Genomic DNA, 55,472 nt, shown 5'->3' on the forward strand with positions numbered 1-55,472 from the left:
AGAAGCCAGGGCGTGTGGGCGGCGACCATCACACTGAACATCACCGCGTGCATGGTGTGCCCGCTTGGAAAGCTGTAGCGGTCGCGGGCGGGTTCGCCGCAGTGAACGCCGCCCAGATAGGTGATGAACGGGCGCTCGCGGCAAAGCCGGGTCTTGATCAGCCGGTACACCGTCAGCGCCAGCAGCGCGATGGCGCTGTACTGCAGCATCCGCTGGCTGCCGTTCGGGGTGAGCCAGGGTTGGGCGGCAATGAGCGCCACCCACACCGGCCAATCGCCCAGCCGGCTGGCGGTTTGCAGTACGCGCCGCCACACCGGGTTCAGCGAAAGCCGAGTGACGCGCTGGCAAAAGCGCCACTCCCACGTATCAAGACGATCGAATGCGACAAGCGGGCGAGAGCGCATGATGGGCCTCCTGGGCGGTATGCAGGTAACGCTTGAACTGTTCGGCGATGCCGCTCCAGCTGTGCTCCAGCACGCTGAGCCGGGCCGTTCGGCCCAGGCGCGCGTAGTCGGCCGGGTGCTGGCAGAGTTCGGCGGCGGCCTGATGAAACCCCCTGGGGTCGTCGGGGGCGATACTCAGGCCGTTATGGCCGTGCCGAATCAGCTCGGCGCTGGCGGCGTGATCGAAGGCCACTACCGCCAGGCCGCTGGCCATGGCCTCGGTGATCACGTTACCCCAGGTTTCGGAAAGCGAGGGAAACACGAAGATATCGGCGCTGGCGTAGTGGCGAGCGAGACTCGGCTGATCCAGAAAGCCGGTGAAGTGGGCCTGGGGGAGCGCCTTTTGCAACTGCGCCCGCGCCGGGCCGTCGCCGACGATCACCTGCGCCATGTCCGGGCGCACCTCGCGCATGGCCTGAAAGGTCTCGACCAGCAGCGTCAGGTTTTTCTCTGCCGCCAGTCGCCCGGCGTAGAGCGCCACGCTCTGGTGCTCGTTCACACCCCACTGATCGCGTAGGGTGTCGTCGCGGTGGGCCGGCGAGAAGTGCTCGCCGTCGATCCCGCGGGAGAGCACGCTGACATCGCGAATGCCCGCCTTGTGCAGGGTGCGGGCCTGGGCGTGGGTAGGCACCAGCGTCAGCGCGCAGCCGTTGTGGAAGTGACGCAGGTAGCGAAGGGTCGCCGCGCTCAGCCAGCCGATGCCGTAGTCATGGCAGTAGTGGTCGAAGTTGGTGTGCCAGCCCGCCACGCAAACGATGCCGAGCTTGCGCGCTGCCCGCCGGGCGGCCAGCCCCAGCGGGCCTTGTGTGGCGAGATAAACCGCATCCGGTGGATGCTTTTTCCAGAATCGCGTGAGCATTCCAGGCGTTGCCAGGCCCACCTGAACCTCGGCGTAGCCGGGTAGCGGCAGCCGGTAAACCTGAAGCTCTTCCCCCGGCGTCGATCGCGGCTTTTGGGCACGCGGGGCGGGGCGCACGACATCGACCTGAACGTCCAGGCGGTCGAGCTCGCAGGCCAGGCGATTGAGCGTATGGGCCACACCGTTGATATCCGGTGCCCAGGTTTCACTCACAATACAAAGCCGCATCGCTTTCGTCCCCTGCCCAAGGTGTGCTCCCAGTGTGGCAAGAGACGATGACAGCGACGGGACAATCAGGTGACGAACGCGTGACAGGCCAACGCCGCTCGCCGGGCCCCTGACGCGCTATTAAAGCGCGGGTACCGGGGCGGCGCCGAAGGCGGTTAGAGGTCGGCTCTCACCGACCAAAGCTCTGGAAAGAACTGCAGCTCCAGCGCTTTTTTGAGATAGCCCACGCCCGAGGTGCCGCCGGTGCCGCTGCGCTGGCCGATGATACGCTCCACCGTTTTCATGTGGCTAAAGCGCCATTTGTGAAAGTTGTACTCGGTATCGATCAGCTTCTCGGCAAGCTCGTAGAGATCCCAATGGCGCTCCGAGTGGCGGTAGATGGTCGACCAGGCGGCCTCGACCTCGGGTGAGGCGACGTAGGGTGTCGACCAGTCGCGCTCAAGCGACGACGACGGCAGCTCGAAGCCTCGCCGCGCCAGCAGCTGCAGGCAGACATCGTAGAGGCTGGGGGCGGCAAGCACCTCTTGCAGCCGCTGGTAGTGGGCCGGGTGGCGGCGGTGCGCTTCGGCCAGGCGGGGGTGCTTGTTGCCGAGCAGAAACTCGAGCTCGCGGTACTGGTACGACTGAAACCCCGAACTCTGGCCCAGGCTGTCGCGAAAGGCGAGATAGTCGGAAGGCGTCATGGTGGCGAGCACTTCCCAGGCGTTGATCATCTGCGCCTGGATGCGTGCCACCCGGGTGAGCATCTTGAACGCCGGGCGCAGCGCATCGGTCTCGATCGCGCTGGCCGCCGCGTGGGCCTCGTGCAGGCACTGCTTCAGCCACAGCTCCGAGACCTGGTGAATGATCACGAACAGCATCTCGTCGTGCTGATCGCTGATCGGGTTCTGACAGGTGAGCAGCGGCGCCAGATCCAGGTACTCGCCGTAGCTCATGGGCTGGTCCCAGTGCACCTGCTGCTCGTTGTCCAGATTGACGGCGCCGCGCTCAGACGGGGTCGGCGAATCGTTATGCATGGGGAATATCTCCCGTGTCGTGCTCGAGCGCCGTATCGGCGTACTCGAGAATGTCGAAATGGTCACGTTCGGCCAGCAGGGTGACCGTTGCCGGCACGCCCTCGCGGCGGGCCTTCGCCGCCAGCGCCTCGCCCTGCTGCTGAAACACCGGCGGGTCCTGCTCGCCGTGAATCAGCTCCAGCGTCGGTAGCCCGGTCAGTGGCAGGCACAAGGGGCTCAGCCGGGTCGCACGATCCTCATCCAGGTCGAGCGGCCGAGCGATCGAGGTGCCGAGCAGCGGACGCAGATCAAAGACGCCGCTGATCAGCCACAAGGCTTCGATCGCCTGGCGGCACGCCGGCGCAAGGCCGCTCATCAGCGCCAGGTGCGCGCCGGCGCTGTGACCGCCAAGGCGCACCCGGTCGCTCAAACCGAGCGTCTCGCGCTTATCGAGCAGGTAGCGCACTCCGCGGATGCTCTCCCCAATCTGCGTCTCCAGCGAGGCGTCCGGGGCCAGCGGGTAGTTCAACGAGGCAAAGGCCCAGCCGCGCGCCAGCCAGCGCTCTGCCATGAAGTCGGTGGCGGTAGCGTCGAGCGCCTGCCAGTAGCCGCCGTGAAAAAAGATCATCAGCGGCCAAGGGCCGTCGCCCGCCGGGCGATGCAGGTGCAGCCAGGCGTGGTCCGCGTCGCCATAGGCCAGGCGCAGGGGCGGGTACCGCTCGCGAAGCGTTCGGCCCTGTTCGGCCTGCTGTGCCAGGCTCGCATCGGCATCGCGCGCCCACTGGCTGGGCGAGTGGGCATGCTCGCGCGCCGCTAGACTCTGTTCACCAGGATTCTGTCCATCGAGATTCTGCTCTTCGAGACCCGGCCCGTCCTGCATCAGGTCACCTCCGTGCGGGTCTGAAAGCGCGGGTCGCGATACTCGCCGCTCTCGACGACCTCGCGGAACTGCTCGGCGGCGTGCCAGACATCGGCGTGGCTGAGATAGAGCGGGGTGAAGCCGAAACGCATCAACCCGGGCTCGCGGTAGTCGCCGATCACGCCGCGTTTGATCAATGCCTGCACGATGGCGTAGCCGTGCTCACGCTGCACCAGGCCCACCTGGCTTCCGCGCTGGGCCGGGGCGGGCGTGATGTCCTCGATGCCGTGGGCCTCGAAAAGATCGGCAAGGCAGGCGCGAAACAGATCGGTCAGCGCCAGGCTTTTGGCACGTAGTGCGGCCATGTCCACCTGTTGCCATAGCTTCAATGAGGCTTCGAGCGGGGCGTAGGCCAGCGCCGAGTGGGTGCCGGTACGAAAACGCGTCATCCCCGAGGCGGGCGCGTAGTCGGCGTCAAAGGCGAAAGGCTTGGCGTGGCCGTGCCAGCCCGACAGCGGCTGCCATCCGGCCTGCTGGCGATCGCTGCGCACGTAAACAAAGCCGGGCGCGCCCGGGCCGCCGTTGAGGTACTTGTAGGTGCAGCCCACAGCGTAACGGGCGCCGCTGCCGGCAAGGTCGACCGCTAAAGCGCCTGCCGAGTGGGCCAGATCCCAGATCACTTCGGCGCCCTTTGCGTGAATGCGGCGGTTGACCTCCGCCATGTCGCGCAGCTGGCCGGTACGGTAGTTGACCTGACTCAGCACCACCACCGCGACCTGATCGCTCAGATGCTCCTCAAGCGCTGCACCTTCGGGCAGTACGCCGTGCTCAAAGCCGGCGCTGTGGCAGAACCCCTCGGCGATGTAGCCATCGGCGGGGAAGTTGCCGCCTTCGCTGAGGATGATCGGCCTGGCGCGCTCCTGGGACTCGGTAATGTAGCCCAGCAGCTTGAACAGGTTGAGGGTAATGGTGTCGCTGACCAGAACCTCACCCTCGCTGGCGCCGATCAGCGGTGCCAGCAGGTTGCCAAGGCGCTCGGGGGCATCGAACCAGCCCTGGTTCCAGCCACCGATCAACGAGTCGCGCCACTGGTCCCGCGTTGCATCGAGGGCCTCGCGGGCGGCGTTTGGCTGCGCGCCCAGCGAGTTGCCATCGAGGTAGAGCATGCCGTCGGGCAGGGCGAAGTGAGCCTTGAAATCGGCAAGCGTGTCCTGGTCGTCCAGCGTTTGGGCGTCGGTGAGCGTGGGGCGCATCGGCATATCCTGTCGTGTCGAAGAGTCACCCCTAGTGTAAGACGAGCGGCGCGCTGCCGATTTGCTTTGTTTTGCGTATTATTGGCAGTTAATGAAAAGCAAATGAGATTTTCCAAGGAGATATGCAATATGTATGCGCCTGACGCCTTTGATCGCCGTTTGCTGCACACCCTGCAGCGTGCGCCCCGACAGACGCTTACGGAGCTGGCCGAGCGCGTGAACCTCTCCCCCAGCCAGTGCTCGCGACGCATTGCCCGGCTCGAAGCGAACGGGGTCATTCAGGGCCACGCCTTGCGGCTGGCGCCGGAGGCGCTGGGGCTCATGGTGACGGCGTTCATCACGATATCGATGGACAAGTCACGGCTGGGCTCACCGCGTGAAACGATCGCCTCATTGCTGGCCCGCGACGAAGTGATCGATTGCCACTCCACCACCGGAAGCCACGATTTCATCCTCAAGGTGAAGGTGGCGGATCTCGCCGAGCTTTCCCACTTTCTGTCGTCGGTAGTGAGTCCGATTCCGGGGGTACTGAACGTTGAAACCCAGGTGGCGCTGGAGTGCTTCAAGGAAGCCGGCCCGCTCAAGGTCATGTACTGAACACGGCCTTGTCGCAAACGTGTTCACATACCGCTTTACGCGTTAAATGTTTAATTCGTATTAAAAAATAAAAACATTAGTAAATGTTGATTTTTATTCTCTCATCCATGAAACGTTAAGATTTATGTCATACAACTCCGTTAGGGTTTCCATCGCCAAGGGACAGGCCGTTGATCGAGTGGCGGATTCACTGCGCCGGCCACGCGCTTATTTTTAAAAGATCAGGCAGCACGACGGCTGCTCACTGCAATGGGAACGTTCATGTTTAAGAAAACGCTACTGGCGCTGACGCTGGGTGGTTTGTTCGCGGGCGCCACCGCTCAGGCCGCCACGGTTTATGACGAAGACGGCACGAAAGTCGATCTTTACGGCCGCATCGCCATGGGGTTCGAAGGCGGTGGTGTGGGCGACGGTGTGGACAACGGCGCGGAGTTTCGTGATTTCAGCTCGCGCCTGGGCTTCAAACTGAGCCAGCAGGTCACGCGCGACTTGACCGCCTTTGGCCGCCTGGAGTGGCGCTTCAACGGTGACGAGCGCAGCCGCCCCGGCTTCAAGGAAGTGCGCAAGAGCTACATCGGTATCGAAAGCGACACCTTCGGTACCTTCACCGCAGGCAACTTCGACAGTTTCTACGATAACTACGTCATGACGCCGTTCGACGTGTACGTCGCCGAAGGCTACGAGTTTGCCGGTGGCGGCCTGCAGGCCCGCGGCGACTCGATCGGTTACGAGTCACCGAACCTCAACGGTTTCCAGGTCGTATTGGCGGTCAAGCATTTCTCCGAGCGCGGCCTGACTGAAGCTGAACAGACCGAGCGCGGCAGCGGCGTCTCTTCCCAGGGCGGCGTGGTCTATACGACCGGTCCGGTACGGCTGGCTCTCGGCGTGGTGGACGACGATATTCGCGGTGGCGGCAACAACCAGACCCGCGTGGGCGGCACCGCAGCCTTCGAGGTTTCCGAAGATTTCCAGCTGCGCGCAGGCTTTGAAACCCGCGATGACAGCGACGTCTACGGCGGTGGGTTCGACCGCTACGGACTTGGCGCGACCTACGCCTTTAACGCGACCGCCTTTTACGGCGATGTCTACCATATCGATGCCGACGACGTCGACGGGACGCGCAATGCCTGGGCACTGGGCACGCTGCACAACCTGACCGACAATTTCGATGTGTTCCTGGAGCTTTACGACGGTGACCGCGACTCGGTCGATGAGATCGACGACGAAGACCTCTACTACGCCCTGGGCGCTCGCTACTACTTCTAACGTGCCGGTAATCCCTGGCGCCGTTTCACCGAGGTAGGGCGCCGGTAGGCGGGCACTGTTGATCGATCCTTTTGGCCGGTACGGGCAGTCGTACCGGCCTTTTTGCATCAGCGCTCGTCGTCGCGCTGGTCGATGGTCTTTTTATAGCCGTCGATGAAGGGCTGTTCGGCCCTGTCGATACGGTCCATACCGGCCACCACCCGGTGCCAATAGGGATACTGCGGCGCCGGGCGCGTGGCCGCCTCGATGCGCTCGACCTCCTCCGCTGTGAGCGTCATCTCGGCGGCCGCGAGATCGTCCTTTAAGTGCTCTTCACTGCGTGCGCCGACGATCAGGGAGGTCACGCCGGGGCGGTCTTTCAGCCAGGCCAGGCAGGTGCGCGGAATCGAGGCGCCGTGGGCTTCGCCGATCTCGGCCAGAAGCTCGATGATGTCGTAAGCGCGCGCCATGTCGTGCACGTAGGGCTCCGGCCAGCCGTTGCCCTGGCGGGTGCCTTCCGGCGCCTTCTGGCCGCGGCGCACCTTGCCGTTGAAGAGCCCTTCACCCAGTGGCCCCCACACCAGCGTGCCGACGTTCTGGTCGATGGCCAACGGCATCAGCTCGTACTCCGCCTCGCGGGACTCCGGCGTGTAGTAGATCTGCTGGCTAATGGGCCCCGCCAGGTTATGAAACTCGGCTTTGCCCAGCGTCTTCATCATCTGCCAGCCGGTGAAGTTGGAGGTGCCGTGGTAGCGGATCTTGCCGCTCTGAATCAGGTGATCCAGCGCGTAGAGCATCTCCTCGACCGGTGTGACGCCGTCCCAGTTGTGGATCTGGTAAAGGTCGATATGGTCGGTGCCCAGGCGCTTCAAACTCGCCTCGCAGGCCTGGATCAGGTGATAGCGCGAAAAACCGCTGTGGTTGGGGTTATCCCCTAGCGGGCTTCGCGCCTTGGAAGCGAGGATGACGTCCTGGCGCTTGTCGCCCAGGGCCTTGCCGACGATCTCCTCGGACTCGCCCATCGAGTAGAGATCGGCGGTATCGATCATGTTCACGCCGGCATCGAGGGCCATGTCGATCTGGCGTTTGGCGCCGTTTACATCGACGCTCGCCGCCTTCTCGAAGCCGCCGCTGCCGCCAAACGGTACGGTGCCCAGCACGATTTCCGAGACCAACAGGCCTGAATTTCCCAACGGACGATATTTCATGTCGACACATCCCTGCTCAACGAAAGTGGTATTGCCTGAAGGCGAGCAATTAGCCTAGGAGATGCGCCGGGTTTGTCAAAGCGGCCCGTTTGGATCAGATGACACGCTTGCGAATCTGCGAGGAGAGCTGTTCAAAGCCGATCACCACCACCAGAATCAGCAGAATGATGGCCAGCGCCCGGTCATAGTTGAAAAGGCGCATCGAGGCGGCAAGCTCCACGCCGATACCGCCGGCGCCCACCAGCCCCAGAGTAACCGCCGAGCGCAGCGCCTTTTCGACGCTATAAAGGCTGGTGGCGGTCATCGAGGCCAGGGTTTCCGGCAAAATCGCCCCGCCGATCACCGAGAGCTTGCCGGCGCCGGTGGCGCTTAGCGCCTCCGAAGGGCCGGGGTGAACCTCCTCGATGCGCTCGGAGAAAAACCGCGCCGCAAAGCCGATGGTGTCCATGATGATGGCGAGCACCCCGGCCATGGGGCCAAGGCCCACGGCGACGACGAAAATCAGCGCCCAGATCAGATCCGGGATGGTGCGCATGGTGGCGATCACAAGTCGTGCCACACTGCGCACCCAGGGGAAGGGCGAGGTGTTGCGCGCGGCCAGAAGCGCAAAGGGCACGCTCAGAATCACCCCAAAGGTCACGCCGACAATGGCGATATTGAGCGTTTCGAACATCGACCAGGCGAGCACGTCGAAGCGGCTGACGTTCGGTGGAAAGGCGCGACCAACGAAATGGCCCAGGTTCACCGCGCCGCGTAGAAGCCGCTCCAGGGTGACATTGGTGCTCGAAAGCCCCTGAAGAAGAAGCGCCAGAAAGCCAAGGCCCAACGCCCAGGTAAACAGCGAAGGCCGCTTGAAGCGTGGCGGTAGCGGCGTCGAGGCGCCGGCGGTAGAGGATTGCTGTGACATGATCGTCTCGGTCAGGTAGCGGCGAAAGCGCCATGTGAGGACGGCGCGGCGGTCTGGTCGACGCGGGTGTCGCCCTGGTAGAGCGCGCGCATCTCATCACACGACGCCGTAGTGCGTGGCGTATCCAGCACTATCCGGCCCGCTTTCATGCCCACGATGCGATCGCCGTACTGCTTGGCGAGTTCGAGCTGATGCAGGGTGCAAAGCACCGTCATGCCGCGCTCGATAACGACATCCAGCAACAGATCGAGTATTTCACGGCCCGCCCGGGGGTCCAGGCTTGCGATAGGCTCGTCGGCGATGATGATCTCGGCGTCCTGCATCAGCGTGCGCGCAATGGCGACACGCTGCTGCTGGCCGCCGGAGAGCTCACGGCAGCGCGCCTCGGCCTTGTGGCCAAGCCCCACACGTTCGAGCGAGGCCATGGCGCGCTCACGCAGCGGCTCGCTTGCAAGCGAGGACAGCGTGGATAAAAGCCCCAGCCGCTCCCTGCCCAGCGCCCCGAACAGCACGTTTTGAAACACGCTCAGGTTCTGCACCAGGTTGAACTGCTGGAACACCACGCCCACTTTCTGGCGAAGCGCGCGCAGCTCACCCCCGGAAAGCCGCGATAGCGGCTCTCCCAGCATGATGATTTCGCCCTGCTCGAAAGGCGTAAGGCCATTCAGGCAGCGCATCAGGGTGGATTTGCCGCAGCCGTTGGCGCCGAGCAGAATTACGCACTCGCCGCGGGCCACGGTCAAATCGAGCCCGCGCAGTACGTGGAGCTTGCCGTAATGCTTGTTGAGGCCGGTGGTCGAAATGGCGGTCATGGCGGCTGGCTCAAAGCGCGATGCCGGCGGCTTCGTAGGCGCGGCGGACGATATCGTAGTCGGCGTTGTCACGGTCGAAGCTCAGCGAGGAGTCGCGGTTCAGGAATTTGTCCTCGTTGCGCTCGGTGGCGATCAGTGCCTGCCAGAGTTCGTCGGCGTTGTCGCTCAGGGTATCGCGCAGCGCGCTCTTGCATGCCTGATCCAGCGAGCCGCGCATCACGACCGGATCACCCGGCAGCGCATCGCTCTGGGCGATTACGCGGTACTCACCAGTGGGATCCATGGCCTGGATTTCGTCTATATCGCGGTTGCCGCCGCCCATGGCGTCGACGTCACCGTTGACCAGGGCCGCGATGCGCGCATCCCCCGCCATGATGATGTCCAGGTCGCGGTCGATATCGAGCCCGGCGTCCACCAGCATCTGGCTCGGGAAGATATGGCCGCTGGTCGAGCCGACGTCCTTCAGCGCCACGCGGTGGCCTTCCAGGTCGGCAAGCGTTTCGATATCGCTGTCCGCGGGAACATAAAAGCTGCTGCCGTAGTGCGGGCGCTCGATGGTAAACAGAATTTCGATATCGCTCTCCCGGTCGAACAGCACGAACTCCGCAGGACCGGCAAACACCAGCTCCACGTCGTCGTAGGCAAGCGCGGTGCCGGCGGCGGTGCGGTTACTCAGGCTGAACATGGCAAGCTCGAGGCCGGTCGCGGCTTCGAACGCCTCGGCGAAAGGGCCGAAAGCCTCGGCCAGCGGGCCCATACCCTCGATGCCGGTATCCGCCATGCGAATTGGGTTCGGGCACACGTTGCTCAAGTCGTCCGCGGCGAAGGCGGCGGCTGAGAAAACGGTGGACGAAAGGGCAGCGGCAACAGCAGCGGCAAGCAGTGATTTTTTCATGAGAGCTCTCGGCAAAAGGAAGTATCGAGAGGCAATAGCGTGGCAGGCAAAGATGACAGTCGTGTGTAGCCGGGTTGACCCAGCGTTGACGCCGATTTTCGAGTTAAACCAGGCGGCGGGGGATTAATAATCGTCACGAATGCTGGTAATAGTGAAGCGTCGCTTACAAGCCCGGCGCGAGTGCGCCGTACAACTCCCGCTTTAAAAGGAAACACCATGTCGTTATCGAGAACCGGATGGGCCATCGCCGCGCTGGCGTTTTCCCCGGGCGTGCTGGCCGCGCCCTTCACGCTGACGATTTATCACACCAACGATTTTCACGGGCGCACTGACCAGTATCCGCCGCTTGTCAGCGCCCTCGAACAGGCGCGCAGCGAGTTCGGCGAGGGGCTGTTGCTCGACGCGGGCGATATTTTCTCCGGCACGCTCTACTTCAACGCGTTCAAGGGGCTGGACGCCGTCGAGTTCATGAATACGATGGGCTATGACGCGTTTGTGCCCGGCAATCACGAGTTCGACCTGAACGACCCGGAACAGGGCCACCAGGCCCTGGTGGCTCTGTTCGAGGCCGCCGAGTTTCCCATTCTGGGCGCCAATCTGGACTTTTCCGGCGCGCCGGAGTTCAGCGAGCGGCTGGGGGATTCGGTCAGCGCTGCGCCGCAGCCGGGGCATCTGTATGACGGCGTGATCCTCGAGCAGGGCGGCGAGCGCATTGGCGTGTTCGGGCTCAGCACCCCGTCGAGCGAGACCGTTTCGAGCCCGGGCAACGTCACCATTGGTGACTACCGCGCGGCGGCCGAGGCGATGGTCGCGGCGTTTGAAGCCCAGGGGATCGACAAGATCGTCGCGCTGACGCATCTGGGCTTCGATAGCGACCCGGCGGTGGGCAACGACCTGCTGCTTGCCCAGCACGTCGAGGGGATCGACGTGATCATCGGCGGGCACAGCCACACCCGGCTCGAGTCGCCCGTGACCGTGGCCGAGAACGACCGGGGCGAGGCGAAAGCGCCCACGGTCATCGGCCAAGCTGGCGAGTACGGCCAGTACCTGGGGGTCATGCAGGTCACCTTCGATGACGACGGTGTGGTAACGGAGGCCAGCGGCGAACTGCTGGCGGCGGAAGACTTCGAGCCGGACACCGATGCCGCCGCGATGCTCGCGCCGTATACCGCCCAAATCGAAGCGCTGCGCGATGCCGAAGTGGGCGTGACACTCGCCGAGGCCTTGCCCAACCCGCGTCACGGCAGCGGCGACGAACAGAGCGTGCGCGCCAACGAAACCGCGCTGGGCAATTTGATCGCGGATGGCCAGCTGGCCGCCGCGCGCCGGGTGAACCCGCAGACCGTGCTGGCGCTGCAAAACGGCGGCGGCGTGCGCGAGCCGATCCCCGCCGGCCCCGTGACCGTGGGCGAGTTGATCGCCGTGCAGCCCTTCGGTAACCGTTTGACACTAATGGACCTGACCGGCGCCGAGCTTCTGGAAACCTTCGAGATCGCCCTGGCCGGCGCCCCGGAGGAGAGCGGCGCGTTCCTGCACGTCTCCCAGGGCACCGAGGTGGTGTATAACAGCGCCAAACCGGCCGGCGAGCGGGTGGTGAGCCTGAAGGTGACCGAGAACGGCGCGCTCACCGCTATCGACCCGGCGCGCACCTATGTAGTCGCCACCAACAACTTCACCGCCGCCGGCGGCGACAGCCACACCGCGCTTGAAGGCGCCCATGAGAGTGACCGCAGCCACATCGTCGGCAATACCGACTGGGAAATGCTGCGCGACTATCTGGTGGAGCAGGGCGAGATCGCGCCCCGGGTGGAAGGGCGCATTGTCGATGTGGCAGAGGGAGACGTGGGCGAGTGAGTGCTTGCTTGCACCTCAGTCGGTGCGCTGGCCGCTTTCCTGATTGAACGGGTGCAGGGCGCTGCGGGCCACATAAAAGCGCAGCGTCTCGCCTTCCTTCACCGGGGGGGAGCCTGAGCTGGTGCGGATCACCGTAGGCTGCTCGCTGCCCGCCAGGCGCACGTAAAGATGGCTTTCGGCGCCGGCGGCCTCGAAAAGCTCCAGGGTGGAATCGACCACCAGGTGTGGGGCGTTGGGCGGGGTCAAGCGCATGTCGTCCGGGCGGATGCCGACGATATCGGTGCCGGCGGGCAGGTCGTCGAGCAGGTTGTCGGCGCTTCGCGTGGCCAGATACTCGACCGGCAGCATGTTCATTGCCGGTGAGCCGATGAAGCCGGCCACGAACATGCTCGCCGGGCGGTTGAAGATCTCCATGGGCGTGCCCACCTGCTCGATCTGCCCGGCGTTGAGCACCACCAGGCGGTCGCCCAGGGTCATCGCCTCGAGCTGGTCGTGAGTGACGTAGAGGCTGGTGGTCTTCAAGCGGCGCTGCAGCTTTCGGATCTCCACGCGCATTTGCACGCGCAGCTTGGCATCCAGATTCGATAGCGGCTCGTCGAACAGAAACGCCGCCGGCTCGCGCACCAGCGCCCGGCCCATGGCCACGCGCTGACGCTGGCCGCCGGAGAGGTTGCGCGGCTTGCGCTGGAGGTACTCTTCGATTTCGAGCATCTTCGCGGCCTTGCGCACCCGCTCCTCGATCGCGGGTTTCTTGAAACCGCGGTTTTTCAGCCCGTAAGCGAGGTTGTTGTACACCGTCATGTGCGGGTAGAGCGCGTAGTTTTGAAACACCATGGCGATGTCGCGCTCGGCCGGCTCCAATGTGTTGACCACCCGGTCGCCGATCTTGAGGGTGCCCTCGGAAATCGTTTCGAGCCCCGCCACCATGCGTAAAAGCGTGGATTTGCCGCAGCCTGACGGGCCCACCAGCACCACGAACTCGCCGTCCTCGATGGCAAGGTCGACGCCTTTGACGGCCTGCACGCCGCCGGCGTAGGTTTTCTTGATCCCTTCCAGGGTCACACTGGCCATGCTATTTCTCCGTCTCGGTCAGGCCTTTCACGAACAGTTTCTGCATCAACAGTACCACCATCACCGGCGGCACCATGGCCAGCATCACGGTGGCCATGATCAAATTCCACGCCGGTACCCGATCGGACGAGGCCATCAGGCGTTTGATCCCCAGCACGACGGTATAGAAATCCTCGTCGGTGGTGACCAGCAGCGGCCACAGGTACTGCACCCAGCCGTAGATGAACATGATCACGAACAGTGCGGCGATATTGGTGATCGAGACCGGAAGCAGTATGTCCTTGAAGAACTTCATCGGCCCGGCGCCGTCGACGCGGCTCGCCTCCATCAGCTCCTCGGGCACGGTCATGAAGAACTGGCGAAACAGAAACGTCGCCGTGGCCGAGGCGATCAGCGGCAGCGTCAGCCCGGCGTAGGAGTTGAGCATGCCCAAGTTCGCGACCACCGCGTAGGTGGGGATGATGCGCACCTCGACTGGCAGCATCAGCGTGATGAAGATGATCCAGAACGCCAGCAGGCGAAAGCGAAAGCGAAAGTAGACGATGGCGAACGCCGAGAGAATCGAGATCGCGATCTTGCCGATGGCGATGGTGAGCGCCATGATCGTCGAGTTGCCGAGCATCAGCCAAAGCGGTGGGGCGCCGGCGACCTGCCAGCCCGAGCCGAGCATCTGTGAGTAGGTATCCCACAGGTGGTCGCCGGGCGTGAGCGGCAGCACCCCGCGCACGAAGGCGCCGGGTTCGTGGGTCGAGGCGATAAACGCCACGTACACCGGAAACGCCACGACCAGCACGCCGAGAATCAGCACCGCGTGGGTCAGAATATTCAAGAAGGGTCTGTTTTCGACCATGGTCAAGACCTTTGCGCTAGTAGTTGACTCGGCGTTCCACGTAGCGGAACTGCACGAACGTCAGAAGGATCACGATACCCATCAACAGCACCGACTGGGCCGAGGAGGAGCCGATGTTGAGCCCCGCCACGCCGTCGGTGTAGACCTTGTAGACCAGCGTCATGGTCGCCTGACCCGGCCCGCCGCCGGTGGTGGCGTCGATCACCCCGAAGGTGTCGAACATCACGTAGTTGATGTTGATGATCAGCAAGAAGAAGGTGGTCGGTGACAGCAGCGGAAAGACGATGCTCCAGAAGCGCTTGAAGGGCGTGGCGCCGTCGATGGCGGCGGCCTCGATCAGCGATTTGGGCACCGACTGAAGTCCGGCCAGAAAGAACAGGAAGTTGTAGGAGATCTGTTTCCAGGCCGCGGCAATGGTGATCAGTATCATCGCCTGGCTGCCCGAGACCCGGTGGTTCCAGTCGATGTCGAACCAGTCGAGCACGTGGGGCAAAAGCCCGATGGTCGGGTTGAACAGAAACCACCACAACACCCCGGCCACCACCGGTGCCACCGCGTAGGGCCAGACCAGCAGCGTGGTGTAGAACTTCGCGCTTCTCAGCACCCGGTTGACACACACCGCCAGCAACAGCGCCAACCCCATGGAGAGCACCGTGACCGACACGGCAAAGATCGCCGTGCGCCCCAGCGCATTCAGGTAGCTTGGATCGCTCAGAATACGGGCGTAGTTCGAAAGGCCCACGAAGGTGGTCTTGAAGCCGAAGGCGTCGGTGCGCTCGAAGCTCGACTTCACCGCCTGGCTCGCCGGCCAGATGAAGAACACCAGTGTAATGATGAGCTGCGGCGCCAACAGGCAGTAGGGAAGCCACCGGTTCTGATAGGTGGAGCGTTTGGTCTGCATGATGAATCCTGTATCACGAGCGCCCGGAAAAGCCGTCCCGTGAACCCCGCCTTGAAAGCGAAGGCAGGCGCAGGGGAGGGCTCTCACGACGAACCCCGGCGCAAGGGCCGGGGTTCGTGAGACGATCAAGCGTTAGTTATTGGCTGACTCGAAATCGCGCAGGATCTGGTTGCCGCGCTCGACCGCGTCATCCAGCGCTTCCTGCCCGCTCTTGTCGCCGGCCAGCACCGCCTGGAACTCCTCGTCGAGCACCATGCGTACCTGCGGGTAGTTGCCAAAGCGCAGGCCTTTGGAGTTCTCGGTGGGCTCGTTCAGGTTGATCTGCTCGATAGCGAGATCCGCACCCGGGTTCTCCTCGTAGTAGCCCTGCTCCTGGCTCAGCTCATACGCGGCGGTGGTGATCGGCAGATAGCCGGTGCCCTGGTGCCACTCGGCCTGTACCTCGGGAAGCGACAGGTACTCGAGGAATTCGGCCACGCCGGCGTACTCGTCGTCCTCATGACCGGAAAGCACCCACAACGTCGCGCCGCCGATGATCGAGTTCTGCGGCGCGCCCTCTACGTCATCATAGTAAGGCAGCATGCCGAAACCGACCTCGAAGTCGGAGTTGGCCAGCACGTCGGCGCGCGAGGCCGAAGAGTTCATGTACATCGCGCAGTCGCCGGCGTAGAACGAGGGCGCCGCGTCCGGGCCGTTGGCGGGGCCGGCGTAACTGTAAACGCCACTGTCGCTCCACTCCTTGAGTTGATCCCAGAAGCGCGCCTGCACCTCGCCGTTGAAGACGAACTCGGTGTCCAGCCCGCCAAAGCCGTTTTCCTGGGTGCCGATGGGCTGATTGTGCAGCGCCGAGAAGTTCTCGAGGCCAATCCAGTTGGCGGCATAGGCCATGGTAAAGCCACACGACGCCGCGCCTTCGTCGACGATCTGTTGGCCCATCTCGCCCATTTCCGCCCAGGTGGTCGGCGGGGTTTCCGGGTCGAGCCCGGCGGCCTCGAAGGCGTCCTTGTTGTAGTAGAGAATCGGCGTGGAGGAGTTGAACGGCATCGAGAGCATGTTGCCGTCGGTGTCGGTGTAGTAGCCGGTCACCACGGGCAGGTAGTTGTCTGCGTCGAAGTCGTTGCCGTGTGCTTCCATCAGCTCATACACGGGGTAGATGGCGCCCTGGGCGGCCATCATGGTGCCGGTGCCGACTTCGTAAATCTGTACGATGTGAGGCTGCTCGCCGGCACGGAAGGCGGCGATGGTGTTGACCATGGTCGCTTCGTACTCACCCCGATAGGAGGGCGTGACCTGGTACTCATCCTGAGTGGCGTTGAAGTCCTCGGCCAGGGCGCTCAGGCGCTCGCCGAGCTCGCCGCCCATGGAGTGCCACCAGGTGATCTCGGTAGCGGCCTGGGCGGACATGCTCAGGCTTGCCGCGGCGATACCGACGGATAACGCGCGTAACGTGAAACGAGACATACATCACTCCTTGTGGGCCCGGGCATGGCCGGGCGGCGCAGTACGTTTATTGAGCTTGTGAGGTGCACTGAACAGTAGTGAGTCTATATGACAAATTGATGAACGATAACCGGACGAAGGTTCAAGGCTCATGCCACTTTGGCAGTAGGCGAGCGCGGTGGGCAGTGCTAGGGTGGTGGCAACGCGCTTAACCCGAGATACGTCATGACGAATGCAGAATCGCTTCTTTCCCAACTCATCGCCTTCGATACCACCTCCCGCGGCTCCAACCTGGCGCTGATCGAATTCGTCGAAGGCTATCTGGCCGAGTACGGCGTCGCCTCGGAGCGGGTCATGAGCCCCTGCAACACCAAGGCGAATCTGATTGCGCGTATCGGCCCGGACGCGCCGGGTGGGGTGATGCTGTCGGGCCACACCGACGTGGTGCCGGTCGAGGGCCAGCCCTGGTCGACGGACCCGTTTACGCTTCACGACGGCGGCGACGGCCGGCTTTACGGCCGGGGAAGCTGCGACATGAAAGGCTTCATCGCCTGCGCGCTCGCCATGGTGCCCGAGTGGGTGAAGGCGCCTCTCAAGCAGCCCATCTACTTCGGCTTCTCTTATGACGAAGAGATCGGCTGCGTCGGCGCGCCGGAGCTGATCAAGCGCTTTTATGAACACTACTCCACCACGGCTCACGTCATCGTCGGCGAGCCGACCCTGATGCAGCCGGTGGTGGCGCAAAAAGGCGCGACCAACCTGCGCACCACGGTCACCGGGGTCGAGGCGCACAGCAGCCAGGTCAACCAGGGCACCTCGGCGATCCACGTGGCCGCGCGGCTGGTGAGTTTCATCGAGGACACCATGACCGCCCTGGTCGAGGAGGGCCGGGTGGACGAGGCCTTCAACGTGCCCCACACCAGCCTGCACGTCGGCCGGATCAAAGGCGGTACGGCGATCAACATCATGGCGCGCGAATGTACCTTCGAGTGGGAGATTCGTCATTTGCCGACCGAGACGTTCGACGAGGTGTTTGACCGCTTCACGCAGTACGTCGACTCACTCAAGGCAGAGCTTTTAGCGCGCGGCAAGCAGGTCACGATCGACACCGAGGCGCTCAACGTCACCGTGCCGGGCCTGGCCGATCGCGACAACGCCGCCGTGCTGCGCCTGGCCCGGGATCACCTGCCTAATGAGTGCTGCAACCACGCGGTGGCCTACGCCACCGAAGCCGGGCAGTTCCAGGGGCAGGGGCTGCAAACGATCATCCTCGGGCCGGGCAGCATCGCCCAGGCTCACCAACCCGACGAGTACATCGAGAAAAGCGAGCTTGTCGCGTGCGTCGAATTCATGACCCGAATGGGTAGAGCGCTGGAAGCGCCGTTCGAGGGGTAGATGAAAGCGGTTTTGGCGGGGTGATAGAGACAGGGGGCGGTGCCGGGCAGCCCTACACGACCCTACACGAGGGCGCTGTGAATACCTCCCTGTACGCTACTTTCGCCATCTGACCGCCAAGGACGGCGGGAATGTCGGAAACGAAGGGAACGGTATTCCGACCTTGGCGAAAGACCATCGTTACGGGCTGCCCGGCACGGCTGGTTGGGTAGCATAGCGAGCTCGACACTAACGAAAACACCCGCCATGAGCGGGTGTTTTGGTATCGTCAAACGTTTCTGTCAGGGCGAGGAGTGCTCTTCAAAAAGCTCCGCCTTGGCGTCGCGCATCACCTCCTCGCAGGCCTGCTGGTGGGCAAGCTGGGTGATCAGACCCTGGGTGACTTCGAAGCCTTTCATCAGGCAGGTATCCACCTCGGCGAGGCTAATGGCAGGCGTTACGTGACAGTCGATTCTGACCGTACGGCCGCCGCCCTGAAGGCGGTCGGCGAAGCGCCGCAGTCGCCATGCAAGCCTTTCTTTCCATCGGGCCGCGTCTACCGCGCCCTCGTTTACGCTGAACGTGCACTGCCATTCCGGTCTGTATACCTTCATGCGAACCTCCGCTGCGTCTGGAAAGAGAGTTGGGTCGTGTGTCGTACTCCGTCTTTTTTGGCCATGTGACTCTGCTACTATACCCCCATTGATCGCGACCGATACAGGAAAAAGGCCCGATGCACCAGCGTTAATGGGGCCACCGTTATGACTTCATGCTTAATGACACGTTGCCCCTGTGGCAGTGACGCTATGTACGAGACATGCTGCGGCGTCTACCACCAGGGCGTGGCCGCCCCGACGCCCGAGGCGCTGATGCGCTCGCGCTATAGCGCCTTTGCACTCGATCTCGTTGATTACCTGAACGCCACCTGGCACTCCAGCACCCGGCCTCAAACGCTGGCGCCGGACCCGGCCACGCAGTGGAAGCGCCTATCCATCGAGCGCGCGAGCGCGCCGGTGGGTGAGCAGGGCACCGTTCACTTCAAGGCGTTTTTTTGGGAAGGCGGCTGGCACGTGCTGGAGGAGGTCTCGCGTTTCGTGTTCGAGGCCGGGCGCTGGTACTACGTCGACGGCGACCCTCGCCTTGATAAGCTCAAGTTAGGGCGCAACGAGCGCTGCCCGTGTGGGAGCGGGCGCAAGCTCAAGGCGTGCTGCGGTGGCTGATGGCGAAGACGTAAAGGCGTCGTGGTATCTTTACCTGCTCGAGTGTCGGCGCGGCACCTACGCCGGGATCACCAACGACCTGGCGCGGCGCTACCGGGCCCACTGCCAAGGCAAGGGCGCGCGCTATACCCGCGCCAACCCGCCCCAGGCGCTGTTGGGCGCTCAGCCGTTCGATAGCCGCGCCGAGGCGAGCCGCGCCGAGTATCGCCTGAAGCAGCAAACGCCCACCGAGAAGCGCCGCTGGGCGGCCCGCTGGCCCTGCGGCGCGCCCGACGATTCCCCGTGACTTTCGATTTCCGAGACTTTCAAGGAGCCACCGCCATGAAGACGTTTTTCTCCGATCAGAGCTTTCGCCGCCAGGCGGCCACCGAGCTTCACGGCAGCACGTTGGTGGCGCCTTATGAAACGCCCCGGCGCATGGAGATCGTGCTCGAGGCGCTCGAGCGCGCCGGGCTCGAGGTGCACGCGCCCGGCAAGTACGGCCTGGCGCCGGTGGAGGCGGTGCACGACGCGGGCTATATCGACTTCATCGCCCACTTCTGGCCGCGCTGGCAGGCCGAAGGCCACCCGGGCGAGGCGATCCCCAACATCTGGCCGGCGCGCACGCTGCGCGCCGACCGCATTCCCCGCTCGCTGGAAGGCCAGCTTGGCTACTACGCCCTGGCCGCGGAAACCTCGCTGTGCGAAGGCACGTATGAGGCCGCGCTTGCCAGCAAGGACACGGCACTGGCGGCGCTGGAGTACACCCTTGAAACCGGCAAACCGAGCTTTGGGCTGTGCCGCCCGCCGGGCCACCACGCCGCCACGGATCAGTTCGGCGGCTACTGCTTTTTCAATAACGCCGCCATCGCCGCCCAGCGCGCGCTGGATAACGGCCACAAGCGCGTGGCGGTGCTCGACGTCGACTTCCACCACGGCAACGGCACCCAGCAGATCTTCTATCGCCGCTCGGACGTCTTCTTCGCCTCGCTGCACGGCGACCCGGACGTCACTTTCCCCTACTACTCGGGCTACGCGGATGAAACCGGCGACGGCGAGGGCGAAGGCTTCACCGCTAACTACCCAATGCCGCCGGGTACGAAGGTCAGTACCTGGATGGCGGCGCTCGACGACGCTTTGGAGAGGATCGCCCGCGCCGAGAGCGAGCTTTTGATCGTCTCGCTCGGGGTGGATATCTTCGAGAACGACCCCATCAGCACCTTCACCTTCAAGCGCGACGACTTTGCCGCGCTGGGCAAGCGCCTGGCAGAGGCGGGGCTGCCCTGCGTTTTATTGATGGAAGGGGGCTACGCGGTGGACGACATCGGGGCCAATGTGGTAAGCGTACTGCAGGGTTTCGAGGGATAGGTCTCGAAACGCGGCGCGGCGGGTGACAGCGCGCGCCAATTCGGGCAGTCTAGCGCCCTTTTCAGCCCGTTCGATGGCAAGGAGTTAACGCGTGGCAGTGTACGGCGGCATTCAGGCACATGAGGTGGAGCGCTGGCTCAACGCCCTGGTCAACGCTGCCTTCGACCGGCGCTGCCCGCTTTCCAAAGTGCACGGCGGCACGGCCCGGGCCCGCACCGCCCGCCAGGACCTGCTGTGCCTGGCCCAAACCTTTCGCGGCGAACAGGGCGCGAGCGACGTCGTCGCCGACAGCCTCAGCCGCTGGTGCCAGCACTATTTGACCGAAACCGAGTGGTACGTGCTGGTCAGCGGCAAAAAGCCCCGCGCCGCTGCCCCGGCCCCCGCGGCACCGGCTCAGGAAGAGAGCACCGAGGCCATCGAGGCGCTGCTGCAACATAAGGTCGGCTAATACACAAGGTCGGCCAAGCAGGCGCTTAACGACACCGCCGGCGCGCTGCTACAATGGATAAATGAACAGTGCCCTCTCCGTGCCCGCCACGGCCTCCCTGGATGATCCTTTCTACTACCTGACGAACTTTCGTTTCGTGCTCGCGTGGGTAAACGATCGCCACCATGATCTGCTCGGCGAGCCCGAACGCGCGTTTCTGAGCGCCTTTAGAGCGCTTCCGCACGCCTCCCAGGCGCTGCTGGCGCGCATGGTGATGCGCAAGGGCGAACACTTTCGCACCGGCAAGCTCGTCTACGCTGAAATTGGCGATACCGGCCAGGCGCTGGCGCCGCTGGTTAAGGCCGGGCTGGCCGAGCGTGACCCCATGCTCACCGCCGCCGAGCTTGGTCACCATCTGCTTTTGTCCGAGCTCAAGCAGGCCCTGGCGTTTGATATCCGCGCCGCCGGGCTTGGCGCCTCGCCGGCCAAAAAAGTGCTGTTGGAGCACCTTGTGCCCACGCTTTCGGCGGTCAAGCCCTTGAGCGAGTGGTGGCCGGACGCCCCCGATACGCTGGTACGCCTGAGCGTGATGGAGACCTGTGACCGGCTGCGGCTGATGTTCTTTGGCAACCTGCGCCAGGACTGGGCGGAGTTCGTGCTCACCGAGCTTGGCCGGCAGCGCTTCGAGCCGGTGGCGCTCTCGCCCGACGCCCGGGCGTTTGCCCGGCGCGACGAGGTCACTACCTATTTGTACCTGCACCGCCTGCGTGAGCGCCTGAGCGACGGCGAGCCGCCAGCGGCACTTTTCAACGAGGTGCCGAAGGCCAGCGGCAACCGCTGGCTTGACGCCCGGCGAAGCCGGCTGCTGGTGAGCATGGGCCGCGAGGCCGAGCGCAGCGGCGACGAGACGCTTTCGCTTACGCTTTATGAGGCGGCCTCTGGCAGCGACGCCCGCATTCGACAGCTTCGCCTGCTGGAGCGGCGCGGTGAAGACCGCCGTGCGCTGGAGCTCGCCCGCACCGCGCTCGAAGGCGGCCCGCGCGAAAGCGAGCGCCAGGCGCTGGAGCGCCTGATCCCGCGGCTGGAACGGCGCCTGGGCGGCCCGCCGGTCAAGCGCGGGCAAGGCGCCGCCGTGGCGGTAAAAACGCTGACGCTTTTGGGCCCCCGGCCCGTCGAGCGCGCCGTGGCCGAGCACCTGAGCAGGCCCAATGCGCCGGTATACTATGTCGAGAACAGCCTGATCACCGGGCTTTTTGGCCTGCTGCTGTGGCCGGCGCTGTTCAAACCGCTGCCCGGCGCCTTCTTCCACCCGTTTCACAGCGCCCCGGCGGATCTCTACCGCGAGGACTTCGTCGAGGCGCGCCGCGAGGAGATAGACGCTTGCCTGGCGCGCCTCGACGACGGCCGCCACGTTCAAGGCATTCGCGACGTTTTCGCCGACAAGCACGGCACCGCCTCGGCGTTCATCCACTGGCCGGCGCTCGATGAGACGCTGCTGGAAACGGCGCTGACGTGTATTCCGGGTAAGCATCTGCGCGCGCTGTTCGAGCGCTTGCTGGAGGATCTCAAGCACAACCGGGCGGGCTTTCCCGACTTGATCCAGTTCTTCCCCGAGGCCGACGGCGGCCCGGGCTATCGCATGATCGAGGTGAAAGGGCCCGGTGATCGGCTGCAGGATAACCAGCGCCGCTGGCTCGCCCATTTCCAGCGCCACGCCATCCCCGTCGAGGTGTGCCACGTGCGCTGGCAGGCCACCCCGTGAGCGAGTACCGGGTCGCGGTGCGCGCGCTGTGTGAATTCACCGCCCGCCGGGGCGATCTCGACTACCGCTTCACGCCGGCGCCCAGCGCCCAGGAGGGTATCGCTGGCCATACGCTGGTCGCCAGCCGCCGTGGCGAGGGCTACATCGCCGAGCTGCCCCTTGCCGCGACCGTCGAAGGCCTGCGCGTGTCCGGCCGGGCAGACGGCTATGACCCGGATACCCACTGCCTGGAAGAGGTCAAGACCCACCGCGGCGATCTTTCGCGCATGGCAGACAACCAGCGCGCGCTGCACTGGGCCCAGGTAAAGGTGTACGGGGCGCTGTTGTGCGCCGAGCGTGAGCTTTCCCGGGTGACGCTGGCGCTGGTGTATTTCGAGATCAGTAGCCAGCGCGAAACCCGGCTGAGCCACGAATTCGACGCCGAAGATCTTCAGGCGTTCTTTCGTGATCAGTGCCGACGCTTTCTCGCCTGGGCGAGACAGGAAGCCGCCCACGTCGAGGTTAGAAACGAACGCTTAAGCGCGCTTGCCTTTCCCCACGCGACGTTTCGTCCGGGCCAGCGTGCGCTTGCCGAAAACGTGTTCAAGGCGGTGAGCACCGAGCGCTGCCTGCTCGTCCAGGCGCCCACCGGCATCGGCAAGACGCTCGCCACGCTCTTTCCCATGCTCACCGCCATGCCGCGAAAGCGCCTGGACCGGGTGGCGTTTCTGACCATGAAAACCCCCGGCCGGCGGCTGGCACTTGACGCCCTCCAGACCCTGCAGGCCGCAAACGAAACGCCGCTTCGCGTGGTCGAGCTGGTCGCGCGCAGCAAGGCCTGCGAGTTTCCGGAGCGCGCCTGCCACGGCGAGGCTTGCCCGCTGGCGGCGGGCTTTTATGACCGCTTACCGGCCGCGCGCGCGGCCTGCGTCGAGCGCGGTTTTCTCGACCGCGCCGGGCTCAGGGAGGTCGCGCTGGCGCACGATGTCTGCCCTTATTATCTGGGCCAGGAGATGGCGCGCTGGGCCGACGTGGTGGTGGGCGATGTGAACCACTGGTTCGACGCCCACGCGCTGCTCCACGGCCTGGCGGCGGCGGCGGGCGACTGGCGGGTGGGCGTACTGGTCGATGAAGCGCACAATTTGATCGAGCGGGCCCGCGGCATGTACAGCGCCGAAGTGTCGCAAAAGCGCTTCAACCAGGCGAAAAAGGGCGCCCCGGCGGCGCTGAAAAAGCCGCTGGAGCAGCTGGGTCGCCAGTGGAAGACGCTGTCCGATGGCGATGAGGCGGGCTCTGAGCGCTACCGGATTCTGGAGGCGCTGCCCGCCAAGCTCGTCGGCGCGCTCTACAAGGTGGCAAGCGCCATCACCGAGTATCTGGGCGAGCACCCGGAGGCGGCGAGCCTGGCGCTTCAGGAGCTTCTGTTCGAGGCGCTGGGGTTTTGCCGGCTGGCGGAGTCGTTTGGCACGCACTCGCTTTGCGACGTCACCCGTCATGAGCGAGGCCGCGCGGTACTCGGCATTCGTAACGTCATTCCGGCGGACTTTCTCGCCCCACGCATCGCGCGCGCCCAAAGCCTGGTGCTCTTTTCCGCGACGCTCACGCCGCCGCGCTACTACCGCGACCTGCTGGGGCTGCCAGCGGACAGCGTCTGGCGCGAAATCGACTCGCCCTTCGCCGCGCACCAGCTCAGTGTCAGGCTCGCGCGCCACATCTCGACGCGCTACCGCGACCGGGAGAGATCCGTTGCGCCCATCGTCGCCACCATCGCCGAGCAGTACCGGGAGATGCCCGGCCACTATCTGGCGTTTTTCAGCAGCTTCGCCTATCTCGACGCGGTGTTCGAGCGCTTTACCCGCGACTGTCCCGAGATTCCCGCCTTTGCCCAGACCCGCGGCATGGCCGAAAGCGAGCGCGAGGCGTTTCTGGCCCGCTTCACCCCCGGTGGGCGGGGCATCGGCTTTGCGGTGCTGGGTGGGGCCTTCGGCGAAGGCGTGGATCTGCCCGGTGACCGGCTGATCGGCGCGTTTATCGCCACGTTAGGTTTGCCGCCCTTCAACGCCTACAACGAAGCGCTCAAGGCGCGCCTGCACGAGCGCTTCGGCGAAGGCGAGGCCTACACCTACCGCATTCCCGGCATGATCAAGGTGGTCCAGGCCGCGGGCCGGGTGATTCGAGGCCCCGACGATGAAGGCGTGGTGGTGCTGATGGACGACCGCTTCGACCAGCGCGCCGTGCGCGGGCTTTTGCCGAGCTGGTGGGCGCTTTAGGCAAGCGCCGAAAACGCAAGGCCCATGACGCTCACCAGAATCAGCACTACCCCGAGCACGCGAAAGAAAAGCACCGTGTCGGCCTTTTGCAGGTAGCGGTGGGCGCGCTCGCCGAGCAGGTGGCCGGCAAAGGCGCAGGGCAAGAGCCAGAGCTGATGCACGAGCTGCAGATCGACGCCGGCGACGATGAACGAGACCATCTTGATCACCACGAGGATGAACCAGAGCACGAACATGGTATCGCGCAGCTGCTCCTTCGCCACGTGAGCGGCGAACACGGCCACGATCAAGGGCGCGCCGATGAGCGAGGTGCCGCTAACGTAGCCGCCCAGTCCCAGCAGCACGACGTCGACGTAGCGGTGCTGGCTCTTGAACGGCTTGTTCAGCACGTAGCTTGCGGCGTAGACGAGCACGATGGCGAAGATGATGTTGGTCATGATCATGGGGGGCAGCGTCAAAAGCCCCACCACGCCGATCAGCTTCGGCACGATCATGATCTTCAGCGCCTTTTTGAGATAGCGCCAGTCGATGTTGCTCTGGGTCGCCGTCGTCGTGTCCGCCTTTATCTGGCGGTTGCCCTGCCAGGCGATCCAGCTCGAGAAGATCAAAAGATGAATGGCGATGATCGGCAAGAACACCAGCGGGTCGTTATGCACCAGCAGCAGAAAGGGGAGTGCGAGCACCGCGCCGCCAAAGCCCAGGCTCGTACGCACGAAGCCACTCCAGGCAAAGATCAGCCCGATGAGTGCGTACTGGTACCACAAAAGATCCGCCATTGACCGCCTCTTGACCGAACAAACGTTAAAGAGCGTCGCCGCCGCGTTCTTTTTCTCCGGCGGCGGCTATGCTGAATCAAGCCTACCAGGAAATGACCAAAAAGCGCAGTTGGCCCGACGCCTCACTCGGTCTCTCAACACAACGGAACGTGTTCTCCCATGCCAACATCGAAAAAACCGATCAGCTTTTTCGTCCACCACCAGGGGCGCGGCCACGCCCGCCGCGCCATGGCGATCATCCGCCACTTCTCGGAGGATCGACCGGTCAGCGTGATGACCGCCGACCCTTCGCTTTTCGACGGCTTCGAGCGCGCCATCGACGTGATCGCGCTGCCCAACATGATCGGCGCCGCGGTGCCGACCCAGGCGCTTTATGACCAGCCGACGCCGTCGGTGATGCACTGCGTGCCGATGGGCGTGGTCGAGATGCGCCAGACCATGCGGCGCATTCTCGATCATCTCGACGACATCGACGCGGGGCTGTTCGTCATCGATGTCTCCGCCGAACTGGCGCTTCTATCGCGTATCGCCAGCGTCCCGGCGGTCAGCATTCGCATGCATGGCGATCGTAACGACCCGGGCCACTTGGGGGCTTATGAAGCGAGTGTCGCCATGCTCGCGCCGTTCGACGAACGCCTGGAGCAGGCCGACTACCCGGCGCATCTGCGCGAAAAGACCTTCTACAGCGGCGGGCTTTGCACCACCGCCGCCGCCGTACCCAGCCGGGAGGAGGCGCGCCGTCGCCTGGGACTCGACCCGGATCGCGAAATCGTCGTTGCGCTGACCGGCGGCGGCGGGGCGGGCACGCCCTACGCGCCGCTCACCGTGGCCGCCCGGGCCGCACCCGAGACGCTCTTTATCACTATCGGCCCGCTGCATCTGGAAGGCCACGAAACCGACTTCGCCAACCTGGTCAACGCCGGCTGGGTGGACAACGTGGTGGAGTATCTCGCCGCCAGCGACATCGTGCTGGCCTCCGCCGGCGACAACACCGTGCACGAAATCGCGATGCTCCGGCGTCCCTATATCGTTGCCCCGGAGTGGCGCTACTTCAACGAGCAGCAGCGCAAGGCCGAGCGGCTTTCAGAGCTTTCGGCGGCGGTGAACATGCCGGCGTGGCCCGGGGATTTCGCCGGCTGGCAGGCGGTGCTCGAAAAGGCGCGCGGGCTCGATGTCGAAAAGCTCGCCACGCTTTATGAGGCCGACGCCGCCGAGCGCGCCGCCCGCTGGCTCGAAGCCACGGTCGATGGGCTTTGGGAAGGCGCGCCCACGGCTGCCGCCATGAGCGCAAACGCTGTGAACGCGTCTATCGAACGGGCCTGACCCTGAAAAGGGTCTAACCGAAGCGCGCGCTGGCCGGTAGCCGCGCGCGCTCGATCTCTGTTGGTGCCGGGTAGCGCAGAATCTCGATCACCGTGGCGTTGGGCGACCAGTCGATGGCGCCGGCGTTTGCGAACTGATCGAGCCAGTACTCCATGCACCATCGCCCCCAGCGCGCGTGAAAGCGCCGGGCGTTGTCGATGATCGCTTCGAAGTGCGGCCAGGGCGGAGCGTACACCGCGTGGTGCTGATGCCAGGCCAGCGCCCCGCCGACCCAGTAAAGCGCAACGTCCGCCGCGTGAAGCCGCCAGGTGTAGTCGGTCTCCTCGCCGCCGTAGCCGATGTAGCCTTCGTCCATACCGCCGGCGCGGCGGTGGTCGTCCTTCATGAGCGCAAACGATAGCCCCCACAGATTGCCGTGATTCGGCTCCGGGCGGATTTCATCCTCGTCGATGGCCGGGCGGGCGGGGTGGCGCTCGCCTTGCTCGAAAAGCGCTGCGAAGTCGAGCTCATTATGACTCGAGTATGGTGCCGCGCCCGCGGGCAGGTAGTGCACCTCGCCGATGTAGAGCGCGGCCTTCTCGGTGAGCGCCTGACGGTAGCGCTCGATGAGCCGAGGAGAGGCGATACAGTCCACGTCGAGAAACACCAGGCCCTCATTGGAGGCCGCCTCGACCGCGGCGTTGCGGGCGCGGGCAAGCGGCAGCGCCTCACCCTCAACGAACACGTGGCGCACGGGAAAGCCGACATCGGGCAGAGCCGCGTGCGCCTCGGGCTGCATCCAGGCGATCACCAGCTCGTTCGGCAGGTGTGTTTGCGCGTTCAGGCTTTGCATCAGGTTGACCAGGTGGTCGCGGCGCCCGCGCACCAGTGTCAGCACGCTCATGTTCACGAGGCGATATCCTCGAGGGGTTGGCGCGGCGGGTGGCTTTGAAAGTGCTTCACGCCTTCGATCACGCCCTGGGCGTGGGGGGCGCGGGCGATGTAGACGTGGCCCATGCCCGGCGCCTGGGCCAGACCGTCGCTGTAGTTGGCCACCAGAATCGAGCATTTCGAGGCGCGCAGCATGTCCAGGTCGTTGCCGGAGTCGCCGGCCACATACAGCGCAGCTTCATCCACGCCCAGGTGCTTGCGCACGTGAGCGACCGCGCGGCCTTTCGAGGCGGCCTCGGGCAGGATATCGACGTAGCGGCCGTGGCTGTGGATCACCGTGGCGCGAAGCCTCAAACGCTTGAGGTGGGTCGTCAGGCGCAGCGTGATGTCGCGGGTGTCGTCGCTCAGGTAGCTGAGTTTGAAAGCGCGCTGCTCGAGTGGGCCCTGGGGGAGGAGGTCATCGAAGGTGTCGAGGGCGCGGGCCAGGGCGTCGCGCTGCCAGTGGCGATTGATGATCTCGCGCCAGGCCGTGTCCTGGCGGTAGGTGATGCCATCGTCGTTCAGGTAGTGAATTTCCGAGCCCACCGAGGAGATGATGAGCGGCGGGTAGGGAATGCCCGCTTGGGAGAGAATCGCCAGCGCACTGTGAAAACTGCGCCCGGTCGCGACCCCGAAGCCCAGCTGTTTTTGAGCGGCGTACCACGTGTTGAAGGCGAGCACGCCCACTGGCGAGCCGGTCAGCGTGTTGTCGATGTCGCAAATCAGAAGCGCGTTGACCCCGTCGAGCGTTTGCCCCGTGCACGGGTGGCAAAGCCGTGACAGCAGGTCGTGGTAGCGCTCGACGTGGCGCTGCCAGTCAAACGCCTTGACCGCCAGCCGGCCGTTGTCGGCCATCTGTTGCCAGCGGGCCGGGTCGTTCAAAAGCGCCAGCGCTTCACCGCCGATCGCTTCGGCCCGGCGCGGGTTGATCAGCACGCCGTTGCCGCACTGCTCGATGATGTCGTTGGGGCCGCCGCTGTCGGTGGCGATCAGCGGCAGGCCCGCCGCCGCGGCTTCCAGAAGGGTAAGGCCAAAGGGCTCGTTGAGCGCCGGGTTGATGAAAATACCGCGCCGCTCCCGGGCCCAGGCGTAGAGCGCCTTGATGTCCTGCGGGGCGTGGTGCTTGGGGTAGGCGATATGGCCGTAAAGGTCGAAATCGTCGATCAGGGTCAAAAGTTCGTGCAGATTGTCGGCAAGCTCGGACTCGAGGTCGTCGATGTGATCGCGCACCCCGGCCACGATCACCAGGTTGGCCTTCTCGCGCAGCGCGTCGTTTTCGCCGAAGGCGCGCACCAGGGTAGCGAGGTTCTTGCGCGTCACCGGCCGGGCAATGGCGATCAGGGCGGGCTTGTCCGGGTTCGTCAGAAACGGCGCCAGAAGTGCATCCACCGCCGGCGTCGAGCGGGCGGATTCGAACTCATCCAGATGGCTGCCCGGGGCGATCACGCGAATCTTGCCCGGCGCGTAGTGGTCGTAGTCGGCGTACTGGCTCTCGGCTTCGTCGCGGGAGCTTGCGATGATCAACGCGGCCTTGCGGATGGCGCGCTCTTCGAACGCGATGCGTCGGGTGAGAGCGGCCAGGGTCTCGGCGTCAAGCGTCTCGCCTTCGTACTCCAGGCACTTGCGCTTGCTGCGCCCCAGCGAGTGGGCGGTGAACACGAAAGGAATGCCGCGGCGCGCCTGCACGTCGGCGGCGACCTCGCCGGCGTCGGCGTAGTGGGCGTGAAGGATCGCGGGCTTGTCGCGCAGCGCGTCGAGCCAGGTGACGAGGGCGTCGGTAAAGGAGGGAAGCTCCTGCCACAGCGCCTCCTTGGACAGGTAGTCGGGGCTTTCGCTGGGCAGGCGAATCAGCTCGATGTTCGGGCCGACCTGCTCCGCGCCGGGGCCGTAATCGATGTCGCTAAACTGGCACGTAAAGGCGCGGGTGACTAACGTTAGTCGCGTAACGGCCGGATCCAGTGCCGAGGCTTCGACCAGCTCCAGCAGGTAGCGAATGTGCCCACCGGTGTCAGCGGTAATGCCGTATTCGACATCGTGGCCGCGAAGGCAGCCCTGTAAGGCAATATGTACGATATGCATGTCGTGAATTCCCTTTCACTCAAGGCCTCACCGCGCCATGACCATTAAAAAGCGTATACGCATTGCCCAGGTCGCTCCAGTGATCTTTCCCTCGCCGCCCCCGGGCAGCGGCGGGACTGAACGCATTGTGGCGGACTTGACCGAGGCGCTCTTTAACCTTGGTTACGATGTCACATTAATAGGCCCAGCGGACTGCCACACCCCGGCGCGCCATCTGGCCACGGCGCCGAGCCTGTACGCCCTCGAGCGCCACCACGGCCAGGTACCGCCGGGGGTGCCCGGCGTACTCGAGGCGCGCGTATTGGAAACGCTGCGCGCGCACCTCGACGAGTTCGATGTGATTCACTGCCACGGCGAGTTCGCCCACGCCGCACTCTTGGGAGCTCGCCGCGCCGAAAGCGTGACCACCGTGCACTGGCGGGTCGACGAGCTCGACCGACAGCTTTTTTTCGAGGGCTTTCCGGACCTGCCGGTGGCGGCGATCTCCCACGCGCAGGCGCGCGCGATTCCAGCGGCGAACCTGGCCGGCGTCGTTCACCACGGGCTTAAAGCCGAGCGCTTCACGCTGGGGGCGGGCGATGGCGGGTATCTGGCCTTCATCGGCCGCATGACCGACCAGAAACGCCCGGACCGCGCCATCGCGGTGGCGCGCAAAACCGGCTATTCATTGAGGCTCGCTGGTGGCGTGGACGTAGGCAACCCAAACTGGTTCGATGCGCACGTGGCCCGTGAGCTCGACGACGCCATCGTTCACGTGGGTACGGTCGACGACGTCCAAAAGCAGGCGCTTTTGGGCGGCGCCGCGGCGCTGTTATTTCCCATCGACTGGCCGGAGCCCTTTGGGCTGGTGATGATCGAGGCAATGGCCTGCGGCACCCCGGTCATCGCCTGGCGCAATGGGAGTGTGGAAGAGGTCATCGAGCACGGGGTGACCGGCTTTATCGTGGAGACGATCGAGGAGGCAGTGGCCGCGGTGGCGCGCTTGGCCGAGCTCGACCGGGCGCGCATCCGCGAGCGTTTTCTGGCGCGCTTCAGCGCCGAGCGCATGGCGCGCGACTACGTCGCGCTCTATGAGAAACGTCTGAACCTTGGCTGATAAAACGCCCGGCCGGGGCCGGGCGATAGGGTCAAACGCTGTGGCGGCGGGACTGGGTGCGGCTACCCGCGACCCCTGCAAAGCTGCTGATCAAGGCAGCGATGGCCAGAGCGATGAAGGCGATCAGGGCCGAGCTGCGAAGGCTCTGGGTCGCCTGCTCGGCGCTTTCACGCAGTGACTGCTCGGCGCTTGCCAGCTCCTGTTGGGCCTGGTCGATGTAGCTTTCAAGGCGGTCGATCTGCTGTTCCAGCTCTCGAATGCCGGCATTTAGACGCGCCAGAGACTCGTCGACGAACTCTTCGGCCCTGGGCTCGGTCATGTCGGTGTTGTTGACCAGCGCGTTTACCAGCGCGTCGCGATCAACTTCCTGCTCGATGTTTTCAAGGCGCTCGCGCTGGGCATTCACCAGTTCATCGAGAATGGTTTCGTAGTTCGAGGGGTTGCTGGCCAAACGCCGCACGGCGGTCTGAATATCGCTGACGGCGGCCTCGGCCTGGCCGCGCAGGTAATCGGGCTGCAGCGCCTGGGACTCGGTATCGCGCAGGATCTGGTTGACCTGGTTGCGCAGGCTCTGACTATTCAGGGGCGACTCGGTATCCGGATCGAAATCGAAGTTGTCGCTGAGCTGCTCGCCTAGCGAGGAGGCCGCATTGCCAATGCCCTGGGCGACGCTGCCGGTGACCTGGCCCGTGCCCGAGAGAATCGAGCCCATGGCGCTGACGCCGCTGGAAGCCACCTGGCCGGCAGCGAAGCCGATCAGCATTAGCCAGACGAGCGTGGCAGTCGCCCAGCTCAGAAAGCCGTGTATGAAGCCGTTGCTGTTAGCAAGCCGGCCCGAGACGAAACCGCCCGCGGCGAAGCTTATGACCAGAAACACGGCGGAGGAGATACCAAAGGCGGTGCCCAGTCCATCGAAGGGGTCGTTTGACATGGGGTCGATCACGCTTGAGCCGATCGAGGTACCCAAAAACGACAATAAGGCGGAAATGGCCAAAACCGTGACGACCCCGGCAATGACGCTACCCCAGGAGACGCGATCGATATGTTCGCGTAGCGATCCAATAGTGGTGTCTGGCATTGTCTACTCCCTTAATCGCGCCCTGGTCTGGCGCTTCTCTAGCCGTCCCGGGCCAAAAGGCGTAAGGCGGTCTGCCATGGAAAAAACCGGGGTTGTTGTTCGTCTTTTAAGGGACGTACCACACTTTCAAGATAGCCAAAAAAAGCGCTGACAAGCGCTTTTATTTGATCTCTATTGACGTTTAGTGAACGCGCCGCCGGGCGTGTTGATCCCGTTCGCTTGGCCAGCGTCAAAGCTGGCTATCGGCCTTCAGGTACGTTCGGCTCAGCACCGTGAGCACTAGAGCGAGCACCAGACATAAAAGCCCCATCGCCAGGTACACCTCGCGCAGCGAATCGAGCAAGATCGATACCCCGGAGACCATTATCGGCGAGATGAACTGGCCGAAGAAGAAGGTCGCGGTGAAGCCACCAAATACCCGCGCACGCACCCGCTCCGGGGCGATGCGCATCAACCAGGTGGTGGTGTTGGGCATGAAGAGCCCCAAACCCAGCCCGGACACCGCCGCGCCCACCATCGCCATGGCGTAGCCCCGGGCGGCGCCGGTAATGAACAGGCCCAGCGCGGCGATGAGAAAGCCCAGCACGTAGATCGTCATCACCGAGCAGCGTGCTTTCACCCGAGCGTAGCAAAAGCTCATCAAGCTCGCGGTCAGCGCCGCCATGGAGAGCGCCACGCCGATGGCCAGCCCGCTTTCGATACCCTGGCTTGCCAGCAGAAACGGCAGCTGGGCGGGAAACAGGTAGAACATCATCATGCTGATCATGCCGATCAGATAGGCAAGCCCGGTGCGCCAGAGATCAAGCCGTACCGCCGGCGCCTGAGACGCGGCGTTGTCGCTTGTCGTCCGGTGCGGCTCGCGCAGCACCATCAGCGCGTAGGGCAGCAGCAGCACGCCGGTGAGATACAAAAGAAACGGCCCCCGCCAGCTCCAGTCGGACAACAGCCCGCCCAGGTTGATGAAAATCACTCCGCCCAGCGCCATGGCGCTGCTTTGAAGCCCCAGAAAGCGCACCCGCTCAGCGCCGCTGAAGTAATCGCCCACCAGCGTCGTGCTGATGCTCAGGATACCCGCCACCGCCACGCCCATCAGCGCTCTTGAGGCCAGCAGAAGATTCACGCTATCGATCAAAAAGCCCGAGGCGCCGGCCAGCCCGTAGATCGAGAGCATCAGTATGAGCAGCGGCTTGCGCCCGAAGCGGTCGGCCAGATAGCCCATCAGCGGGCTGAACAGCGTGATCATCAGTGCCGGCAGCGTCAAAATCAGCTGAATCAGTACCTGGGGGGCGTCCGCGTAAAAGCGGCCGATGCCGGGTAGCGCCGGCGAGATGATCGCGCCGGACATTACGGTCATGGTGCTGGCGAACAGGAGTACCGCCTTGGTGTGGGTCGCGTGGTGAATGATGGCTCTCCGGTTTTGATCGATAGCGATCGGCTAGAGTAGCACATCTGTTAGCAGGCTATTTTTACAGCGTGGCTCTTTCAAAACGTCGCATCGTTCAAAATCTTGCATCGTCCAAAGCCTCGCATCGTTCAAAACGTCGCTCCGAAGATCAGCTGAAGGGCGACCGTGATCATCATCAGCGCGACCCCCACATCGATCAGCCGCCATACGACGGGGCGGGTGAGCCAGGGCGGCGAGCTCTCAAGCGCGCTGACAGGGCATCTAGCGCGTGAGGCGCCGGTGTGGCTGGCCGGCTGAGTTCGCGCTTTAATGATCACTTTTACCCAGCACAGATGATCACCCGCGTCCTCAAGGAAAATACCGCTCTCGTCGAGCGCACTCACTCTGCGGTCCAGCAGGTGGTGGAACATGGCCAAGCCAATCGGGCGAGCGTTAGCGAGATCGAGTCGTTGGTCAACGAGATCCTCCAGGGCGCTCAGAACGTGTCTACCTCGGTTGAGCGGCTGGCGTTGCGATCGGCGTAGAGTAGAGCGGTCGGCCGTTTCGGCCTATCAGAAACGAAAAACCCCGCCGGCGGCGGGGTTTTGTTCTAGCGGTTGGTCGGGTGTGTTTACAGGCGTTTGACGATTTCGTTGTACTTATTACGCTCAACATCCGGTTCGTAGTCGCGCAGTGAATCGGGTAGAGCGAGTGCATCGGCCTCGTCATAGCCAACGAACCTGAAGCCTGCGGTTTCGTTCAACACCACCGTATTGTGTTCGCCAATATTTCCAAACAGACTCACATAGTTACGAAAGTTAGCGTGGGTGCCAGCCAAACACGGTGCGCCACGCTGTTCAAACCTGCCAACGGAAACCGGTTCCGGATACAGGGCTCTGAGATTATCCCGATCATGTCGATCCACTGCCGGATAATGGGCGCCCATTCCCTGATTGTAGCGACTAATGAATTGGACATAGTGTGAAAATGCATCGGGCCGCCGCTGCGCCTCTTCCCAATCTTTGGGAGCCCAACGGTGTCGCTCATACAGAGGGTAAGCCCACCAGGTTTCCAGTGTCTTATCGCTATCAACCCAAGTGCTCGCTATGTCACGAAACGTGTACTTGACGATAACGTAGCGTGCATCATGAGGAAGTCGAGCTCCGATGTTGGCATGACGTTTTCTTTCGGTACGGCCCTGGTTCTCAGTTTGAAGTGAGGTCAGCTGAAACTCCACCGGCGTCAGCTCACCATTCGTATTGAGCGTAAAGTGCTCAATATCCGCCCAGCCTTCTGGATTCATGGCCACCCTAGGTCCGCGTTCACCGCGCTGACGATCAGCAGGCGCCAAGAGCTGACCGCTTCGCTCAAGTCGAAACATCAATCCGCTTCTATTAATGATCGGCTGTGTCAGAACTCGATTGCTTTGAAGAGCCCCCTCTTCATCCGTGAGCACCCCGCGGTAAAAGTAGTCACCGCTTCGACCGCCTCGACGCGTGATCTCATCGTTGTCGGGTAGATTCAACCCGCCGGAATACAGATCGAAGGTGTGATCGCTTCGAGCGGCATCTCCCTCATTTCGGGCACTGTACGGTTGATCCTTGATCGTGCAGCTCATCACGTAAGGACGATCGCTCAAGTCTTCACCACACCCAGAAAGTCCGATTGCCAAACCCATGGCCAGTGCCAGCGTTTTGATTTTGGTACCCGTAGAAGTCATTTTCTTATCCCGTCCAGCTATTGATTTGTAGCCAGTATGCCCCACCCGTGAAAAGGCCAAAAAAAACGCGCAGCCGAGACTGGATGCGCGTCGTCATTGCTTCTTCTCTTCTTAAAATAGGGGCTTAGCGTCCCTAAATATTCTTATATTTTGCCCTGTGCGTTTTTTTCGATCAACCTCTTCGCAGCTGTAGTAGCCCCGGTTAATCGTCAGGTTCGTGTAAAGCATCTGGCGCGTGAGGCGCCGGCGTGGCTGGCCGTTTGATCCCGCCGCGACTGGCCGCGGGCAGCGCAAAAATCTATCATAACGTTACTTCAACCCCCTCTGACGCTAATGCCTGCGAGTTCCCATGCCCCAAACCAGAACGCCTTTCATCGTGGTGCTGTGCCTTGCCATGACCATCATGCTGGGCCCCTTTTCCATGGACACCTATCTGCCGGCGTTTCCGGAAATTGGTGAGTCGCTCGGCATTTCGCAGCAGGCGGTGTCGCTGAGCGTTTCGGTGTACGTGTTCATGATGGCGGTGGGGCAACTGATCGGTGGGGCGCTGTCGGACCGCTTCGGGCGCCAGCGCGTGCTGATGGGCGGGCTTGCGATCTTTATCGTTGCAAGTATCGCCATCGGCATGGCGGAATCGCTGGAGGTACTGCTGGGCGGGCGCGCGGTGCAGGCGTTCGGTGCCGGCTGGACGCTGGTGTCGGTGCCGGCGCTGGTGCGTGACCGGGTGGCCGGGCGCGACGCCGCCAAACTGTTCTCGATGATGGGCTTCATCATCGTGCTGGCCCCCGGCATCGCGCCGAGCGTGGGCAGCGCAATCCTGGCGCTCGGCTCCTGGCACTACATCTTCTTCGCGCTGGCACTTTATGCACTGGCGCTGGTGCCGCTGTTGATCAAGGTGCTGTTCACCGGCAGCGGCAAGGTCTCGCGCGTGAAAGGGGCCGAAATGAGCCTGCTGGCGCGTTACAAACTGGTGCTCTCGACCAAACCGGCGCTGCCGTTCATCGCCTGGCAGGCGGGGTCGTTCTCGGTCATGATGATGTTCATTACCTACGCCTCGTTCATCTACCAGGGGCACTTCGAACAGGACGCCTCGACGTTTTCGCTGCTGTTCGCCGCCAACATCGTCGCCATGTTCGTGTTCAACGTGCTCAACCGGGTGCTGCTGTCGCGCCTGCCTTCGCTGCGTATTCTGCAGCTGGCCACCGCCTGCCAGGCGGTGGGCATGGTGCTGCTACTGGCCGCGACGTTTCTCCAGGCGCCGCTTTATCTCTTCGTCCCGGCGATGATGCTGACCATCGGCGCGGTGGGCGCGATCTCGCCCAACATCCAGGCCTGTTTTCTCGAGTTCTTTCCCACCAGCGGCGGCACCGCCGCCGCGCTTTTGGGCGCGGCCCAGTTCGGCATTGCCGGTATTTTGAGCGGGCTTTCGACGGTGCTGCCTCACACTCTGGGGGCGGTGGTACTCGCCATGGCCGCCTGCGGCGCGGTGGCCTACGCAATGCTTACGCGCTCGCTGGTCAGAGGGCGCGCGGCGGTCGAGGCGGGTTGAGCAACCGGCCCCATGACCGCGATAAAAAAAGCGCCGTGGCGATCGCCACGGCGCTTTGCCTTGCAGCCGTTGCCGGCTGGATCAGAACAGCGCCCGTACGCAGAAGTACAGAAGCGACGGGGCGAGCAGGGCACCTAGGCCGGTGTAGAAGGTCGCGGTCATCGCCCCGTACGGCACGAGCTTCGGGTCGGTGGCGGCCAAGCCTGCCGCCACGCCGCTGGTGGTGCCCATCAGCCCGCCGAAGATCATCGCCGAGCGCGGGTTATCAAGGCCGATATGGCGCGCGGCGATGGGCGTGAGCACCATCACCAGAATCGACTTGAATAGGCCGGCGGCAATCGAGAGCGCGATGACTTCCGACGAGGCGCCGATGGAGGCGCCGGCGATCGGGCCGACGATGTAGGTCACCGTGCCGGCGCCGATGGTGGTGAGGTTGGCCGGGTCGCGGTAGCCAAAGGCGTAGGCGATGGCCACACCGGCGATGAACGACACGACCACACCGAGAAAGAGCGCGAGCACGCCGCTGATGCCGGCCTGGCGAATCTCCTGAAAGCGCACGCCGTAGGCGGTGGCGATGATCGCCAGATCGCGCAGCATGCCGCCGCCCATCAGGCCCAGCCCGGCGAACAGGCTGATATCCGCCAGGCCCTTGCTGCCGCCGGTGTAAACGCCGCCGACGTAGGCGAGCGCCAGGCCCACCATGATAGCGATGGCGGAGCCGTGAACCCGGCCTTTGGTCAGCTTGTCGCTCACCAGGTACGACACGTACATGGCCGCGCCTACCAGGGCGAAGGCGGCGATCAGGTGCTGCTTTTCGAGCTGTGTGAGGAGTGAATCGAGCATGAGGGCAGCTCCTTAGCGGGCGTGGTGGGGGCGTGAGGTAGAGGTCGAGCGCGTGTCGTCAGGGGCGCGCGAGGCGACCTTGTTGACCGGCGTCTCGTCGACCGGGGCCTGGGCGCCTGGTTTGGGCTGGCCCAGGCGCGTCAGCGCCGGCACCAGCGCAAAGCTTGCGCCGACCGCCACAAGGGCTGCCAGCAGTGCGATCAGGCCGCCGTCGATGGCGGCGGCCACGTTTTGGCTGGCTGCCATCGCGACCACGATGGGGATGTACATCCCGTTCCAGAAGGTGATGCCGCTTTCGGTGCTGGGGGGCATCTTCTTCTTGTCGATCAGATAGCCGCCCAGAAAGATCAGCAGCAGCATGGCGATGCCCACGCCGCCCACGTTGGATTCCACGCCGAGCAGCATGCCCAGCACGTCACCCGCCCACAGGCCGAACAGCATGCAGCCGGCCAGCAGCGCGACTCCGTAAATGACCATGGCGATGTCCTTTTTAATTGTCGTTGTTGTGTGAGGGGCGCTTGGTGAGTGGTGAGCGCCCCGTCGATGGAGTGAATTGGATGATGGCGCGAATCAAGCGCTGGTGGCGGTGCGCCCGGCGCTGAAGGTATCGGCGTGGGCGTCGCGCAGCTGGTTTTTCTGCACCTTGCCCATCACGTTGCGCGGCAGCGCATTCACGAAGAAGACCCGCTTGGGCTGCTTGTAGCGGGCAAGCTCGCCCTTGAGCGCTTCGAGTACCTGCTCCTCGCTCACCGCGCCCTGGGTTTTTGGCACCACCACGGCGACCACGCCTTCGCCCAAGTCCGTGTGACGCACGCCGATCACCGCGGACTCCTCGACGCCTTCCATATCGTCGATGATCTGCTCGATCTCCTTGGGGTAGACGTTGTAGCCGCCGGAGATCACCAGATCCTTGTCGCGGCCGACGATATTGAGATAACCCTTCTCGTCGATCAGGCCCAGATCGCCGGTGATGAAGTAGCCGTCTTCACGAAACTCTGCCTGGGTCTTCTCCGGCATGCGCCAGTAGCCCTGGAACACGTTGGGCCCGGTGAGCTCGACCAGCCCGGTCTCGCCCTGGGGAAGCTCGGCGCCGGTTTCGCGGTCGGTGATGCGCACGGTGACGCCAGGCAGCGGCATACCCACCGTGCCCGGGCGGCGCTCGCCGTCGTACGGGTTGGAGGTGTTCATGTTGGTCTCGGTCATGCCGTAGCGCTCGAGAATGGCGTGGCCGGTGCGCGCGCTAAAATCCTCGTGGGTTTCGGCCAGAAGCGGCGCGGAGCCCGAGATGAACAGGCGCATGTTGGCGACCACGTCGCGGTTCAGGCGCGGGCTTGCCAGAAGGCGGGTGTAGAAGGTCGGCACGCCCATCAGCACTGTCGAGTGGGGCATCAAATCGAGCAGCTCATCGACGTCGAGCTTGGGCAAAAACGTCATCGAGGCGCCGTTGATCAGCGTGACGTTACAGGCCACGAACAGCCCGTGGGTGTGAAAGATCGGCAGCGCGTGGATCAGGTGATCGTTTTCGCTGTAGTGCCAGGCCTTCGTCAGCGCCTGGCTGTTGGAGGCCAGGTTCTGGTGACTCAGCATGGCGCCCTTGGAGCGCCCGGTGGTGCCAGAGGTGTAGAGAATCGCCGCCAGATCATCGGCGCCGACTTCGCTGACCGTGGTGGTCTCGAAAGCATCGGCGGCCTTGTCCATCAGCGTGCCGTCGGCTTTGGTGCCCAGGCTTTCGACGCGGGCCACGCCGGCCTTTTCGGCGATCTCGCGAGCGTTTTCCAGCACCTCTGGGCGGCAGACGAACAGGCGCGGCTCGGCGTCACCCAAAAAGTAGTCGATCTCGCTGTCGGTGTAGGCGACGTTGAGCGGCAAATAGACCGCGCCGACCTGCAGGCAGGCGAGATAGAGCATGACGATCTCGGGGCTCTTGTCGACCTGAACGGCTACCCGGTCGCCGGGCTCGACGCCGAGCTCCAACAGCACGCTTGCAAAGCGCCGGCTCAGGCTCAGAACGTCCTGATAGTGGTAGCGCTGGCCATCGAGCGTGTCCATCAGCACCTTGTCCGGGGCGCGCTCGAAGTGTGGGTAAAAGTGCAGGTAAAGGTTATGGTTCATAAAAGACTCCTTGTTTTTGTCGTCAGCCGTGATCGGGGGCGTTACGCCTTGGCCGGTGTTTTCGTCTCGAAATACTGGCTCGCCTGATTGGCCTGACGACGAATGTCGCTGGCGCACACCACTGTGTGGTTGGCGCTGTACGCCTCGTGGTTCTGTTCGATGCGATTGAGCTGGTAGAGGTAGTTCACCATCAAACCGTGGGCCTGCTTGAGGCCTTTTGATGACGTATCCGCCCGCCAGTTCAGCCGATGCAGGCTCGCGCCGTTGCCCAGGTGAAAGCGCGCCACCGGGTTCAGGGGCTGGCCGCTTTTATGCTTCACGTCGACCAGATAGTGCGACGCCAGGCGCATGAACTCCTTGTGGGCGCTGGAGGAGAGCTCCTCGCTTTCGTGGGTGTCGAGGTAAGCGGTGAGCTCCTCGGACAGCGTTGCCTCCTTGCGCGCCTCGTCGAGCCAGTCGGCGAAACCCGGCACCGGCGAAAGGGTGACGAAGTTCTTGATCTGCGGAAGCTCGCGGCTCAGCTCCTGAACTACCTGCTTGATCAAAAAGTTACCGAAGGACACGCCCTTGAGCCCGGCCTGACAGTTGCTGATGCTGTAGAACACCGCCGTGTCGGCGTCTTCGAGCGGCAGCTCCTCGCCGTGCTCGAGAATGCGCTGGACGTTGCCGGGAATGCCGTCGCACAGCGCTACTTCCACGAAGATCAGCGGCTCGTCGCCGGTGGCCGGGTGGAAAAAGGCATAGCAGCGGCGATCGTCCGGGTCGAGCCGGCGGCGCAGGTCGTGCCAATCGCCGATTTCGTGCACCGCTTCATAGCGGATGATCTTCTCCAGCACCGCCGCCGGGGTGTTCCAATCGATGCTTTCGAGCATCAAAAAGCCGCGGTTGAACCAGGAGTTGAACAGGTGCGCAAAGTCGCTATCCAGCGCCGAGAGCTCCGGCGATTGGCGCAGGCACTTGAGCAGGTCCGCACGCATGTTGACCAGATCGAAGGTGCCGCCGGGGCAGAGGTTCAAGCGGCGCAACAGCGTCTGGCGGCGCGGCTCGCAGGCATTAAACAGCTTCTCGAGCGAGGCGTTATCTTCGTGCTCGCGGTACACCGCGTAGGCGCTGTGAATATCGGCGGGCTCGGCGGCGTAGTCGTTGGCCAGCAGCTGGAAAAACGCCAGCTTCTCCTCATCGTCGAGCGCGCGGTAATGGGCCAGCGCCTGCTGGGCCATTAGAATTTGCGAGGCTTCACCGGTGCGGCCCATCAGGCCCTGGCAGGCCGCTTTCAGGGCAGTGAAGTGGTTTTCACTCTCCTTGTCGGTGCCCAGAGCGCTACTGAGCTGCCGGGTACGCGAGCTGATATTGGTGAGCAGCCCCTGAAGAAACGTCATATTCATGTTCATGCGCATCAGCCTTTGAGTTTATCGGGTGGGCAGTCTGCCGGTGACGATGCCAACGCTTTATCATTGTCTCTTAGCGTGGTAAGTATTAAACAGCGCGTCATGTTGTATATAACAAATATAGGTAAAGAATTTATGAGTCAAGGAAGCAGGGGGTAGACTTATGGCGAAGATATCCCAGGCGCAGCGGCTGCGTGATCTTCTCGAGGACGCGATCATCGCCGGGCGCTTTACGCCGGGGGAGCGGCTCGACCCGGATGCGTTGGCGCTCGAGTACGCGTGCTCGCGCACGCCGATCCGTGAGGCGATTCAACAGCTTGCGATGTCCGGCATGGTGCAGGTCGTGCCCAAACGCGGCACGTTCGTCACTCGCTTGGGCGTGTCTGAGCTGGTCGAGCGCTTCGAAGTGATGGCGGAGCTGGAGGGTCTTTGTGGGCGCCTGGCCGCCCGGCGCATTACCGACGACGAACGCGCCGCGCTGAGTGAGGCGCTCAAGGCGTGTCGCGCCCGCGCCGAGGAGCACGATGCCAACGGCTACTACTATGACAACAGCGTCTTTCACCACTGCATCTACGCGGCGAGCCATAACCACTTTCTCGCCCAGGAAGCCGCTCGCCTGCACGCGCTGCTACAGCCCTACCGTCGGCTGCAGCTTCAGGTGCGAATGCGCGTCGAAAGCTCGCTGGCCGAGCACGAAGCGATCGTCGCCGCCATCGAGGCGGGCGACGGCCTCCGCGCCGAGCAGCTGCTGCGCGAGCACGTCATGGTGCAGGGCGAGCGCTTCAACGATCTGGTGGCGTCGATGCATGCTCTGGATGGTGGGTGATCGCCAAGCGCCGCCCATCAAAAAGGCCACCCGCCTTGATGCCGGGTGGCCCTTGTCGATCAGCGCTGCTGTTTAGCTGCTCACGCCCTGCTCACTGGCATCCTTGGCGCCTTCCTCTATCAGCTCGTCGGCGTCCTGTTGCGCCTCTTGTGGCGCATCCGGCGGCGCCTGGTCCTTGGCGGCGGCGGTCAATGTCGTCGTGATGGCGAAATGATCCGACCCTTCGATGGTGACACGGTCGAGCTCGACGAGCTCAAAGCCGTCGGAGACGAACATGTGATCGATCGGGTAGCGCCACAGGGGGTACTCGGTGTGGTACGTGCTCAAGAGTCCTCTTCCCCGGCGCGGGTCCTTGAGCTCGCTCAGCTCCTTGAACAGCCGCGTGGTATTGGACCAGGCGGCATCGTTGAAGTCGCCGGTCACGATCCAGCGGTTGTCCGCGTCCTCGGCCACGCGTTCGGCCACCAGCATCAGCTCGGCGTCGCGCTCCCGGCTATTCCGGCGCTCGGTTTCACCGCCGTCGTTGGGTGTGCGCTCTTTAAGCCCCGGCGGCACCGGATGAATGCCCGCGTAGCGAACGGGCCCGATACCCGGCACGTCAAGCGTTGCAAAGATCGACGCACGACGCTCGGACACCAGATGCTCGACCCGGGCGTTTTGCAGCGGAATGCGCGACCAGACCACGATACCGAGCCCCTCACCGCGCACATCCCCCTCGCGGTACTCATAAAGCTCGTCCAGCGGCGCCAGGCCATCCTCCCAGCCGCTATCGACTTCGATGAGCAGCGCGATGTCCGGGTCCTCGCGCTTTATCACCTCCAGCGCCTCTTCGTAGCGGTCATTCTGGAAGTCGAGGTTGGCGGTCATGATCTTGAACGTGGACTGATTCGAAAGCGTTTGGGCGCTGGCCTCGGCCACTTCGTCGGGCCACACCGGCGTAAAGGGCAGAATGTGGGAGCCCTGCCACGCGCCCGTTGCCAGCAGCGCCACCAGAAGTACCGCGTGCTCCTTGCGGGCACGGGCCAACCAGGCGTGCAGGGTCAGCAGTAACAGCGTGACCGCGATGACCAGGCTCAGTTGCAAGCGGGGAAACTCCCACAGCCGGATCGCCCAGTGGCCGCTGGGAATTTCGGGAAGCAGGCTGACCGTGATCAATGCAAGGGTCAGGCCACGAACGACCCACAGTAGAATGTTTAAAAGCATGACGTTGCTCGAATCAGGTGGCGAAATGGCGGGTTTGCCGCCCAGTGAAAGGCGCTAACGTAATGAAAGTAGACTACCAGGGAATGTTGGGCACAAAAAAATGGCCACCTGCTTTAAAAAGCTAAGTGGCCATTTTTCTAACAATTTCTGGTCGGAATAGCAGGATTCGAACCTACGACCTCTGCCTCCCGAAGGCAGCGCTCTACCAAGCTGAGCTATATTCCGGCGCTCAATAACGGGGATGAATCTTACGCCTGCGCCTCGGGTTTTTCAAGAGGTAATTCAAAGCTAACTCAAAAATATTCGTCGCTTGCCTTCGCGAATCAGGACTGACGCTCGACCGCCAGGCGGGCAAGCTCGGTCATGCTGTCGCGGTACGCGCTTTGCGGCAGCTTTTCTAGCTCGGCGAGCGCGCGCTCAACCATTTCTACCGCGCGTTCACGGGTATATTCGAGCGCGCCGGTGCGGTGAACGATGGCGAGCACCTCATCGAGCTGCTCGAGCCCGCCCTTGCGAATCGCCTGACGAATCAGCTTGGCCTCCTCGGGCGTGCCGCGCTCCATGGCGTTGATCAAGGGCAGCGTCGGCTTGCCTTCGGCCAGGTCGTCGCCGACGTTCTTGCCCATCGCATCAGCGTCGCCCTGGTAGTCGAGCAGATCGTCGATCAGCTGGAAGGCGAGCCCCAGGTAGCGGCCGTAGTGTTGAAGCGCGCACTCCTGCTCGGGCGTGGCCTCGGCGAGCACCGCGCCGCTGTGGGAGGCCGCCTCGAACAGCATCGCGGTCTTGCCCTGGATGGTTTCGAAATAGGCTTCCTCGGAGAGGCTCGGGTTGCCGATGTTGGTGAGCTGCAACACTTCGCCTTCGGCAATGATACAGGTCGCGCTCGACAGGATCGCCATGATGCGCATGGAGCCGACGCTGACCATCATCTGAAACGAGCGCGAGTAGAGAAAGTCTCCCACCAGCACCGACGGTGCGTTGCCCCAGGCGTCGTTGGCGGTTTTCTTGCCGCGGCGCAGGTGCGAGTCGTCGACCACATCGTCGTGCAAAAGAGTCGAGGTGTGCATGAACTCGATCAGGGTGGCGAGTGTGATGTGTTTGTCGCCTTCGTAGCCCAGCGCGCGCGCGGCCAGCAGCACTAAAAGTGGGCGCATGCGCTTGCCGCCGCTTTCGATGATGTACTGACCGATGGTTTCGACCAGCGGGACGTTGGAGTTGAGCTGCTCGACAATGGTGCGGTTAACGGCCTCGAAATCGCCCGCCACCACGGCGTGCAGCGGTGAAGGCGTGGGGCTGACAGGCGTTTGGGGAGAGACGTTAGTCATGAAATAGGGTCATCGCAGCAGGTGAAAAGCGGCCATTACCGCCCTGAGTGGGGATTATGCTATGGGGCCACCTGTAAGGCGTCAAGGCGAAGCCACCGGCGAGCCGTTGGCGAGCCGCACCACGCCAATTGACACGCCCCTGGGGGCTTGTGGTAAAGATCGATCATCGCTATAATCCGCGACCCACTCATCATGCTCCCTGTCAGATGGCTGCCGAAAGGGGCGCCACTCGCCGCAGGTCTTAAGAGCACGACGCGAAAGCGCGTAAGTGATGAGCGCTGGCTTAAAGGGGCCAGCTTCAACGACGAGTCCGGAGAGCGACATGTACGCAATTATCAAAAGCGGTGGCAAGCAGTACCGCGTTCAGGAAGGCCAGACCCTCAAGCTCGAGAAAATCGAAGTCGCCACCGGCGAATCCATCGATTTCGAAGAAGTGCTGATGGTCGCAGACGGCGACGATTTCAACATCGGTGCACCGATGATCAGCGGCGCGAAAGTCTCCGCTGAAATCGTTTCGCACGGCCGCGGCGAAAAAGTGAACATCATCAAGTTCCGTCGCCGTAAGCACAGTATGAAGCGTCAGGGCCACCGTCAGTGGTTCACCGAAGTCAAAATTACCGGAATTTCCGTTTAACACGGTCTATTCCCCTGATTAGGAGGCTATTTCGATGGCACATAAAAAGGCAGCCGGCTCCACGCGTAACGGTCGCGATTCCGAATCCAAACGCCTTGGTGTAAAACTCTTCGGCGGCCAGGCGGCCACCGCGGGTAACATCATCGTGCGTCAGCGCGGCACCCGTTTTCACGCCGGCACCGGCGTTGGCATCGGTCGCGACCATACGCTGTTCGCTCTGACCGACGGCAAGGTGCAGTTCCAGACCAAGGGCCCGCACAACCGTAAATTCGTGAGCATCGTTTCCGAGTAAGCGCTTAGCCGCTTGGACGAGTGAACGAAAGAAAAGCCCCGCATTGGCGGGGCTTTTTTGTCTGTTTAACCCCCTGCGCTCAAGGCAGGGGAAAAGGGCGGCGAAAGCGGCCGGGAGAATTCAATGCAGTTCGTCGATGAGGCCTCGATCATTGTCGAGGCAGGCAAGGGCGGCAACGGCTGTCTGAGCTTTCGCCGCGAAAAATACGTGCCCAAGGGCGGCCCCGACGGCGGCGACGGCGGCCACGGCGGCAGCGTCTACCTGATCGGTGACGATGCGCTGAACACCTTGATCGATTTCAAGTACCAGCGCTTTTACAAGGCTGAAAACGGTCAGGGCGGCATGGGCCGCCAGATGAGCGGTAAGGCCGGTGAGGATCTGCACGTCAAGGTGCCGGTTGGTACCACGGTGATCGACGAAGACACGCTGGAAGTGATCGCCGACGTCACCGAGATCGGCGAAGTGGTGTTGGTCGCCGAAGGCGGGCGCCGCGGGCTTGGCAACATTCACTTCAAGTCCTCGACCAACCGGGCGCCCAGGCGCACCACGCCTGGCACCGAAGGCGACCGGCGCAACCTGCGTCTGGAAATGAAGGTGATGGCGGACGTGGGCCTTCTGGGTATGCCCAACGCGGGTAAATCCACCCTGATCCGCTCGGTGTCGGCGGCCAAGCCGAAGGTCGCGAACTACCCCTTCACGACACTCGTGCCGAACCTGGGCGTGGTGAAGCTCGGCATGCACGAGCACTTCGTCATGGCGGACGTGCCCGGGCTGATCGAAGGCGCCTCCGACGGCGCCGGCCTTGGGCTTCGCTTTTTGAAGCACCTGACCCGCACCCGGCTGTTGTTCCACGTGGTGGATATCGCGCCGTTCGACGAGTCCGACCCGGTCGATGCGGCGAAGGCGATCGTGCGTGAGCTGGGGGAGTTTTCCCCGGCGCTCTCCGAGCGCCCGCGCTGGCTGGTGCTCAACAAGTTCGACCTGCTGCCCGAAGAGGAGCGCGAAGCGCGCGCCCAGGCCGTGATCGACGCGCTCGATTGGGACGGCCCGGTGTTTCAGATCTCGGCGATTTCGAGTGACGGCACCGAGAAACTGGTACAGGCGGCGCACCGCTGGCTCACCGACCAGCAGCGTCTTGAAAACGAGGACGAAGAGGCCTTCGAGCGCGAGCAGGAGATGCGCCGGCGCATGGAGGAAGAGTCCGTCGCCCGCACCGAGGCGCGTCTGACCCATAACCGCAGAAAGCGCAACGTCGAAGACGATGACGACTTCGATGACGACGATTACGATGTCGACGTCGAGTACGCGCCCTGACGGCAAGGCGAAGGGGCCCGCAGGCTCGCAGCAGTCAGCGGGCCTGGCAGTAACGTTCAACGTATTATCGCCATCGAGCTTGTAACGTGGCGGGCAGGAGTGAGGCGGCATGGAACATCGTGAGCAGTGGCCGGGCCGGGAGGTATTGACGGGCGCGCGCCGCGTGGTGGTGAAAATCGGCAGCGCCCTGATCACCGACGACGGGCGGGGCCTCGATGACGTGGCCATCGGTGCCTGGGTCGATCAGATCGCCGCGCTTCACGGGCGCGGCGTCGAGGTCGTGCTGGTCTCTTCCGGCGCGGTGGCGGCAGGCATGGTGCGCCTTGGCTGGCAGGCCCGGCCGAGCGCGGTACACGAACTCCAGGCCGCCGCCGCTGTGGGCCAGAACGGCCTGACCCAGTGCTACGAGCAGCACTTCGCCCGCCACGCCATGCTCACCGCCCAAATTCTGCTGACCCACGACGATCTTTCCGATCGCAAGCGCTATCTTAACGCGCTGTCGGCGCTGCGCACGCTGGTCGAAATGCGCGTGGTGCCGGTGGTCAACGAAAACGATACCGTGGTCACCGACGAGATCCGCTTTGGCGACAACGACACCCTGGGCGCTTTAGTGGCGAACCTGCTGGAGGCCGACGCGCTGGTGCTGCTCACCGACCAGGAGGGGCTGTTCGACGCCGACCCGCGTCACGACCCCGGCGCCACCCTGATCCAGGAGGGCCGGGCCGACGACCCGAAGCTCGCCGCCGTGGCCGGTAGCGGCGGGGCGCTGGGCCGGGGTGGTATGAGCACCAAGGTGCGCGCTGCCAAGCTCGCCGCGCGCTCCGGGGCGCTGACGATCATCGCCAGCGGCCGCCAGCCCGAGGTGATCACGCGCATCATGGCCGGCGAGGCGCTGGGCACGCTCCTCAAACCCGACCAGGCACCGATGGCGGCGCGCAAGCGCTGGCTCGCCGGCCAGCTCCAGGTGCGCGGCACGCTCACTCTCGATGCCGGCGCGGTGAACGTGCTGCGCGAAAAGGGCTCGAGCCTTCTGCCGGTCGGCGTGCGTCAGGTGCAGGGCAGCTTCAAGCGCGGCGATATGGTGCTCTGCGTGGACGAGCAGGGCAACTCCATTGCCAAGGGGCTGATCAATTACGGCGCCGACGAAGCGCGCCGGCTGGCCGGCAAGCCGAGCCACCAGATCGAGGCGATCCTCGGCTTCATCGAAGCGCATGAGCTGATTCACCGCGATAATCTGGTCATCGTCTAGATCGTCTAGCCTCAAGCCCGCGTTTCGATCGGCAGCGGCACCTCCCGCGGCCAGGCGTCGGGCACGATGAATACGCGCTCGATCGCACCATCATCGGCTTTCAGCATTACCTGCTGCGGGCCGAAGCGCTCGATGCACGCCTCGATCTGCGGCCACAGCGCCGCCGGCGGGTGAAACGCCGCCTCGACAGGCGGCGCCATCCAGAACGGCCGCGCAAGCCAGGCCAGCCGCACCTTTCCCGCGCTCTTTAAAAGCGCTTCCCAATCCTTTCGATGGCACCACCGCCCACGGTCGTGCTGCGCGGTCGCGCCTCGCGGCGGGGGCAGCGTGGCGTGAAACGGGTAAAACAGCACCCCGGGCATCGCCACCTGCTGGGTGATCTCGCCGATCTCGCCCGGACAGTCGCGTGGGGTGAGCCAGTGGCGCAGCGTACTGCGGGCAAGCGGAGTGGCGGAAAGCGGCAGTTGATGAGCGTGCAGGTGCGCGCACTTGCGCGCCAGGCTGTCGAGTCCGCCGGTGCCGATCCAGCGGTTGGGGCTGTCCGGTGCATCCGGGCCTTCATCGAGTCCCAGATAGAACTTGATCGCCACTTCCAGATGTAGGGGGGCGGGATTGGCTTGCGTGCGGTAGAGCATGTCCAGCTCGCCCAGGGTCTGGCGGCGCTCGCGAATGGCGACGTTGTGCGCCAGAAGCCGGGTATTGGGGCTATGGGCAAGCAGCAGATGCCACAGCGCCTCGTGGTAGTGGCCCATGCGCGTCACCTGCTTTTTTGAAAGCGCGCGAATTGCCGGCTCCTGGCGCAAAAGCCAGGCCTTTTCGCCGCGCGCAAGCCCCAGCGCCGCGCGGCTCGGCCGGCCCGGGTAACCGTTGAGCTCGACGATGTCCGGGGCGTCCAGAAGCCACGCCAGATCGCGCGCAATGGCGTCTTCGAGCGGGGCGCTGGGCGCATCAAGAGGGCTTTGTGGCGGCATGTCGTCGCTCCGGCGGCGTCTGCACGTTAGCGGTGAAATCGAAAAACGGCTGCTACGCTTAAATGCGGTTGACGATCTCAACGGCCCATCGATGCAAAGGAGTGTATTCATGGCTCATTCGAAAAATAGCGGTAAAAGCAGTGCGAAGGATAGCGCCAAGCGCAAAAAGCAGGCGTCTTCGAAAAGCGCCGAGTCGAAAAACGCGGCCTCTCCCCACTCTGATGTCGAAGCCCAGGCGCTCACGCCGCAAACTGGCGCGGCGCTTTTTGACGATGCCCGCTCGCGCCTGGAAGAGGTGTTCGAGGCGCTGGATATTCACCACGACGCCCGCGCACGGCTGATGCAGCCGGCAATGTCGCTGCAGGTCAGCATTCCGGTGCGCATGGATGACGGCCGCCTACAGGCGTTCCCCGCCTGGCGCGTGCAGTACGATATCTCGCTGGGGCCGGCCAAGGGTGGCGTGCGTTTTCACCCGAAGGTCAATCAGCACGAGGTCACCACGCTCAGCTTCTGGATGGCGGTGAAGTGCGCGGTTGCCGGGCTGCCGTTTGGCGGCGGCAAGGGCGGCGTCCAGGTCGATGCCAAGGCGCTTTCATCGCTGGAGCGTGAGCGCCTGGCGCGAGGCTACATTCGTGCTATTGCCGACGTCATGGGCCCGGATCGTGACATTCCCGCGCCAGACATGAACACCGACGCCGAGGTGATGGGCTGGATGATCGATGAGTACGAGAACATCGTGCGCCGCCGGGCACCGGCGGCGATCACGGGCAAGCCGCTGTCGCTGGGCGGATCCCCTGGCCGGGTCGAGGCCACCGGCCGCGGCGCGCTCAAGGTGCTGGATCTCTGGGCGCAGCAGCAGTCACGTAAGCCGGAAGAGACCACCGTGGCGGTGCAGGGCTTCGGTAACGCGGCGTACCACTTCGCCCGCCTGGCCTGCGAGCGCGGCTATCAGGTGGTGGCGGTGTCCGACTCCAGCGGCGGCATCTACAAGGAAAAGGGGCTCGATATCGAGTCGGCCAAAAAGGCCAAGGAGAAGCACGGCGAGCTTGCCAAATGCCGCCAGGGCAACGGCATCAAGGGCGAAGAGCTGTTGGCGCTCGAGGTCGACGTGCTGGCGCTGGCCGCGATGGAGAATCAGGTCACCAATGATAACGTGGACGACATTCGCGCCGGGATGATTCTCGAAATCGCCAACGGTCCGGTCACCAGCGACGCCGACCGCGCGCTGGAAAGCCGCGGGGTCGACGTGCTGCCGGACGTATTGGCCAACACCGGGGGCGTGATCGTGAGCTACTTCGAGTGGCTACAAAACCGCGCCGGGCAGGCCTGGAGCGAAGAGCAGGTCAACCAGCGGTTGGACGAAACCCTCGACGATCAGGCCAACCGGGTGCTCGAGCGCGCCCGCGACGAAAAGATCACCTATCGTCAGGCCGCGTATCGCCAGGGGGTCGAGCGGATTGCCGAGGCGATCATGGCGCGCGGCAACTGTCAGGACTGTCGCTAGGGCACCTCAGGGGCGGGCGTTGGCTCGCCCCTGGCAGGCTCAAACGTCAGTCGCGGTCGATCTCGACTACCTCGAAAGAGCCCTGGCGCACGCTGATCTCGAGTTCACGGCCATTTTCAGCCTGGCCTTCGATATCGATGATACCGCTGCGGCTGATGTCGATCTCCTCGAACGTGGTCATGCCTTCCTGGCGGGCCATCTCGAACGCCTGACGGATATCGTCCTCGCTCATGCCCCAAGCGCCACTGACCAGACGCTCGCGCTCCTCCTTGAGCGTTTCGCCGCTATCGAGCGAGAGCTCGATGTCGGCGAACCACTCCTCGTCGAGCCAGCCCTCGGCTTCGATACGGCTATCGTCCTCGACGCTGAGCTCTTCGATATGAGTAAAACCGTAGTCGGCGGTGTAGTTCAGCACCTCATCCAACCGCTCGAGCCCCAAACGGTCGGCCTGGGCGGCGCCGGCAGTGGCAACGAGCAACAGGGCGGAGGCCGGCAGCAGCACTGCTTTTTTCATCGACGTCATGTCACACTCCTTATTGCGGTATAAAAACCTTACAGGCTTGAAATCTCGCATCAGCGTTCACGCAGCGCCTGGTAAGGTGAGACCGTCTCTTTATAACAGCGCCGTTCTGTCGCCAAGCTGAAGGCGGCGTTCATCCCGCGTTCATCTAGAGTTTGGCATCCTGAGCCCATGAAACGATTTTCGTGGTTCTATCCAGCCTCCTTTTGCGCCGCGCTGCTGGCCGTGGCGACGTTTGCGTGGACGAGCTCGGCCGACGCCGAGCCGCAGTGGCGAATGCTTCACGGTCAGGTGCAGCGTGGCGAAACGGTGGGGCTGGAGTCGCTTCTGGACTGGCTGGAGGCGCGCTATGAGGGTGAAGTCATCGAAATCGAAATGGAGCGCGATGACGGCGAGATCGAGTACGAGATCAAGATGCTCGGTCCCCAGGGCCAGGTGGTCGAGTTCGAGTTCGATGGCAAAAGCGGCCAGCTAATGAAAATCGAGGGCGTGCGGATCAACGAGATGCGCCGCGACGACGTCAAGGATGGCGAATAATGAAGTGTTTATTGGTGGAAGACGACCAGGCCCTGGCCAGTGAACTGGCGCTGGCGCTCAAGGACGGCGACTGGCTGGTGGAAGTCGCCGATACCGGACAAAAAGCGGATTTTCTGGTGCGAACCGAGACCTATGACGCGCTGATTCTCGATGTCGGCCTGCCCGACGGCGACGGCACGCGCTGGCTAGGCGCTTGGCGCGACGACGGCATCGACCTGCCGGTGCTGATTCTCACCGCGCGTGAGCGCTGGGCGGACAAGGCGGCGGGCTTCTCCGCCGGCGCCGATGATTACGTCACCAAGCCTTTTGAGTCCGCCGAGGTGCTGTTTCGCCTGCGCGCGATTTTGCGCCGTACTCACGGTCATGCCCACCCGGTGATTCGTCTGGGCGAGCTGAGTCTGGACACCCACACCCAGCACGTCAGTCTCGCCGGGCGCCCGGTCAGCCTCACCGCTCAGGAGACGCGGCTTCTCAGCTATTTGATGCACGCTGCCCCGCGCGTGGTCAGCCGCGCCGAGCTCGCCGAACACGTTTATGATCGTGACCAGGAGCCGGACTCCAACGTGATCGACGTGCAGATCAGCCGGCTGCGCCGCAAGCTCGGCGCTTGGCGCTTCGTCACCCTTAGAGGCCAGGGCTACCGCCTGCTGGCCGAGGCGCCGGATGCCTAGCCGGCGCGCGCGCCTTCGCGCCAGGATTGGTCAGCGCTGGGCTCGCCGCTCGATCGCCACCCGGCTGCTGCTTGCCGCGCTTGTGCTCGTGGGGCTGGCGCTGCCGCTGGCCGGGGCCTGGCTTGCCCACTACTACCAACGCGCCGCGGTCGACGCGTTCGATGAGCGGCTGGAGGCCACGCTGAACGTGGTGATCGCCGGCGTCACCTTCGACCCTGTCGCCAATACGCTTGATTACCCCAGCGCGCTGGGCGATGCGCGCTTCGATCAGGTCTTTTCCGGCTGGTACTGGCAGATCACCGACCAGGGCGAGCACCGTCTCGCCTCGCGCTCGCTGTGGGATCAGCGCCTGCCGGTCACCGACAGCCGCCTGGCCCGCGCGCGAAGCCTTGAAGGCCCGCGCGGCCAGCCGCTTCGCGTAGTCGAGCGCGACATCTACCTCGCGCCGCTCGAGACGCCGCTGCACGTCAGCGTCGCCGCCGATGAAAGCGCACTCAAAGCGGAGATTCTCGGTTTTCAGCGGCTTCTGTGGCTGGGTGTGCTGGCGCTCTCGCTCCTCCTGCTGGGCGTTCTGGCGCTGCAGGTGCGCTTTGGGCTGGCGCCGCTTCGGCGCATGAACGCTGACCTTCGCGAGGTCGAAAGGGGCGGCGCAAGCCGCATGAAAACCCGCCTGCCCGAGGAGCTTGCCACGTTGGCCACCTCGATGAACGCGGTGCTCGCCCGCGACCAGCGCCTGATCGAGCGCGGCCGCCACGCCGCCGGCAATCTCGCCCACGCGCTGAAAACGCCGCTGAGCGTCATGCGCCTTCAGCTTAACCAGCTCCCCTTGGAGCCGCGCGAGCGTTTTGATATTGAGCTTTCGCGCATCGACAGCGCCGTGCGCCACCACCTGGCCCGGGCGAGCGCCGCCGGTGATGGCCTTCATCTGGCGCCGATCGCCCTGGAGGAGACGCTGGCCGGGCTCATCGAGGGCCTTGGCCGGCTGGCGGGTCGGCGCCAGGTGGCGCTGGAAACCCGCTGGCAGGCGCGCCCCCACGTGCGTATGGACCGCCAGGACGTACAGGAAGTGGTGGGCAATCTGCTGGATAACGCCCTGCGCTGGGCCGAAAGCCGCGTGACGCTGCGTGTTCAAACGCAGGGCGAGACCCTTCATCTAAGCGTGGAGGACGACGGCCCGGGCATGGACGAGGCGCAGTGCCAGGCGGCGCTCGAGCGCGGAAAGCGGCTGGACGAGCAGCGCTCGAACAGCGGCCTCGGGCTCTCCATCGTGGCGGATCTGGTAGCGCTTTATCAGGGCACGCTGACGCTCACCCGCGGCCAGGCCGGTGGGCTTTGTGTCGCCCTTCGGCTTCCGGTGGTGGCCCGTGGCTGAGCGTATCGAGCAGGCGCTGCCCGACGTACTGGTCGGCCCACTGCTGCGTCGGCTAAGCCCCACGCGGCTGACGCTATGGCTGGTGAGCTCGCGCCCGCTCGAGATGACACTGATACTCTTCCCCCACCAGCCGCGCGAGCGCACGTTGGATATAAGCGCGGCGCAGACGCGCCTGCCGGTCGGCCGCCACGCGCACATCTGCCTGATCGATGTGGCGCTCGAGGCGCCGCTGCCGTGTGACGAGCGCATCGACTACGACCTGCGCCTGAAAACGGCGTCCGGCGGCTGGCGCTCGATCGCCGAGTGGGCGCCCTGGCTTTGCCACGACGGCCAGGCGTTTCCCGCCTTCGTGCTCGCCTCGCGCCACCACCGCTTGATGCACGGCTCATGTCGCAAGCCCCATCACGAAAGCCCCGATGGGCTGGTGCGCGGCGACGCCTGGCTTGCAACGCGTCAGGACGAAGCCAGGCAGTGGCCGGCGTGGCTTCTGATGACCGGCGACCAGGTGTACGTCGACGACGTGGCGGGGCCGACGCTCACCGCCATTCACGCGCTGATCGACCGGCTCGGGCTTTTCGACGAATGCCTCGAGGGGGCCACGGTCGAGGATAGCCAGGCGCTCTACGCCGCGCCGCAAACGTATTATCACCGCGAAAAGCTGCTGCCGGACGTGACCAGCAACGCCGCCCTTCGCGAGCGCTTTTTTGGCGGGGTGAAAAAGCCGGTGTTCACCTCGGCGAACGCCTCGAACCACCTGATGACACTGGCCGAAATGCTCGCCATGTACTGCCTGGCGTGGTCGCCGACCCCCTGGACGCTGATCGACCCGGCCGAGCCCGCGCTCGAGCCAAAGGATCAGGCCACCTACCGCCAGGAGCAGGCGACGATGGCGGCCTTCGTCGAGGGCCTTCCGCAGTGCGCGCGACTGATGGCGCACCTGCCGAGCCTGATGATCTTCGACGACCACGACGTGACCGACGACTGGAACCTGACGGCGGACTGGGAGCGCTGCGCCTACGGGCACCCGTTCTCAAAACGCATCATCGGCAACGCCCTGATCGCCTACCTGCTCTGCCAGGGGTGGGGGAACGACCCGGACAAGCTCACTCCGCTGGTCGACGAGGCCGGCGCGCTGCTGGCATCCGCCGGTGATACGCTCGAGGCACCGCATCAGGATCGCTTCATCGAGCGGCTGTTGCGCTTTCAGGGCTGGGAGTGTCACGTGCCCGGTACGCCTGCGCTGCTCGTGCTTGATACCCGCACCCGGCGCTGGCGCAGCGAGCGAAGCCCCAAGCGCCCCTCCGGGTTGATGGATTGGGAGGCGCTAATGGAGATGCAGCAGCAGCTTCTCGAGTGCCAAAGCGCGGTGATCGTCTCGCCCGCGCCGATGTTTGGCGTCAAGCTGATCGAAGGCGTGCAGAAGCTCTTTACGCTCGCGGGCAAGCCGCTGGTAGTGGACGCCGAAAACTGGATGGCCCACCGCGGGGCGGCCAACGTGCTGCTGCAGATCTGGCGCCACTCGAAAACGCCGGGCAACTACGTGATTTTATCGGGAGACGTTCACTACTCCTTCGCTTACGACGTTTTCGTGCGCCGCCGCGAACGTCCTCCGCATCTGTGGCAGATCACCTCCAGCGGCATCAAGAACACCTTTCCCAAACAGCTCTTGAACGTGTTCGACCGGCTCAACCGCTGGCTCTACGCGCCCTGGTCGCCGCTGAACTGGTTCACCAAACGGCGCAAGTTCGATGTCGTTCCCCGTGACCCGGTCGGTGCCAGTGCCGGCGAGCGGCTCTACAACGCCAGCGGCCTGGGGCTGGTAACGCTGGATCGCCAGGGCCGGCCGACGGACATTCGCCAGCTCGATGCAGGGGGCGGGGAGGTCCGCTTTCCGCCACCCAAAACGCCGACCTGATCACCGGGTTGTCATAAAAATGTCACTGCCATGACGCAGGATTTTGCGGGTCGAATCTCATCCAAAAGGACCAGGGCTCAATGAGG

General features: G+C 63.9%; 52 protein-coding genes and 1 tRNA gene (1 of these 53 cut by a window edge). 23 read left to right on the forward strand and 30 right to left on the reverse strand.

What is annotated here, in order from left to right; all coding sequences use genetic code 11:
- From OCT39_RS01125 to kynU, 5 genes are all read right to left on the reverse strand, one after another.
- Window positions 1–404, reverse strand: partial view of a phosphatase PAP2 family protein gene (locus OCT39_RS01125; protein WP_263585871.1) — the 5' portion only. It extends 136 nt beyond the left edge of the window; the window shows 404 of its 540 coding nt (coding positions 1–404); its start codon is at window positions 402–404; its stop codon lies off the left edge, out of view.
- On the reverse strand, window positions 367–1,530 hold the full coding sequence (locus OCT39_RS01130) for a glycosyltransferase family 4 protein (protein ID WP_263585872.1): 1,164 nt from the start codon (window positions 1,528–1,530) through the stop codon (window positions 367–369). Before OCT39_RS01130 ends, OCT39_RS01125 begins: the two co-directional genes overlap by 38 nt.
- A gap of 155 nt (window positions 1,531–1,685) precedes the next feature.
- Complete coding sequence (kynA, locus tag OCT39_RS01135) at window positions 1,686–2,546, reverse strand: tryptophan 2,3-dioxygenase (RefSeq protein WP_263585873.1); 861 nt, start codon at window positions 2,544–2,546, stop codon at window positions 1,686–1,688.
- Entirely contained in the window at window positions 2,539–3,405 is an 867-nt protein-coding gene (locus OCT39_RS01140; protein ID WP_263585874.1) for an alpha/beta hydrolase, read from the reverse strand. The genes kynA and OCT39_RS01140 overlap by 8 nt, the downstream gene beginning before the upstream one ends.
- Window positions 3,405–4,637, reverse strand: a complete 1,233-nt coding sequence (kynU, locus tag OCT39_RS01145; RefSeq protein WP_263585875.1) for a kynureninase — start codon at window positions 4,635–4,637, stop codon at window positions 3,405–3,407. The genes OCT39_RS01140 and kynU overlap by 1 nt, the downstream gene beginning before the upstream one ends.
- Before the next feature lie 129 nt (window positions 4,638–4,766).
- On the opposite strand from kynU, the gene OCT39_RS01150 reads away from it, so the two are divergent.
- Window positions 4,767–5,234, forward strand: a complete 468-nt coding sequence (locus OCT39_RS01150) for an Lrp/AsnC family transcriptional regulator (RefSeq protein ID WP_263585876.1) — start codon at window positions 4,767–4,769, stop codon at window positions 5,232–5,234.
- Window positions 5,235–5,495: 261 nt separating this feature from the next.
- Window positions 5,496–6,500, forward strand: coding sequence for a porin (locus OCT39_RS01155; protein WP_263585877.1), 1,005 nt, complete (start codon window positions 5,496–5,498; stop codon window positions 6,498–6,500).
- 107 nt (window positions 6,501–6,607) lie between these two features.
- Here OCT39_RS01155 and OCT39_RS01160 read toward each other — a convergent pair whose 3' ends face one another.
- From OCT39_RS01160 to phnD, 4 genes are all read right to left on the reverse strand, one after another.
- Window positions 6,608–7,687, reverse strand: coding sequence for an aldo/keto reductase (locus OCT39_RS01160; RefSeq protein ID WP_263585878.1), 1,080 nt, complete (start codon window positions 7,685–7,687; stop codon window positions 6,608–6,610).
- Between the two features lie 94 nt (window positions 7,688–7,781).
- A complete protein-coding gene (gene phnE, locus OCT39_RS01165; RefSeq protein ID WP_263585879.1) occupies window positions 7,782–8,594 on the reverse strand; it encodes a phosphonate ABC transporter, permease protein PhnE in 813 nt (270 codons plus the stop codon).
- An 11-nt stretch (window positions 8,595–8,605) separates the two neighbouring features.
- Entirely contained in the window at window positions 8,606–9,406 is an 801-nt protein-coding gene (locus OCT39_RS01170; RefSeq protein WP_263585880.1) for a phosphonate ABC transporter ATP-binding protein, read from the reverse strand.
- A 10-nt stretch (window positions 9,407–9,416) separates the two neighbouring features.
- Window positions 9,417–10,301, reverse strand: coding sequence for a phosphate/phosphite/phosphonate ABC transporter substrate-binding protein (gene phnD / locus OCT39_RS01175; protein WP_263585881.1), 885 nt, complete (start codon window positions 10,299–10,301; stop codon window positions 9,417–9,419).
- Window positions 10,302–10,517: 216 nt separating this feature from the next.
- On the opposite strand from phnD, the gene OCT39_RS01180 reads away from it, so the two are divergent.
- Window positions 10,518–12,155: a bifunctional metallophosphatase/5'-nucleotidase gene (locus tag OCT39_RS01180; protein WP_263585882.1), complete on the forward strand. Its 1,638-nt coding sequence runs from the start codon at window positions 10,518–10,520 to the stop codon at window positions 12,153–12,155.
- A gap of 15 nt (window positions 12,156–12,170) precedes the next feature.
- Here OCT39_RS01180 and OCT39_RS01185 read toward each other — a convergent pair whose 3' ends face one another.
- From OCT39_RS01185 to ugpB, 4 genes are all read right to left on the reverse strand, one after another.
- Window positions 12,171–13,226: a sn-glycerol-3-phosphate import ATP-binding protein UgpC gene (locus OCT39_RS01185; RefSeq protein WP_263585883.1), complete on the reverse strand. Its 1,056-nt coding sequence runs from the start codon at window positions 13,224–13,226 to the stop codon at window positions 12,171–12,173.
- A gap of 1 nt (window position 13,227) precedes the next feature.
- Window positions 13,228–14,076, reverse strand: a complete 849-nt coding sequence (gene ugpE, locus OCT39_RS01190) for a sn-glycerol-3-phosphate ABC transporter permease UgpE (RefSeq protein WP_263585884.1) — start codon at window positions 14,074–14,076, stop codon at window positions 13,228–13,230.
- Window positions 14,077–14,092: 16 nt separating this feature from the next.
- Entirely contained in the window at window positions 14,093–14,977 is an 885-nt protein-coding gene (gene ugpA / locus OCT39_RS01195) for a sn-glycerol-3-phosphate ABC transporter permease UgpA (RefSeq protein ID WP_263585885.1), read from the reverse strand.
- Window positions 14,978–15,109: 132 nt separating this feature from the next.
- Window positions 15,110–16,438, reverse strand: a complete 1,329-nt coding sequence (gene ugpB, locus OCT39_RS01200; protein ID WP_263585886.1) for a sn-glycerol-3-phosphate ABC transporter substrate-binding protein UgpB — start codon at window positions 16,436–16,438, stop codon at window positions 15,110–15,112.
- 204 nt (window positions 16,439–16,642) lie between these two features.
- Here ugpB and argE point away from each other — a divergent pair, with 204 nt between their 5' ends.
- Window positions 16,643–17,812: an acetylornithine deacetylase gene (gene argE, locus OCT39_RS01205; RefSeq protein WP_263585887.1), complete on the forward strand. Its 1,170-nt coding sequence runs from the start codon at window positions 16,643–16,645 to the stop codon at window positions 17,810–17,812.
- Window positions 17,813–18,093: 281 nt separating this feature from the next.
- On the opposite strand, the gene OCT39_RS01210 is transcribed toward argE, so the two are convergent.
- Complete coding sequence (locus tag OCT39_RS01210; protein ID WP_252105936.1) at window positions 18,094–18,405, reverse strand: hypothetical protein; 312 nt, start codon at window positions 18,403–18,405, stop codon at window positions 18,094–18,096.
- 147 nt (window positions 18,406–18,552) lie between these two features.
- Here OCT39_RS01210 and OCT39_RS01215 point away from each other — a divergent pair, with 147 nt between their 5' ends.
- The 6 genes from OCT39_RS01215 to OCT39_RS01240 all read left to right on the forward strand — a co-directional run bounded on the left by OCT39_RS01215 (window position 18,553) and on the right by OCT39_RS01240 (window position 24,796).
- Window positions 18,553–19,011, forward strand: a complete 459-nt coding sequence (locus OCT39_RS01215) for a YchJ family protein (protein WP_412031130.1) — start codon at window positions 18,553–18,555, stop codon at window positions 19,009–19,011.
- The gene (locus OCT39_RS01220; protein ID WP_263585889.1) at window positions 19,004–19,297 is read left to right on the forward strand and encodes a GIY-YIG nuclease family protein; all 294 of its coding nucleotides are present in this window, start codon (window positions 19,004–19,006) and stop codon (window positions 19,295–19,297) included. The genes OCT39_RS01215 and OCT39_RS01220 overlap by 8 nt, the downstream gene beginning before the upstream one ends.
- A gap of 35 nt (window positions 19,298–19,332) precedes the next feature.
- The gene (locus tag OCT39_RS01225; protein ID WP_263585890.1) at window positions 19,333–20,358 is read left to right on the forward strand and encodes a histone deacetylase family protein; all 1,026 of its coding nucleotides are present in this window, start codon (window positions 19,333–19,335) and stop codon (window positions 20,356–20,358) included.
- A 91-nt stretch (window positions 20,359–20,449) separates the two neighbouring features.
- Window positions 20,450–20,806 carry a hypothetical protein gene (locus tag OCT39_RS01230; protein ID WP_263585891.1) on the forward strand — a complete coding sequence of 119 codons (357 nt, stop codon included), beginning with the start codon at window positions 20,450–20,452 and terminating at the stop codon, window positions 20,804–20,806.
- A 61-nt stretch (window positions 20,807–20,867) separates the two neighbouring features.
- Entirely contained in the window at window positions 20,868–22,547 is a 1,680-nt protein-coding gene (locus tag OCT39_RS01235; protein ID WP_263585892.1) for a VRR-NUC domain-containing protein, read from the forward strand.
- Window positions 22,544–24,796 (forward strand): ATP-dependent DNA helicase, encoded by a 2,253-nt coding sequence (locus OCT39_RS01240; RefSeq protein ID WP_263585893.1) that lies wholly within the window; start codon window positions 22,544–22,546, stop codon window positions 24,794–24,796. Before OCT39_RS01235 ends, OCT39_RS01240 begins: the two co-directional genes overlap by 4 nt.
- Here the strand turns inward: OCT39_RS01240 and OCT39_RS01245 are convergent.
- On the reverse strand, window positions 24,793–25,572 hold the full coding sequence (locus tag OCT39_RS01245; protein WP_263585894.1) for a sulfite exporter TauE/SafE family protein: 780 nt from the start codon (window positions 25,570–25,572) through the stop codon (window positions 24,793–24,795). The genes OCT39_RS01240 and OCT39_RS01245 overlap by 4 nt on opposite strands.
- 159 nt (window positions 25,573–25,731) lie before the next feature.
- Here OCT39_RS01245 and OCT39_RS01250 point away from each other — a divergent pair, with 159 nt between their 5' ends.
- The gene (locus tag OCT39_RS01250) at window positions 25,732–26,895 is read left to right on the forward strand and encodes a glycosyltransferase (RefSeq protein ID WP_263585895.1); all 1,164 of its coding nucleotides are present in this window, start codon (window positions 25,732–25,734) and stop codon (window positions 26,893–26,895) included.
- A gap of 13 nt (window positions 26,896–26,908) precedes the next feature.
- Here OCT39_RS01250 and OCT39_RS01255 read toward each other — a convergent pair whose 3' ends face one another.
- Complete coding sequence (locus tag OCT39_RS01255; RefSeq protein WP_263585896.1) at window positions 26,909–27,778, reverse strand: glycosyltransferase family 2 protein; 870 nt, start codon at window positions 27,776–27,778, stop codon at window positions 26,909–26,911.
- Window positions 27,779–27,780: 2 nt separating this feature from the next.
- Window positions 27,781–29,883 carry an HAD-IIB family hydrolase gene (locus OCT39_RS01260; RefSeq protein ID WP_263585897.1) on the reverse strand — a complete coding sequence of 701 codons (2,103 nt, stop codon included), beginning with the start codon at window positions 29,881–29,883 and terminating at the stop codon, window positions 27,781–27,783.
- Between the two features lie 37 nt (window positions 29,884–29,920).
- On the opposite strand from OCT39_RS01260, the gene OCT39_RS01265 reads away from it, so the two are divergent.
- Window positions 29,921–30,979, forward strand: a complete 1,059-nt coding sequence (locus tag OCT39_RS01265; RefSeq protein ID WP_263585898.1) for a glycosyltransferase family 4 protein — start codon at window positions 29,921–29,923, stop codon at window positions 30,977–30,979.
- Between the two features lie 31 nt (window positions 30,980–31,010).
- On the opposite strand, the gene OCT39_RS01270 is transcribed toward OCT39_RS01265, so the two are convergent.
- The 4 genes from OCT39_RS01270 to OCT39_RS01285 form a co-directional block, all read right to left on the reverse strand.
- A complete protein-coding gene (locus OCT39_RS01270) occupies window positions 31,011–32,057 on the reverse strand; it encodes a YrzE family protein (RefSeq protein ID WP_263585899.1) in 1,047 nt (348 codons plus the stop codon).
- 229 nt (window positions 32,058–32,286) lie between these two features.
- Complete coding sequence (locus OCT39_RS01275) at window positions 32,287–33,489, reverse strand: MFS transporter (protein ID WP_318152984.1); 1,203 nt, start codon at window positions 33,487–33,489, stop codon at window positions 32,287–32,289.
- A 101-nt stretch (window positions 33,490–33,590) separates the two neighbouring features.
- Complete coding sequence (locus OCT39_RS01280) at window positions 33,591–33,845, reverse strand: hypothetical protein (protein ID WP_263585900.1); 255 nt, start codon at window positions 33,843–33,845, stop codon at window positions 33,591–33,593.
- A gap of 227 nt (window positions 33,846–34,072) precedes the next feature.
- Entirely contained in the window at window positions 34,073–35,161 is a 1,089-nt protein-coding gene (locus OCT39_RS01285; RefSeq protein ID WP_263585901.1) for a hypothetical protein, read from the reverse strand.
- 349 nt (window positions 35,162–35,510) lie between these two features.
- Here OCT39_RS01285 and OCT39_RS01290 point away from each other — a divergent pair, with 349 nt between their 5' ends.
- Window positions 35,511–36,710, forward strand: a complete 1,200-nt coding sequence (locus OCT39_RS01290; protein ID WP_263585902.1) for a multidrug effflux MFS transporter — start codon at window positions 35,511–35,513, stop codon at window positions 36,708–36,710.
- A gap of 81 nt (window positions 36,711–36,791) precedes the next feature.
- Here OCT39_RS01290 and madM read toward each other — a convergent pair whose 3' ends face one another.
- The 4 genes from madM to OCT39_RS01310 all read right to left on the reverse strand — a co-directional run bounded on the left by madM (window position 36,792) and on the right by OCT39_RS01310 (window position 41,050).
- Complete coding sequence (gene madM, locus OCT39_RS01295) at window positions 36,792–37,553, reverse strand: malonate transporter subunit MadM (protein ID WP_263585903.1); 762 nt, start codon at window positions 37,551–37,553, stop codon at window positions 36,792–36,794.
- Between the two features lie 12 nt (window positions 37,554–37,565).
- Window positions 37,566–38,030 carry a malonate transporter subunit MadL gene (gene madL / locus OCT39_RS01300; RefSeq protein ID WP_263585904.1) on the reverse strand — a complete coding sequence of 155 codons (465 nt, stop codon included), beginning with the start codon at window positions 38,028–38,030 and terminating at the stop codon, window positions 37,566–37,568.
- A 93-nt stretch (window positions 38,031–38,123) separates the two neighbouring features.
- Window positions 38,124–39,665 (reverse strand): malonate--CoA ligase, encoded by a 1,542-nt coding sequence (locus tag OCT39_RS01305; RefSeq protein WP_263585905.1) that lies wholly within the window; start codon window positions 39,663–39,665, stop codon window positions 38,124–38,126.
- Between the two features lie 41 nt (window positions 39,666–39,706).
- The gene (locus tag OCT39_RS01310; RefSeq protein WP_263587273.1) at window positions 39,707–41,050 is read right to left on the reverse strand and encodes a malonyl-CoA decarboxylase; all 1,344 of its coding nucleotides are present in this window, start codon (window positions 41,048–41,050) and stop codon (window positions 39,707–39,709) included.
- A gap of 166 nt (window positions 41,051–41,216) precedes the next feature.
- Here OCT39_RS01310 and OCT39_RS01315 point away from each other — a divergent pair, with 166 nt between their 5' ends.
- Entirely contained in the window at window positions 41,217–41,879 is a 663-nt protein-coding gene (locus OCT39_RS01315) for a GntR family transcriptional regulator (protein ID WP_263585906.1), read from the forward strand.
- Window positions 41,880–41,951: 72 nt separating this feature from the next.
- On the opposite strand, the gene OCT39_RS01320 is transcribed toward OCT39_RS01315, so the two are convergent.
- From OCT39_RS01320 to ispB, 3 genes are all read right to left on the reverse strand, one after another.
- Complete coding sequence (locus tag OCT39_RS01320; RefSeq protein WP_263585907.1) at window positions 41,952–43,082, reverse strand: endonuclease/exonuclease/phosphatase family protein; 1,131 nt, start codon at window positions 43,080–43,082, stop codon at window positions 41,952–41,954.
- A gap of 148 nt (window positions 43,083–43,230) precedes the next feature.
- Window positions 43,231–43,307, reverse strand: a tRNA-Pro gene (locus OCT39_RS01325).
- A 98-nt stretch (window positions 43,308–43,405) separates the two neighbouring features.
- On the reverse strand, window positions 43,406–44,407 hold the full coding sequence (ispB, locus tag OCT39_RS01330) for an octaprenyl diphosphate synthase (protein ID WP_263585908.1): 1,002 nt from the start codon (window positions 44,405–44,407) through the stop codon (window positions 43,406–43,408).
- Between the two features lie 322 nt (window positions 44,408–44,729).
- Here ispB and rplU point away from each other — a divergent pair, with 322 nt between their 5' ends.
- The 4 genes from rplU to proB all read left to right on the forward strand — a co-directional run bounded on the left by rplU (window position 44,730) and on the right by proB (window position 47,896).
- The gene (gene rplU / locus OCT39_RS01335; RefSeq protein WP_252105958.1) at window positions 44,730–45,041 is read left to right on the forward strand and encodes a 50S ribosomal protein L21; all 312 of its coding nucleotides are present in this window, start codon (window positions 44,730–44,732) and stop codon (window positions 45,039–45,041) included.
- Window positions 45,042–45,075: 34 nt separating this feature from the next.
- Window positions 45,076–45,333 (forward strand): 50S ribosomal protein L27, encoded by a 258-nt coding sequence (gene rpmA, locus OCT39_RS01340; protein WP_263585909.1) that lies wholly within the window; start codon window positions 45,076–45,078, stop codon window positions 45,331–45,333.
- Between the two features lie 123 nt (window positions 45,334–45,456).
- The gene (gene cgtA / locus OCT39_RS01345; protein ID WP_263585910.1) at window positions 45,457–46,647 is read left to right on the forward strand and encodes an Obg family GTPase CgtA; all 1,191 of its coding nucleotides are present in this window, start codon (window positions 45,457–45,459) and stop codon (window positions 46,645–46,647) included.
- A gap of 109 nt (window positions 46,648–46,756) precedes the next feature.
- Window positions 46,757–47,896: a glutamate 5-kinase gene (gene proB, locus OCT39_RS01350; protein WP_263585911.1), complete on the forward strand. Its 1,140-nt coding sequence runs from the start codon at window positions 46,757–46,759 to the stop codon at window positions 47,894–47,896.
- Window positions 47,897–47,907: 11 nt separating this feature from the next.
- Here proB and OCT39_RS01355 read toward each other — a convergent pair whose 3' ends face one another.
- A complete protein-coding gene (locus tag OCT39_RS01355; RefSeq protein ID WP_263585912.1) occupies window positions 47,908–48,867 on the reverse strand; it encodes a DUF1853 family protein in 960 nt (319 codons plus the stop codon).
- A gap of 109 nt (window positions 48,868–48,976) precedes the next feature.
- Here OCT39_RS01355 and OCT39_RS01360 point away from each other — a divergent pair, with 109 nt between their 5' ends.
- Complete coding sequence (locus tag OCT39_RS01360; protein WP_263585913.1) at window positions 48,977–50,371, forward strand: Glu/Leu/Phe/Val family dehydrogenase; 1,395 nt, start codon at window positions 48,977–48,979, stop codon at window positions 50,369–50,371.
- A 46-nt stretch (window positions 50,372–50,417) separates the two neighbouring features.
- On the opposite strand, the gene OCT39_RS01365 is transcribed toward OCT39_RS01360, so the two are convergent.
- On the reverse strand, window positions 50,418–50,894 hold the full coding sequence (locus OCT39_RS01365) for a PepSY domain-containing protein (RefSeq protein ID WP_263585914.1): 477 nt from the start codon (window positions 50,892–50,894) through the stop codon (window positions 50,418–50,420).
- A gap of 168 nt (window positions 50,895–51,062) precedes the next feature.
- Between OCT39_RS01365 and OCT39_RS01370 the strand changes: the two genes are divergently transcribed.
- Genes OCT39_RS01370 through OCT39_RS01385 form a run of 4 tightly spaced genes read left to right on the forward strand, consistent with a single transcriptional unit; the run spans window position 51,063 to window position 55,386 of the window.
- Complete coding sequence (locus OCT39_RS01370) at window positions 51,063–51,428, forward strand: PepSY domain-containing protein (protein ID WP_263585915.1); 366 nt, start codon at window positions 51,063–51,065, stop codon at window positions 51,426–51,428.
- Window positions 51,428–52,099, forward strand: a complete 672-nt coding sequence (locus OCT39_RS01375; protein ID WP_263585916.1) for a response regulator transcription factor — start codon at window positions 51,428–51,430, stop codon at window positions 52,097–52,099. Before OCT39_RS01370 ends, OCT39_RS01375 begins: the two co-directional genes overlap by 1 nt.
- On the forward strand, window positions 52,092–53,471 hold the full coding sequence (locus OCT39_RS01380; protein WP_263585917.1) for a sensor histidine kinase: 1,380 nt from the start codon (window positions 52,092–52,094) through the stop codon (window positions 53,469–53,471). Before OCT39_RS01375 ends, OCT39_RS01380 begins: the two co-directional genes overlap by 8 nt.
- Window positions 53,464–55,386, forward strand: coding sequence for an alkaline phosphatase D family protein (locus OCT39_RS01385; protein WP_263585918.1), 1,923 nt, complete (start codon window positions 53,464–53,466; stop codon window positions 55,384–55,386). The genes OCT39_RS01380 and OCT39_RS01385 overlap by 8 nt, the downstream gene beginning before the upstream one ends.
- The last annotated feature ends 86 nt before the right edge of the window (window positions 55,387–55,472 follow it).

This window comes from Halomonas sp. GD1P12 (genome assembly GCF_025725645.1).
Classification (GTDB): Bacteria; Pseudomonadota; Gammaproteobacteria; order Pseudomonadales; family Halomonadaceae; genus Vreelandella.

Coding starts and splice junctions, on each gene's coding strand:
- OCT39_RS01160 (WP_263585878.1), bottom strand. CDS start 7,687: ATGAAATATCGTCCGTTGGGAAATTCAGGCCTGTTGGTCTCGGAAATC.
- OCT39_RS01380 (WP_263585917.1), top strand. CDS start 52,092: ATGCCTAGCCGGCGCGCGCGCCTTCGCGCCAGGATTGGTCAGCGCTGG.
- OCT39_RS01180 (WP_263585882.1), top strand. CDS start 10,518: ATGTCGTTATCGAGAACCGGATGGGCCATCGCCGCGCTGGCGTTTTCC.
- OCT39_RS01170 (WP_263585880.1), bottom strand. CDS start 9,406: ATGACCGCCATTTCGACCACCGGCCTCAACAAGCATTACGGCAAGCTC.
- ugpA (WP_263585885.1), bottom strand. CDS start 14,977: ATGCAGACCAAACGCTCCACCTATCAGAACCGGTGGCTTCCCTACTGC.
- OCT39_RS01265 (WP_263585898.1), top strand. CDS start 29,921: ATGACCATTAAAAAGCGTATACGCATTGCCCAGGTCGCTCCAGTGATC.
- OCT39_RS01150 (WP_263585876.1), top strand. CDS start 4,767: ATGTATGCGCCTGACGCCTTTGATCGCCGTTTGCTGCACACCCTGCAG.
- OCT39_RS01245 (WP_263585894.1), bottom strand. CDS start 25,572: ATGGCGGATCTTTTGTGGTACCAGTACGCACTCATCGGGCTGATCTTT.
- madM (WP_263585903.1), bottom strand. CDS start 37,553: ATGCTCGATTCACTCCTCACACAGCTCGAAAAGCAGCACCTGATCGCC.
- OCT39_RS01285 (WP_263585901.1), bottom strand. CDS start 35,161: ATGACTTCTACGGGTACCAAAATCAAAACGCTGGCACTGGCCATGGGT.
- cgtA (WP_263585910.1), top strand. CDS start 45,457: ATGCAGTTCGTCGATGAGGCCTCGATCATTGTCGAGGCAGGCAAGGGC.
- OCT39_RS01375 (WP_263585916.1), top strand. CDS start 51,428: ATGAAGTGTTTATTGGTGGAAGACGACCAGGCCCTGGCCAGTGAACTG.
- OCT39_RS01355 (WP_263585912.1), bottom strand. CDS start 48,867: ATGCCGCCACAAAGCCCTCTTGATGCGCCCAGCGCCCCGCTCGAAGAC.
- argE (WP_263585887.1), top strand. CDS start 16,643: ATGACGAATGCAGAATCGCTTCTTTCCCAACTCATCGCCTTCGATACC.
- kynA (WP_263585873.1), bottom strand. CDS start 2,546: ATGCATAACGATTCGCCGACCCCGTCTGAGCGCGGCGCCGTCAATCTG.
- ispB (WP_263585908.1), bottom strand. CDS start 44,407: ATGACTAACGTCTCTCCCCAAACGCCTGTCAGCCCCACGCCTTCACCG.
- OCT39_RS01215 (WP_412031130.1), top strand. CDS start 18,553: ATGACTTCATGCTTAATGACACGTTGCCCCTGTGGCAGTGACGCTATG.
- OCT39_RS01260 (WP_263585897.1), bottom strand. CDS start 29,883: ATGCATATCGTACATATTGCCTTACAGGGCTGCCTTCGCGGCCACGAT.
- OCT39_RS01130 (WP_263585872.1), bottom strand. CDS start 1,530: ATGCGGCTTTGTATTGTGAGTGAAACCTGGGCACCGGATATCAACGGT.
- proB (WP_263585911.1), top strand. CDS start 46,757: ATGGAACATCGTGAGCAGTGGCCGGGCCGGGAGGTATTGACGGGCGCG.
- OCT39_RS01270 (WP_263585899.1), bottom strand. CDS start 32,057: ATGCCAGACACCACTATTGGATCGCTACGCGAACATATCGATCGCGTC.
- madL (WP_263585904.1), bottom strand. CDS start 38,030: ATGGTCATTTACGGAGTCGCGCTGCTGGCCGGCTGCATGCTGTTCGGC.
- OCT39_RS01315 (WP_263585906.1), top strand. CDS start 41,217: ATGGCGAAGATATCCCAGGCGCAGCGGCTGCGTGATCTTCTCGAGGAC.
- OCT39_RS01250 (WP_263585895.1), top strand. CDS start 25,732: ATGCCAACATCGAAAAAACCGATCAGCTTTTTCGTCCACCACCAGGGG.
- OCT39_RS01320 (WP_263585907.1), bottom strand. CDS start 43,082: ATGCTTTTAAACATTCTACTGTGGGTCGTTCGTGGCCTGACCCTTGCA.
- ugpE (WP_263585884.1), bottom strand. CDS start 14,076: ATGGTCGAAAACAGACCCTTCTTGAATATTCTGACCCACGCGGTGCTG.
- OCT39_RS01365 (WP_263585914.1), bottom strand. CDS start 50,894: ATGACGTCGATGAAAAAAGCAGTGCTGCTGCCGGCCTCCGCCCTGTTG.
- OCT39_RS01310 (WP_263587273.1), bottom strand. CDS start 41,050: ATGAATATGACGTTTCTTCAGGGGCTGCTCACCAATATCAGCTCGCGT.
- rpmA (WP_263585909.1), top strand. CDS start 45,076: ATGGCACATAAAAAGGCAGCCGGCTCCACGCGTAACGGTCGCGATTCC.
- OCT39_RS01155 (WP_263585877.1), top strand. CDS start 5,496: ATGTTTAAGAAAACGCTACTGGCGCTGACGCTGGGTGGTTTGTTCGCG.
- OCT39_RS01140 (WP_263585874.1), bottom strand. CDS start 3,405: ATGCAGGACGGGCCGGGTCTCGAAGAGCAGAATCTCGATGGACAGAAT.
- phnD (WP_263585881.1), bottom strand. CDS start 10,301: ATGAAAAAATCACTGCTTGCCGCTGCTGTTGCCGCTGCCCTTTCGTCC.
- rplU (WP_252105958.1), top strand. CDS start 44,730: ATGTACGCAATTATCAAAAGCGGTGGCAAGCAGTACCGCGTTCAGGAA.
- OCT39_RS01305 (WP_263585905.1), bottom strand. CDS start 39,665: ATGAACCATAACCTTTACCTGCACTTTTACCCACACTTCGAGCGCGCC.
- ugpB (WP_263585886.1), bottom strand. CDS start 16,438: ATGTCTCGTTTCACGTTACGCGCGTTATCCGTCGGTATCGCCGCGGCA.
- OCT39_RS01360 (WP_263585913.1), top strand. CDS start 48,977: ATGGCTCATTCGAAAAATAGCGGTAAAAGCAGTGCGAAGGATAGCGCC.
- OCT39_RS01290 (WP_263585902.1), top strand. CDS start 35,511: ATGCCCCAAACCAGAACGCCTTTCATCGTGGTGCTGTGCCTTGCCATG.
- phnE (WP_263585879.1), bottom strand. CDS start 8,594: ATGTCACAGCAATCCTCTACCGCCGGCGCCTCGACGCCGCTACCGCCA.
- OCT39_RS01370 (WP_263585915.1), top strand. CDS start 51,063: ATGAAACGATTTTCGTGGTTCTATCCAGCCTCCTTTTGCGCCGCGCTG.
- kynU (WP_263585875.1), bottom strand. CDS start 4,637: ATGCGCCCCACGCTCACCGACGCCCAAACGCTGGACGACCAGGACACG.
- OCT39_RS01225 (WP_263585890.1), top strand. CDS start 19,333: ATGAAGACGTTTTTCTCCGATCAGAGCTTTCGCCGCCAGGCGGCCACC.
- OCT39_RS01210 (WP_252105936.1), bottom strand. CDS start 18,405: ATGAAGGTATACAGACCGGAATGGCAGTGCACGTTCAGCGTAAACGAG.
- OCT39_RS01235 (WP_263585892.1), top strand. CDS start 20,868: ATGAACAGTGCCCTCTCCGTGCCCGCCACGGCCTCCCTGGATGATCCT.
- OCT39_RS01255 (WP_263585896.1), bottom strand. CDS start 27,778: ATGAGCGTGCTGACACTGGTGCGCGGGCGCCGCGACCACCTGGTCAAC.
- OCT39_RS01185 (WP_263585883.1), bottom strand. CDS start 13,226: ATGGCCAGTGTGACCCTGGAAGGGATCAAGAAAACCTACGCCGGCGGC.